Consider the following 57,671-nt stretch of genomic DNA (forward strand, 5'->3'; position numbering starts at 1 on the left):
GCTCCCGACTGCGGGGACCCCGTTTCTGACTCACCTGCTGTCGCGGATCCGGGAGGCGGGGATCACCGACGTGGTCCTCGGCACCTCCTACCAGGCGCACGTCTTCTCCGACCACTACGGCGACGGTTCCGATCTGGGCCTGAATCTGACCTACGTCACGGAGAGCGAACCGCTGGGCACCGGCGGCGGCATCCGCAACGTCTACGACGAGCTGACCGCCGACACGGTGCTCGTGTTCAACGGCGACGTCCTCGGCGGCACCGACATCCGCGACGTGCTGTCGACGCACGAGCGCTCGGGTGCCGAAGTGACCCTGCACCTGGTCCGGGTCGGTGATCCGCGCGCCTTCGGCTGCGTGCCGACCGACGCCGACGGGCGGGTCACGGCGTTCCTGGAGAAGACTCAGGATCCGCCGACCAATCAGATCAACGCGGGCACCTACGTCTTCGACCGCAAGGTGATCGGCGAGATCCCGGCCGGTCGGCCGGTGTCGGTGGAGCGCGAGGTGTTCCCGTCGCTGCTCGCGCAGGGACGGCACATTCAGGCGCACGTCGACGACGCCTACTGGCGCGACATGGGGACTCCCGAGGACTTCGTCCGCGGTTCGGCGGACCTGGTCCGCGGCATCGCGCCGTCGCCCGCGCTGGCGAAGCCCTGCGGGGAGTCGCTCTCGCTCGACGGCGCCGACGTGGCGTCCGACGCCGTGCTGATCGGCGGCACCGTCGTCGGCCGCGGCGCGCGGGTCGGGTCGGGGGCACGGCTGGACGGCGCGGTGATCTTCGACGGCGCGTCGGTGGAGGCAGGAGCGGTGGTCGAGCGCAGCATCGTCGGGTTCGGCGCCACCGTCGGCGCGCATGCGCTGGTGCGCGACACCGTCATCGGCGACGGTGCACAGGTCGGTGCCCGATGCGAGCTGCTGCGCGGCGCGCGCGTATGGCCGGGAGTGCAGATCCCCGAGAGCGGAATCCGGTTCTCGACCGACGTGTGATCCCGAGCGCGATCGGCCGGCCGCTCAGGCCTTGGCGGCAGCGAGCAGACCCGTTCCCACCGGAATCACAGCGGGCAGCAGCCGGTCGTCCTCGGCGATGATCGACGCCGCCTCGCGCGCGGCCAGGGTCCGCGGATCGTCGGCCTCACGGTCGGCGATCGTGCCGTCGGCCGAGGCGTTGTTCACGACGACCAGTCCGCCCGGCCGGAGAATGCGGATCGCCTCGGTGACGAACAGGGGATAGCTCAGCGGTGCTCCGTCGACGAAGACGAGATCGTATGTCTCGTCGGCGAGCCGGGTGAGCACGTCGGTCGGCGCGCCGTTGATGAGCCGGGTGCGGCCGGGACCGATGTGCGCGTCGGCGAAGGTCTCGCGGGCGGCCCGGTGATGCTCGGGCTCGGGATCGATCGTGGTCAGGACGCCATTCTCGGGCATGCCCGCCAGCAGCCAGAGCCCGCTGACGCCGACTCCGGTGCCGATCTCGACCACGTGCGTCGACCCGGCGACCCGGGCCAGCAGCGACAGCAGCGCTCCGGTGGCGGGGGAGATCGCCGTGGCGCCGAGCTCCTCGGCGCGCATGCGGGCTTCGATCAGGGCCTCGTCCTCGATGATCGCGGCTTCGGCGTACTCGCTCAGGCTTGCGGCCGCGGCCGCTGTGTCACTCATGACATCGAGGGTGCCATACGGTCGTTGACCTGCGGTTGCGGGCACGCCGTCTGCGGGCCCGGTCTTCCTTATCAAACCCTCAGGACAGTAATAGGGGCACCACATTCAGGTGCGACAGGGTAGAGCGCAATGGTCCGGAATATCGATCGCGCCGGGCGCGTTGATCGGGGAGAATAGCCCTGACAGGCCCGGAGCGAGGAAAGGAACTGGCACCTACACGATGACCGTCCCGATGATCGGCAAAGCAGACCCCGACACCACCACCGGAGCGTTCCGCGGAACCGCGGGCTTCGACGCGACCGGCGATCGAGATCTGATGCCCTCGTGGGACGAGTTGGTGTCAGAGCACGCGGACCGGGTGTACCGGCTGGCGTACCGCCTCTCCGGAAATCAGCACGACGCCGAGGACCTCACCCAGGAGACCTTCATCCGGGTGTTCCGGTCGCTGACCAACTACAAGCCCGGCACCTTCGAGGGCTGGCTGCACCGCATCACGACGAATCTGTTCCTCGACATGGTCCGACGCCGCGCCAAGATCCGCATGGAGGCGCTGGAGCAGGACTACGACCGGATCCCCACCGACACCCCGGACCCGCAGCAGGCCTTCGCCGACGCCAACCTCGATCCCGATCTGCAGGCGGCCCTCGACTCGCTGGCGCCGGAGTTCCGCGCCGCCGTGGTCCTCTGCGACATCGAGGGACTCTCGTACGAGGAGGTCGGCGCCACGCTCGGGGTCAAGATGGGCACCGTCCGCAGCCGGATCCACCGCGGACGCCAGGGCATCCGCCAGTACCTGGCGGCTCGCGGCCACACCGACAGCCGCTCGGTCGCGGCCGCAGAGTGACCTCCGCGACCCTCTCCGGTTCTGTCGGCTACGCTGGACCGTGGCTCTGAATCGAGTTCGAGTGCATCTGAGGAGAGGGGTGACGCCGGTGGGTCTGGGCCAGACAGGACGTTCACGCGGGAGTCGGTGGTCGCCGTTTCCGACGTCGATCGCACCGAACCCCGAATACCGGCGCCCGACCGGATTCGCGTCCACCGAGCATCTGAATCCCGAGGCGGTCGTCGCCTACGTCGACGACGAACTCACCCGTCAGGCGTCGGCGCGCGCCGACGCTCACCTGGCGCTCTGCCCCGACTGCTCGCGCGAGGTCGCCGCACAGGCGCGTGCGCGGTCGATGCTGCAGACCTGCCAGACCGACCTCAGCGTGCCCGACTCGCTCCGCGCGCAGCTCAGCCAGATCCCGACTCAGGAGATCGACTTCCGCAGGGATCGGCGCACCAACCGCTGGGGCCGCTGACTCGTGACCGACAGCTCTGCTTCGTCCGACGACCGGCCGACCGATCCGGTGCTGCCCGCGAACGAACCGGCGTCCGACCTCGCCGCCACCTTCGGCAGGCCGGAGGGTGTCGACGGCTCGTTCGCTCCCGAGGCATCACCGGCGGAGCGCCCGCAGCCCACGATCGCACCGCCCGATCCGGTCCTCGCGGAGGCCTTCGGCCGGCCGGAGGGCGAGACCCAGACGCTGCAGCGCGACCCGTACGCCCAGCCCGCCACGGACGACGTGCCGGAACCGGATCCGTGGCGTGATCCCGACAGCGCCGCGCACCTGTCCGCACCGGCTGTCGGCGTCGACCCGGAGTCGTCGCCGAGGGAGAAGGGGCCGCTACTGGGGATACGCGAGCTGCTGTTCGGCGGCCGGGTGCACTGGTGGGCTCTGGCGACTCTCGGACTGCTCGCACTCCTCGTCGGACTCTTCGGCGGGCTCGTCGGACGATGGACCGCAGAGGTCGTCACGCCGCTGCACGCCGACACCGTTCACCTCGAGGGCGACAGCCCCGACTCCGCGACCGGCGGCACCGATGTGGAGCGGGTCGCCAAGGCCGTTCAGCGATCGGTGGTCACCATCGAGGTCCGCACCGCGGTCGACGGCGGCTCGGGTTCGGGATTCATCGTCGACAAGGCCGGGTACATCGTCACGAACAACCACGTGATCTCCAAGGCCGCCAACGACTCCAAAGCCAAGCTCGAAGTCGTCTTCTCCGATCGTCAGCGCGTGCCCGCGCGGCTCGTCGGACGCGACGTGAAGACCGATCTGGCCGTCATCAAAGTGGACGACGTCGCCAATCTGACGGTCTCCAAGCTCGGCGACTCCGCCGACCTTCAGATCGGTCAGGAGGTGATCGCCTTCGGTTCGCCGCTCGGGCTGGACAAGACGGTCACCAGCGGCATCATCAGCGCACTCGATCGGCCGGTGCCGCTGAGGCCGGACGCCGACTCCGATACCGACGCTGTGATCAACGCCATCCAGACCGATGCGGCCATCAACCCGGGCAACTCGGGCGGGCCCCTGCTCAACGACGACGGCCAGGTGATCGGCGTCAACACGGCCGGCGCGATGACCGGCGGCGGGTCCATCGGTCTCGGCTTCGCGATTCCGATCAACGAGGTCATCCCGATCGCGAACACCCTGATCGCGGACGGAAAGGTGAAGCACCCGTCGGTCGGCATCACCGCCGCCACCGTTCGAAACGACCGCATCTTCGGTGCGCAGATCAAGGACGTCGCCGGGGGCAGTCCGGCGGCCCAGGCCGGTCTGCGCGAGGGCGACGTGATCACCAAGTTCAACGGGCGCCCGATCGAGAGCGCGGACGAGTTGACCGTCGCGGTGCGGACGTCGAAAATCGGTGAGCAGGTGAAGTTCACGTATTGGCGCGACGGTCGATACTTCGACGGCGAGCTCACCCCGGTCAGCGATTAGCGCCGGAAGCGTCGGACCAGTCCAGAGAGCGGCGAGGAATCATGTTCAGCAGTGTCGGTTGGGGTGAACTCCTCATTCTGTTGGCCGCAGCGCTCATCATCCTCGGCCCCGAACGTCTGCCGGGCGCGGTCAGCTGGGCGATGGGCGCGGTACGCAAGGTGCGCGACTATGCGACGGGGGCGAGTTCGCAGCTGCGTGACGAACTCGGGCCCGATTTCGATCAGCTCCGTGAGCCGCTCACTCAGCTCAACGAACTCCGCCAGATGAGCCCGAAGAGCATCGTCACCAAGCACATCTTCGACGGTGACTCGTCGACGATCGACGATCTGGGCAAGTCGGTGCGTGAGACCCTCGACGTGAGTCGGCCGCTGGCGAAGCCGGACGGGGAGCGGCAGGTGTCGCGCGAATCGCCGCAGCCGCCCGCACCTCCTGCCCGCAAGTACGACGTGACCGACTGGGACGCGACCTAGCCGGACCGGTCGGGTCCCGGCGGGTCAGTGCCGGGTGGTGTCGATTCCGAGGCTCATGCCGGCGAGCCCGCGCCGGCGGACGGCCAGCTTGTCGGCGATGGCGCGCAGCGCCGAGCCGGAGGCGGATTCGGGTGCCGAGAGCACCACAGGAGTGCCCACGTCGCCGCCTTCGCGGAGTTCCTGTTCCAGCGGGACCTGCCCGAGCAGTTCTACGGGAGATCCCACGGCACGGGTGAGCCGCTGCGCCACCAACTGGCCGCCGCCCGAGCCGAAGGGCTCTATCCGCGTGCCGTCCGGGAGCTGCATCCAGGACATGTTCTCGACCACGCCGAGGATCTTCTGCCGAGTCTGCAGGGCGATCGCGCCCGCGCGTTCGGCGACCTCTGCGGCGGCCTGCTGCGGGGTGGTCACCACCAGGATCTCCGCACCCGGAATGAGCTGGGCGATCGAGATCGCGACGTCGCCCGTGCCCGGCGGCAGATCCAGGAGCAGCACGTCCAGATCGCCCCAGTAGACGTCGGCGAGGAACTGCTGCAGCGCCCGGTGGAGCATGGGGCCGCGCCACGTGACCGGCGTGTTGCCGTCGGTGAACTGGCCGATCGAGATGAACTTCACGCCGTGACTCTGCGGCGGCATGATCATCGACTCCACCTGGGTGGGCTTCGCGTCGCTGCCGAGCATGCGCGGAACACTGTGACCGTAGATGTCGGCGTCCAGGACGCCGACGGACAGACCGCGGTCGGCGAGTGCGGTCGCCAGGTTCACGGTGACACTCGACTTGCCCACACCGCCCTTGCCGGAGGCGATCGCGTACACCCTGGTGAGATTGCCCGGCTTGGCGAACGGGATCTCCGGCTCGGCACGGTCGCCGCGCAGCTTCTTGCGGAGTTCGGTGCGCTGTTCGTCGTCCATCACGTCCAGTTCGACGCGCACGGCGCCCACACCGGGCACATCGGCGACGGCCGTCTCGACGTTGTCGGAGATCTTGGTGCGCATCGGGCAGCCCGCCGTGGTCAGGTACACCCCGACGTCGACACTGCCGTCGGCGGCGACCGCGACGGACTTGACCATGCCGAGGTCGGTGATCGGCTTGCCGATCTCCGGGTCCATCACTTTGCTCAGTGCGGAACGGACGGCGGACTCAGTGGGTGTGGCGGGGGTGGTCACACCTCAACCATATCGCTGCCGAGACGGACTCGGCTTCTCGCCTCAGCGGTCGGCGGTCTTCGCCGGGCCGGCGGGAGCCGGCGCCGGCTTCTTGGGCGAGGGCTTGGGGGCGGGCGCCGGGGCCGGACCGATGCCGGGCGGCAGGCAGATGATGCCGAGGCAGGCGTGCGGAGGCTTGCTCGGTGACGGCTTACTCGGCGGCGTGGACGATTTCGGGGTGGACGGCCGGGTGGACTCGCCGGGCTTCTTGTCGCGGTCCCCGTTCTTCTTGTCGCGGTCCTTGTCCTTCTTGTCTTTGTCCTTGTCGTCCGGAGTCGCCGACATCTCCGGGATGGGCGTGGTCGGCATCACGCCGGTCGAGTACGCGGCCGCCCATGCGAGCACGTTGTTCACGTAGGCCATCGAGTGGTTGTAGCGCAGGACCGCGTTCACCTTGTTCTGGCCGGCCATGATGTCGGTGAAACCGGCGCACAGGTAGCGTCCGGCCGAATAGGTGGCGTCGAAGATGTTGTCCGGGTCGGCCTTGCCGTCGCCGTTGGCGTCGGCGCCCCAGGCCGCCCACGTGCTCGGGATGAACTGCATCGGACCCATCGCGCGGTCGTGCCCGCCGTCGCCGTCGAGCCTGCCGCCGTCGGAGTCGTGGATGACGGCGTTTCCGGCGAGCGAGCCGTCGAGTACCGGGCCGCGGATCTTGGTCAGGGTGTTGCCGTACGCGTCGACGTTCCCGTTGCCCGCGTGGCCGGATTCGATGCGTCCGATGCCGGCGAGAAGGAACCAGGGCAGCTTGCACTGCGGCGACTCGGCGGCCACCCGGGTGGCGGCGAGCTTGTACGCCTTGAGGACCATCCCGGGAATGCCGAGGGGACCTGCGGGAAGGTCGGCGGCGAGCCGGAACTGCGGGTCGCCGCCGCCGGCGGCCGTGGGGTCGGCCGGGGGAGCGAATCCGACGAGTTGGCTGCTGCCGGAGGGCACGGTCTCCGCGACCGCGCGGGCGGCCACCGCGCTCTGGGCACCCGCGAGATCGATCGAGGGTCCCGATTGGACCGAGGACACCGGATCGGCCGCGACACTCGACACCGTTCCGCCGAGCACCAGCGCGCCGAGTGCGGCGGCGGTGGTCCCGACCGCCAGGCCGCGGCGCGGCACGTGAATCCGGTTCGGGCGGCTGCGCCAGAAAGTCATCCCATTGGTCCTCATCGACTCTCACTGCATTCGGCGTGTCGTTCACGTCGAATCAGGGGGAGTCTGCGATCATCCCCCCGACGACTGTGAGCCAGCATACATGCAGCGTTTCCTCCGGTCATGTCGGATCCGGTTCTTCACCCTTGCCCGCGCGTGCCGAAATCCGTTCCACCAGTTCGTCGACCAGATCGTCGAGTTCGCGGCGCAGATAGTCGCGGGTGACGGTATCGCCGACCGCGAGCCGCACGGCGGCGAGTTCACGGGCCAGGAACTCGGTGTCGTCCTTGGTCTGGGCGGCGCGGGCGCGGTCCTCCTCGAGCGAGACACGGTCCCGGTTCTCCTGGCGGTTCTGTGCCAGCAGGATCAGCGGCGCGGCGTACGCGGCCTGAGTGGAGAAGGCCAGATTGAGGAGGATGAACGGGTACGGATCCCATTCGAAGGCGAACAGGCCCACGTTGAGAAGCACCCAGATCACCACGATCACGGTCTGGATCAGCAGGTACCGGCCGGTGCCGAGGAAGCGGGCGATCCGCTCGGAGTACACGCCCACCACGTCGGAGTCGAGATTGACGTTGAACCGGCTGCGACGAGGGCTCGGAGTGTCGAGATGGCGTCCGGAAGGACTCATGGAGCGGTCCCTTCGGGGTCGGTCTCGCGCCAGTCGCGCGGGAGCAGGGCATCGAGGAGGTCGTCGACGACGACGGCGCCGAGGAGGTGATCGGCTTCGTCGATCACCGGTGCGCAGACCAGATTGTAGGTGGCGAAGAACCGGGTCATCTTCTCCAGCGAGTCGTCGGGGAGCAGTCGCGGCATCTCCTTGTCGAGGATGCCGCCCACCAGATTGGCCGGCGGCTCTCGGAGCAGTGCCTGCGTGTGCACCGCGCCGAGGAACTTCCCGGTGGGGGTGTTGGTCGGCGGGCGGACGACGAAGACCATGCTCGCGGCCGCCGAGTTCACGTCCGGGTCGCGCACCCGGGCCAGCGCCTCGGACACCGTCGCGTTCGCGGTGACGATCAGGGGTTCCGGCGTCATGACGCCGCCGGCGGTGTCGGGGGAGTGCAGCAGCAGCCGCCGGACGGATTCGGAGTCCTCCGGGTCCATCCGGGACAGGAACGCCTCGGCCTCGGCCTGGGGCAGTTCACCCATCAGGTCGGCGACGTCGTCGGGGTCCATCGCTTCGAGGACGTCGGCGGCGCGGTCGGGCTCCATGCTGCCGAGGATCGCGGTCTGATCGTCGGTGGGCATCTCCTGCAGCACGTCCGCGAGACGCTCGTTGTCGAGCGCCGCGGCGATCTCGTCGCGCCGTTTCACCGGCAGTTCGCGAAGCGCGTTGGCGACGTCGGGCGCGCGCATGTCCTCGAACTGCGCCAGGGCCATCTCCACGCCCTGTCCCGGGCGAGAGAGTTCGAGACGGTTCATGCCGCGGACGTGGCGCCACTGCACGACGATCGTCTCGCCGCGCCTGCGCAGGCCCTTGCGGGTGGTGCGCAGCGCCACGCGGCTGACCATCCAGTCGCGGCTGCGGTTCTGCTCGATCGCCAGATCCACCACCGTCAGGTCCACATCGTGCAGTTCGGGGTAGTCCGGATCGTCGGTGCGGACCCGGGTGTCGAGGATCTGACCCACCGCCAACGCCTCGTTCGGGCGCACCCGCAAGCGTCGCAGATTCACATGTCCGGTGGTCAGGGTGACGGCGTCGGGCTCGATGCTCGTCACACGCAGCATCGGCACGAAAATGCGTCTGCGCGTGGTGAGTTCGACGGCGAGCCCGAGCGCGCGCGGCTGTTTGCCCGGCATGTGCATGGAGATCACGACGTCCCGGACCCGACCGATTGATTCACCATCAGGGCCGAGAACGGCGAGGCCGACTAGTCTGGCGACGAAGACCTTGAGGGCGGGCGTCATACGTCAAGCCTAAAGTGAGCCGAGCTCAGGAGCCGAAGTGACGAACCCAATGCGACCGATGCCGGGATTGCCGACGCCGCCGAAGGGCTGGCCGGTAGGGTCCTACGACACCTACGCGCAGGCCCAGCGCGCGGTGGACTACTTGTCCGACAACGAATTCCAGGTCGACAATCTGACGATCGTCGGCGTCGACCTGATGCAGGTCGAGAAAGTCCTCGGACGACTCACCTGGGGCAAGGTGATCGCGGGAGGCATCGGGTCCGGCGCCTGGCTGGGCCTGTTCTTCGGCGCACTCGTCTCACTGGTGGTCGGGACGTCGTGGACGCCGATCCTCTTCGGCGTGCTCGCCGGCATGGTGTTCGGGCTGATCAGCGCCGCCATCCCGTACGCGGCCACCCGCGGCCAGCGTGACTTCACCTCCACCATGCAACTGGTCGCCGGACGGTACGACGTGCTGTGCGATCCGCGCACCGCGGAACAGGCGCGCGACATGCTCGCCAAACTGGCTCTCTGACCGCTCCTCCGCCGTCTCGGGCGCGCCGATGTGCCATCGTGTGCGCTATGTCACCTGTCGTGGGATAACCTAAGGCCCGCATCAGCTTTCACAGCTGATTCTTAGACGAGGCCGACAGGCAGGAGGCTGGCAGCGAGATGAGCAAGGGTAGATCCGCGCCGAGGGGACGATCTCTGGCCAGGCGGCTGTCGGCAGTGGCGGTGGCGGCGGCGGTCGCCGCGCCGATGCTGGCCGGTTGCTCCACGGGCTACGAGCAGGGTGTTCTGAACATCTATGCGCCGGCCGACGGCTTCGATTACATCAAGCAGTTCGCGCAGACCTGTACCGAGGAGTCGGGCGGGCGCTACAAGCTGCAGGCCAACGTCCTGCCCAAGAGCGCCGACGATCAGCGACTGCAGTTGGCCAGGCGGCTGGCCGGAAACGACCACACCCTGGATCTGATGGGCATGGACGTCGTGTGGACCGCGGAGTTCGCGAACGCCGGCTGGCTCGTGCCGGTCCCGGACGACACCGCGGCCGAGATCGAGAAGACCAATCTCGGCGGCCCGGTGGCCACAGCGATGTGGCAGCGGCCCGACGACGCGGCCAAACGCATGTACGCGATGCCGATCTGGACCAACACCCAGTTGCTCTGGTACCGGCCCGACCTGATGAAGGACACGCTCGGCAGCCGGCGGGCGCCGGCGACCTGGGATGAGATGCTCAGCGATACGCAGGCCATCAAGAAGGCCGGCGGACCGAGCTGGATCATGGTCCAGGCCAAGCAGTACGAGGGCCTGATGGTCTGGTTCAACTCGCTGCTCGCCAGCGCCGGTGGTTCGGTGCTCGATCCGAACGACGCGTCCAAGGTGACCCTCAGCGACACCCCGGAGCACCGGGCGGCGACGCTGAAGGCGCTCGAGGTGATGAAGGCGGTGGCCACGGCGCCGGGGCACGACCCGTCGATCACCCAGTCCGACGAGGGCACCGCCCGGCTCGGGATGGAGACGGGCAAGGCGGCGTTCGAGATCAACTGGCCGTTCGTGTGGGCTTCGGCGCGCACCAACGGTGCGACCGGCGACGTCGCCTTCCTCCAGGACGTTCTCTCGCCGTACAAGACTCTGCTCACCGACGAGGACAATCCGCCGACAGACGCGCAGCTCGCTCCGATCAACGCCAAGATGCGTAAGCACTTCGACTTCGCGCTCTACCCGGGTGTCTTCCCCGGCAAGACCGCGAAGTCGACGCCCGGCGGGCTGAACGTGGCCGTCGCATCCACTTCCCGGCAGCCGGAGCTCGCCTTCGAGGCGGCGAAGTGCATGACCAGCGAGAAGGCGCAGAAGGTGTACGCGATATCGGGTGGAACGCCGCCGACCATCGCGTCGATCTACGACGATAAGGACTTCAAGCTCGCGTATCCGATGGGCGACGTGATCCGCACCCAGCTCGAATCCGAGCACTCGGCGCCGCGGCCGGCGTCGCCGCAATACCAGGCGATCTCGACGCTCGTGACCGCCACCCTCGCGCCGGTGGGCGCCTGGGATCCCGCACAGATGGTCGACAAGCTCACCGAGCAGGTCCAGAAGGCCATCGACGGCGAGGGGATCATCCCGTGAGCGACGACAAGCACGACGACCAGCGGTCGCCGGAACCCCGTGACGGGGACGGCGTCTCGGGGGACGGGCACGGTCAGCACTCCCGCGACGGCGCCGAGCCGGTGCACTCCGACGTATGGGTGCCGCCGGAGGCCGCCGCACCCCGACCCGATGAACCCGCCCCGCCACCGCCGCCCCCACCGATGCCGCAGGCCGTGCCCGAGACCGCGATGGCCGCGGCTGCCGCCGGAGCGACTCCCGCCGGGCCTGGAATGAACGGAGGTTCGATGTCTGAGATCCTCGACACCGGTCCCACTCCGGCGCAGCCGGCGCCCCTGGCGCCGAAGGCGACTGGACGCAAGTCGTCGGAGCGACGTCTGGCGTACTGGCTCATCGCACCCGCGGCGATCGTCATGGCGCTGGTGACCGGTTACCCGATCGTCTACGCCTTCTGGCTCTCGCTCAACAAGGCGACGCTGACCGCGCCGGACGAGCAGAAGTTCATCGGCCTGTCGAACTACGGCACCGTCCTCTCGGACGGCTACTGGTGGTCGGCGCTGGGCGTGACCGTGTTCATCACCCTGGTGTCGGTGCTGATCGAACTGGTGCTGGGCATGGCGATCGCCCTCGTCATGCACCGGACCCTGTTCGGCCGGGGCGTGGTCCGCACCGTGGTCCTCATCCCGTACGGCATCGTGACGGTCGCCGCGGCGTTCTCCTGGTACTACGCGTGGACGCCGGGCACCGGCTACCTGGCCAACCTGCTCCCGGACGGCTCCGCGCCGCTCACCCAGCAGTGGCCGTCGCTGTTCATCATCATCCTGGCCGAGGTGTGGAAGACGACGCCGTTCATGGCGCTGTTGCTGCTCGCCGGGCTGGCGTTGGTGCCGGACGACCTCCTCAAGGCCGCCCAACTCGACGGCGCGGGCGCGTGGACCCGGCTCTTCCGCATCATCCTGCCGCTGATGAAGCCGGCGATCCTCGTCGCGCTGCTCTTCCGCACGCTGGACGCGTTCCGCATCTTCGACAACATCTACGTCCTGACGGCCGGCTCCAACGGCACAGGGTCGGTGTCGATGCTCGGCTACGACAACCTCTTCAAGGCCTTCAATCTCGGTGTCGGCTCGGCGATCAGCATCCTGATCTTCCTGTGCGTCGCCATCATCGCTTTCGTGTTCATCAAGGGGTTCGGCACCGCCGCCCCCGGCTCCGACGACGAGGGGAGGTGACCACCGATGGATGCGAGCATTCGCCGTAAAGTCGGCTGGAGCGTCGCCAATGTTCTGGTGGTCCTCTACGCGATCATCCCGCTGTGGTGGATCATCAGCCTGTCGTTCAAGCCGACCGGCAGTGTGACCGACGGCAGCTTCATCCCGAAGCAGTGGACCTTCGACAACTACAAGGGAATCTTCGACACCAGCCTGTTCACGTCGGCGCTGATCAACTCGATCGGCATCGGCCTGATCACCACGGTGATCGCCGTGCTGCTGGGAACCATGGCCGCCTACGCGGTCGCGCGGCTCGAGTTCCGCGGGAAGAAGCTGCTCATCGGAGCGGCCCTGCTGATCGCGATGTTCCCGCAGATCTCACTGGTGACGCCGCTGTTCAACATCGAACGCCGGCTCGGCCTGTTCGACACGTGGCTCGGTCTGATCCTGCCCTACGTGGCCTTCGCGCTGCCGCTGGCGATCTACACCCTCTCGGCGTTCTTCCGGGAGATCCCATGGGACCTGGAGAAGGCCGCGCAGATGGACGGAGCCACGCCGGCTCAGGCGTTCCGCCGCGTGATCGTCCCGCTGGCGGCGCCGGGCGTGGTGACCGCCGCGATCCTGGTCTTCATCTTCGCGTGGAACGACCTGCTTCTGGCGTTGTCGCTGACCTCCACCGAGAACGCGGAGACGGCGCCCGTCGCGATCTCTCAGTTCACGGGCAGCAGTCAGTTCGAGGAGCCCACCGGGGCCATCGCCGCAGCGGCCGTCGTCATCACCATTCCGATCATCATCTTCGTGCTCTTCTTCCAACGTCGTATCGTCGCCGGCCTCACCTCCGGCGCGGTGAAGGGATAACCCATGGCCGACATCGTTCTGGAGAACGTCTCCAAGCAGTACCCGGACGGCTCGATCGCCGTGCACGGGGTGAACCTGAACATCGCCGAAGGCGAGTTCGTCATCCTGGTGGGACCGTCGGGCTGCGGCAAGTCGACGACGCTGAACATGATCGCCGGTCTCGAGGACATCACGTCCGGTGAGCTGCGTATCGGCGGCAAGCGGATGAACGAGGTGGCCCCGAAGGACCGGGACATCGCGATGGTCTTCCAGAGCTACGCGCTGTACCCGCACATGTCGGTGCGGCAGAACATCGCCTTCCCGCTCAGCCTCGCGAAGATGGACAAGGCCGAGATCGCCCGCCGCGTCGACGAGGCCGCCGCGATGCTCGACCTCACCGAGTACCTCGACCGCAAGCCCGCCAACCTGTCGGGCGGTCAGCGTCAGCGCGTCGCGATGGGTCGGGCCATCGTCCGCACGCCCAATGCGTTCCTGATGGACGAGCCGCTGTCGAACCTCGACGCGAAGCTGCGTGTCCAGATGCGTACCGAGATCGCCTCGCTGCAGGCCCGGTTGGGGACGACGACCGTGTACGTGACCCACGACCAGACCGAGGCCATGACGCTCGGCGACCGCGTCGTGGTGATGCGCGCGGGCTACGTCCAGCAGGTCGGCGCGCCGCAGGAGCTCTACGACCGCCCGGCCAACCTGTTCGTGGCCGGATTCATCGGCTCGCCGGCCATGAACTTCCTCCCGGGCAGGCTGACCGCGACCGGCGCGGACACCGCCATCGGCCACATCGAGTTCCCCGACTACAACGAGATCGCCGGCCGTGCGCGCCAGGCCGACAGCAACGGCGAGGTGCTGCTGGGCATCCGGCCGGAGCACCTGGTGGACGCGGCGCTGACGCACGAGGCCGAGTTGGCCGGCTTCCTCAGCTTTCCGATCACGGTCGACCTCGTGGAGTCGATGGGGTCGGACAAGTACGTGTACTTCGGCTGGCAGGCGCCCGACTCGGCGACGCAGGTGCTCTCGAAGCTGGCAGAGGACCTCGGTTCCACCACCGCGGGCGGGCAGAAGGTGGCCCGGCTGTCGCCCTACACCCAGGCCCGCAGGGGCGAGACGCTCACCCTGGCGCTGAACCCGGCACGGATGCACGTCTTCGACACCGCGAGCGGCGTCAGCCTGCGCTGAGGCCGTGCGCCGGGCACGGCCCCGCACCGATCCGACTCACCCCACCGGTGTTTAACTGGTGGGGTGAGTTCTGTCAGCGATCGGGTGATCGCCCACGTGTCCGCCGCCGTCGGCAGCGAGCCGCAGCGGGCGTCGGTCACCTTTCTCGGCGTCGAACCGATCGACGTGCTGCGGTTCGCCGACGGCGACCGAGTGGTCTACGTGACGGTGGGGTGCGCACGCCACCCGATGCACGATCCGGCCGACTTCGCTCCCGACCCGGTCCGCGGACCGCGAGCCGAGGTGACGGTGACCCTGCGCGCGAGCATGCCGCTGCAAGGACTGCACAAGTCGCTGGCCATGCTCGCCGCGGCGCCCGCCGTCGAAGGGCTGATCCTGGCGGAGGACTCGCTGATCGACCTGCAGGAGCCGCTGTGGGCCGGGGCGATCTGCTCGGCCTTCCTCCTCACCGGCGACGACCGGTTCGCCGATCTGCCGCTCGACGACCCCGCCGATCCGGTGCGTTTCCTGCGTGCGGTGCCGATCACCGCGAACGAAGCGGCATGGGTGCGGCTCAAGGGCGCCGATGAGCTGCGCGCGGCGTGGGCTGAGGCCGGCACGGATGTGACCGACCCCGGCCGGGCCGCGGTGTCGCCGTAGCGTCGCTCACAGCCAGTGGGAGCGGTGAAAGATCCGCCACAGGGTGAAGCACACCGCGAACAGAGTGAGCAGCAGCAGCGGGTAGCTGTACCGGTAGTGGAGTTCGGGCATGAAGTCGAAGTTCATCCCGTAGATCCCCGCCGCCGCGGTGGGGACCGCGGCGATGGCGGCCCACGCCGAGATCTTCCGCATGTCGGTGTTCATCTGGGTGCTGACCTTGGTCGCGGCGGCGTTCAGCAGTGCCGTCAGGCGCTCGTCGTACTCGACGACCAGGTCGTTCGCCGTGGTCAGATGGTCTGCGACGTCGCGGAAGTGCCGTTGGATCTCGGTGTCGTGCGGGGTGAGCGCCGCCGATTCGAGTGTGCCGGAGCTGCCCGACAGCAGTGAGAGCGGCACCGCCAGCGGCTGGACCGCGCGGCGCAGCTCCAGCACCTCGCGTTTGAACAGGTAGACCACGTCGATGTCGAGATCCCGTGACGACGCCGCGAAGACGCGCTCTTCGAGCCCGTCGACGTCCGCCTCCATCTCGCGCACGACCCTCAGATAGGAGTCGACCACCCGGTCGGCGATCGCGTGGACGACAGTCGCGGGGCCGAGCCGCAGATGCTCGGGTGTCTGCTCGAGGCGCGCGCGTACGCCCGCGAGATGTGTGTGTTCCCCGTGGCGGACGGTGATGACGAAGTCCCGTCCGGCGAGCACCATGATCTCGCCGGTCTCGACGATGTCGTTGGCGACCTCGTCGTCGTCGTGGTCGATGTACTTGACGGTCCGCAGAACGAGGAACAGAGTGTCGTCGTAGGTCTCGAGCTTGGGACGCTGGTGGGCGTGGACGGCGTCCTCGACCATCAGCGGATGCAGCCCGAAGGTCTCGGCGACGTCGTTCATCTGCCGCTCGTCCGGTGCGTGCAGACCGAGCCACACGAAGCCGCTTCCGGTGGTCCGCACGAATGCGAGAGCCGAGCGGATGTCGGGCGGGGTGGGCTGCCGGATGCCGTCGACGTAGACGCCGCAGTCGACGATCGCGCGAGCCACGGGGACCGGGGGCGTTGCGACCTCGGGGTTCTTACCCGGCCCGCGGTTACCCGGCTGCAGCATTCTCGGCATGGACGGCACACGTCGACCTTAGCGAGCCGCCGGGCCGCCCGCTTACACTCAGTCCGTGCCATTCGACGTCTCCGTGTACACGACGACCGCGATCACCCTGCTCGTCATCATGGACCCGCCCGGGCAGGTTCCGGTGTTCCTGTCCCTGGTCGGCCGGCGCTCAGCCGAGTACCGGCGTAAGGCCGCCTGGCAGGCACCGCTGGTGTCGCTGCTCGTCATCAGCCTGTTCGCGGTCGGCGGCCGCGCCATCCTGGCCTATCTGCACATCGGCATACCGGCGCTGCAGGGCGCGGGTGGACTGCTGCTGTTGTTGGTCGCGCTGCAACTGCTCATGGGACTCGGCGGTTCGACCGCCGCACAGGTGTCCGACGACGTCAACGTGGCGCTGGTACCGCTCGGCACACCGATGCTCGCCGGCCCCGGAGCCATCGCCGCGGTGATCGTCGCCGTCAGCCAGGTACACGGAGAAGTGCCCGGGTACACGGCGATCGCCGCGGCCATTCTCACCGTCCATGCCGTGGTGGCGCTGGCGCTGTTCTTCTCGACCGGCATCATCAGGGTGCTGCGGGTCAGCGGCATCACGCTGCTCGCCAAGATCGCCGGTCTGCTTCTGGCGGCCATCGCGGTCCAGTTGATCGCGACGTCGGTGATCGGTTTCGCGGCCACGGCGTGAGCGTCGATTAGTCTGGTCGGCGATGTCTACTCGACGATTCTCCCGCCGCGCCGCCGCTCTCGCGGCCGCGATCGGCGCGGCTGCGACCCTGATCACGGCGTGCGGATCCGATGTACCGGCACCTCTGCGCGTCGGTACCGACGGCACCCCCGAGATGCAGGTGGCAGCGCAGATCTACGCGGGAGCGCTCGCGCGCACCGGCGTCCGAGTCGACGTCGGCGGCCGGGCGTCGGCCGACAGACGGCTCCTCGACGAGGCGGCGCAGGGCGATGTGGACCTGTTCCCGGCGTTCACCGGCGATCTGCTGACCGCGTTGATGCCCGGGCCCGACGCCGTGTCGAGTGAAGACGTGGAGGAGGCGGTGAACCGCGCTCTGCCGCAGGGCGTGACGATCGGCGATCCGGCAGCGGTGAACGACCGCAGGCAGTTGATCCTCGCCCAGACCGTCTCCGACGCCGATCACCTCACCGACCTGGCGCAATGCGGGGCGGTGCCGCCCGGACTGCCGTTGGTGAGCACCGGCGAGGTGACCGCGGAGGAGAAGCAGGCGTTCAGCGTCTGCCGGTTCGGTGCGATCACGGAGCGCCTGACGTCGCAGCAGGTGGTCGACCGCGTCCGCGGCGGGCAGGCGCTCGGAACGCTGACCGGGCTGGAGGCGGCGACGGCGCTGGCCGGCCGCGACGATGTGACGGCCCTGCGGTCGGCCGAATCCGGGCCGATGGCGCAGGATCTCGTGCCCGTATTCCGCGCATCCCTGATCGGCAAGCCGCAGATGAAGGCGCTCAGCCGTGTCGCCGGTGAGTTGACCACCGCGGATCTGGCCGAGCTCGCCGCGCGCGTGGAGCGGGGCGCCGACCCCGCGGCCGTCGCGAACGAATGGATCGGCACGCACGGCGTCTGATCCGCCGGGCTCGTACACCGAGACGGGGCCGCCGCGACGATCGTCTCGTCGCGGCGGCCCCGTCCGTGGTCCGGGAGGCTACTTGGTGCGCTTGAGCGCCCAACCGGTGACGCGGGCGCCGATGCCCTGGTAGCCGGAGGCCACCAGACGGACGCACAGATCGAGAACCTTCGCGTCCGCGCCGACGAGGACGCGTGCGCGGTCGCGCTCGACCGCCTTGATGATGATGTCGGCGGCCTTCTCCGAGCTGGTGTTCGCCAGGTACTTGTCGAACAGCTCGGCGGTCTTCGCCTGGTCGTGATCGCCCGACGTGGTCGCATTGCGGGCGATCGCCGTCTTGATTCCGCCCGGATGCACGCAGGTCACCTTGACCGGGTGCTTCGCGATGATCATCTCCTGATTCAGCGCCTCGGTGAAGCCGCGGACGGCGAACTTGGCGGAGTTGTACGCGGCCTGACCCGGTTCGGCCAGCAGGCCGAACAGCGACGAGGTGTTGACGACGTGGCCGTCGCCCGACGCGATCAGGTACGGCAGGAACGCCTTGGTGCCGTTGACGACGCCCCAGTAGTCGATGTCCATGACACGCTCGATGTCCTTGAACTCCATGGTCTCGACCTCACCGTGGTGCGCGATGCCGGCGTTGTTGAAGATCGCGTTGACGGTGCCGAAGTGGCCGGCCACGGTGTCGGCGTACGCGAGGACGGCCTCTCGCTCGGCGACGTTGAGCAACTGGCTGTGCACCTGCGCACCGGTCGCTGCGACCAGCCGCTCGGTCTCCGCGAGACCGTCCGGGTTCACATCGGAGATGGCGATCTTGGCACCGCGCTTGGCGAGCTTGACCGCCAGGTCGCGGCCCATCCCGGAGCCGGCGCCGGTGATGACGATGACCTTGTTGTTGAAATCCTTCATAGTTCTCTCCTGAAGTCGGGAAGTTGCGGTGTCGGGAAGTCGGGTGTCGGTCGGGTCAGGCGTCGGTGCCGACGGGTTCGGCCGGGGCCTCGTCCGCGGTCTGCACGGGCTCTGCGACGACGGCGGGACGGTCCGCGGTGCGCACGTCGTACGCGTCGAGGTCGAACGAACGCGTCTGATTGCGGAAGTTGAAGGTGAACCCCGGCCACAGGACGGTGATATCGCCGTTGTGATCCTTGTACCACGAGGCGCACCCGCCGTTCACCCAGACACTGGACCGCAGCGTGCGCTGGATCCCCGCGTTGAAACGGTCCTGCGCGTCCTTGCGCACGTCCACTCTGGTGATGCCGTGGGCGCGTGTCTTGCGCACGTAGTCCACCAGGTAGTTCAGCTGTGACTCGATCATGTACACCATCGACGTGTGGCCCAGGCCGGTCGACGGTCCGATCAGCAGCATCAGGTTCGGGAAACCGTGGACGAACGAGCCCTTGTAGGCCTGCATGCCCTCGCGCTCCCAGACCTGTGCCAGGCTCTCGCCGTTCGCTCCGACGATGGTGTCGAAGACAGGGGAGTCGGTGACGTGGAATCCGGTCGCGACGACGATCACGTCGACGTCGCGGGCGGTGCCGTCCGCGGTGACGATGCCGGTCTCGGTGATGCGGTCGATGCCGTCGGTCACCAGTTCCACGTTGTCCTGGTCGAGGGTCGGGTACCACTCATTGGACTTCAGGATGCGCTTGCAGCCCACCGCGAACCGCGGGGTCACCGCCTTGCGGAGCTCGGGATCGCGGATACCGCGGAAGATGTTGGCTCGGCTGAGCGCCTCGACGGGCTTGAGCGCCTTCGGGGCGTAGGTCATCCCGGCCGCGACCACCTCGTTGAACGAGTAGATGCCGCCGCGGATGGCCGCCTGCAGACCGGGGACGTTCTTGAACGCCCAGTTCTCCACGCTCAGGTACGGGCGCTCGTTGCGCGGGATGATCCACGGCGCGGTGCGCTGGTACACGTCCATGTGTCCGACCACCTTGCCCAGCTGCGGCACGATCTGGATCGCCGAGGCGCCGGTGCCGATGACGGCCACGCGCTTGCCGGTGAAGTCGTAGTCGGTGTCCCAGCGGGCCGAGTGCACGATCTTGCCCCGGTAGTCGCCGAAGCCCTCGATATCGGGGAGGTTCGGCTCGCACAGCGGTCCGACGCCGCCGATGAGGGTGCGCGCGGTGAGGGTGTGGCTCTCGCCGTCCCGCTCGTAGTCCAGCTTCCAGCGTCCGGCGGTCTCGTCCCACTCCGCACGGCGCACATCGGAGCCGAACAGAGCGTGCTCGCCGATGCGGTGCTCGTCGGCGACGGCGTTGATGTAGCGGTGGATCTCGGGCTGATGAGAGTACGACCGGGACCATTCCGGGTTGAGCGCGAACGAGTAGGAGTACAGGTGCGACGGGACGTCGCACGCGGCACCCGGGTACACGTTGTCGCGCCAGGTGCCGCCGAAGTCCTGGCCGCGGTCGAGCAGGACGTAATCGTCCACACCCTCCTGGCTGAGCTTGATGGCTGCACCGAGTCCGGAGAACCCGGCTCCGATGATCGCGATCTCTACATCATGCGTTGTCATGGTGCCTACGATAAGCGCGTGTTGACCGCGAGTCAATAGGCAATTGAATTCAGGTCAATAAGCGCTTACGGTTGGTGCATGACCACCGCCAGAACCCGTTTGAGCCCTGCTGCACGCCGTCGTCAGCTCATCGATCTGGGCGTGCAGATGGCACGCGACCGTCCCCTGGAGTCGGTCACGATGGAAGCGGTCGCCGAAGCGGCGGGAGTGTCGAAGGCACTGATCTTCCACTACTTCGAGTCCAAGGCCGATTTCCATCTGAGCGTCATCACCGAGCAGGCGGAGGAGATGCTCGCCCGCACGGAGCCGCAGGCCGAGCTCGGCGATCCGATCGCGATGCTCCAGGCCTCGATGACCGCCTACGTCGACTACGTCGCCGACAACGGGCGCGGGTTCGTGGGCGTCATCCGCGGCGCGGCGAGTGCGGACGACGCGATCAGAGCGGTCGCCGACCGGACGCGCGCGGCGATGACCGAGCGGATTCTGACGCACGCGCCCGCCATCGGGATCGAACGGAGCCCGGCGATCGAACTGTCGGTGGCGGGCTGGATCGCCTTCGTGGAGGAGACGCTCGTCCGCTGGCTCGACGACCCGGTGATCACCCGGGAACAGCTCGTGCAGATCTTCGTCGCCGCTCTGCCCACCCTCGCCGGGCTGGTCGGGAACGTGACTCAGACATGAGCCGGCGCCGGCGACGCCGGCCGCGGACACACGAGAGGGGCCGCCTCGCCGAAGCGGGGCGGCCCCTCTCGTGTGTCGTGTCAGAGTCGCATCAGATCAGCGGAAGGCCTGATCGATGATCTCCTGCTGCTCCACCGCGTGGACCTTGCTGGAGCCCGACGACGGCGCGGACATCGGCCGGCGCGAGATCCGGCGGAGGCCGCCGAGCAACTCGGGGAGCATCTCCGGCAGCCAGAGACCGAGGAACGGCCACGGACCCTGGTTCGCCGGCTCCTCCTGAACCCAGACGAAGTCCTTCGCGTTCGGGTACTGCTCCAGCGTGCGCGCGAGCCTGCGGTAGGGCACCGGGTACAGCTGCTCGACGCGGATGATCGCGACGTCGTCGCGACCGTCCTTCGCCTGCCGTGCGGCCAGCTCGTAGTAGAGCTTGCCGCTGACCAGCTGCACACGCTGCACCTTGTCGCGGTCGCCGCCCTGCTTGGCGAAACGCGGATCGTCGATCACGGAGAGGAACTTGCCCTCGGTGAAATCCTCCACCGGCGAGACGGCCGCCTTGTTGCGCAGCATCGACTTCGGGGTGAAGACCACCAGCGGCCGGCTGATGCCATCGTGCACGTGGCGCCGCAGCAGGTGGAAGTAACTCGCCGGAGTCGAGGGCAGCGCGACGGTCATCGAACCCTCGGCGCACAACTGCAGGAAGCGCTCGATGCGGCCCGAGGTGTGGTCGGGACCCTGGCCCTCGTGGCCGTGCGGCAGCAGCAGCACGACGTCGCTGCGCTGACCCCACTTGGCCTCGCCGGAGCTGATGAACTCGTCGATGATCGACTGCGCACCGTTGACGAAGTCGCCGAACTGCGCCTCCCACAGGACGAGTGCGTCGGGGTCGGCGAGGGCGTAGCCGTACTCGAAGCCGAGCACGCCGTACTCGCTCAGCGGCGAGTCGTACACCAGGAAGCGGCCGGTCGCGTCGGGCAGGTGGTTCAGCGGTGTGTACTCCGAGCCGTTCTCGCGGTCGATCAGCACCGAGTGGCGCTGAGTGAACGTTCCGCGGCGGGAGTCCTGACCGGACAGCCGCACCGTGCGGCCTTCCTGAACCAGGGTGCCGAAGGCGAGGATCTCGGCGAACGACCAGTCGATGTCGCCCTTGACCGGCATCTCGTGGCGCCGCTTGATGACCGGCTTGACGCGCGGATGGGCGTTGAATCCCTCGGGCAGATTGCCGAAGGCGTCGCCGATCTCCGCGAGCTTCTCCTGCGGCACCGCGGTCACCAGCTTGGTGAGCAGCGTCTGCTCGCCCTCCACCGACGGCGACGCCTCGGGTGTGAACCGTTCGAGTTCCTTGACTTCGACGAAGACGCGCTCGAGTTGTCCCTGGTAATCGCGCAGTGCGTCCTCGGCCTCCTTGGTGGAGATGTCACCACGGCCGATCAGCGCTTCGGTGTAGCTCTTGCGGACGCTGCGGATGTTGTTGATGACGTCGTACATCGCCGGCTGGGTCATCGACGGATCGTCGCCCTCGTTGTGGCCCAGGCGGCGGTAGCAGACGAGGTCGATCACGACGTCGCGGTGGAACGCCTCGCGGTAGTCGACGGCGAGCTTGGCGGCCCAGACGCAGGCCTCCGGATCGTCGCCGTTCACGTGGAAGACCGGTGCGCCGATCATCTTCGCGATGTCGGTGCAGTACTGCGTGGAGCGCGAGTGCTCGGGTGCGGTGGTGAAACCGACCTGGTTGTTCACCACGATGTGGACGGTGCCGCCGGTGCGGTAGCCGTTCAGCATCGACATGTTCAGCACCTCGGCGACGATGCCCTGACCGGCGAAGGCGGCGTCACCGTGCAGCATCAGCGGCAGCACGTCGAACTCGCGGTCCTCCGACATGCCGTCCTGCTTGGCGCGGACGATGCCCTCGAGGACCGGGTCGACGGCCTCCAGATGGCTGGGGTTGGCGGTGAGCGAGACGGTGATCTCGTTGTCGCCGAACATCTGGTAGTACTTGCCCTCGGCGCCGAGGTGGTACTTCACGTCGCCGGAGCCGTGCGCGTCAGCGGGGCCGAGATTGCCCTCGAACTCGGTGAAGATCTTCGAGTACGGCTTGCCGACGATGTTGGCCAGGACGTTCAGCCGGCCGCGGTGCGGCATGCCGATGACGACCTCTTCGAGCTGGTGTTCGGCGCTCTGATCGAGAACCGCGTCCATCATCGGGATGACGGCTTCGGCGCCCTCGAGCGAGAAGCGCTTCTGGCCGACGTACTTGGTCGCGAGGAAGGTCTCGAACGCCTCGGCGGCGTTCAGCTTGCTCAGGATGTACTTCTGCTCGGCGACCGACGGCTTGGCGTGCTTGATCTCCACCCGCTCCTGGAGCCAGCGCTGCTGCTCCGGGTCGAGGATGTGCGTGTACTCGACGCCGACGTGGCGGCAGTAGGCGTCGCGCAGGATCGACAGCACGTCGCGCAGCTTCATGTTCCGCTGTCCGTGGAAGCCGCCGACGTTGAAGGTGCGGTCCAGATCCCAGAGAGTCAGGCCGTAGGTCAGTACGTCGAGGTCCGGATGCGAGGCCTTGGCGGCCGCGTTCATCATCAGCGGGTCGGTGTCGGCCATCAGATGACCGCGGCTGCGGTACGCGGCGATGAGCTCGAGGACGCGCGTGTTCTTGTCGACGAGTCCGGCGGGGACGTCGCGACGCCAGCGGACGGGCTCGTACGGGATCTGCAGCGAGGTGAACAGCTCGTCCCAGAAGGAGTCGTCGAGCAGCAGCGTGTGGACCTTGCGGAGGAAGTCGCCCGATTCGGCGCCCTGAATGATCCGGTGGTCGTAGGTGGACGTCAGCGTCATCAGCTTGCCGACACCCATCTCGGCGATCTGCTCATCGCTCGCGCCCTGGAACTCGGCCGGGTACTCCATGGCTCCGGCGCCGATGATGGCGCCCTGGCCCTGCATCAGCCGCGGCACCGAGTGGACGGTGCCGATGGTGCCGGGGTTGGTCAGCGAGATGGTGACGCCGGCGAAGTCCTCGGCGCCGAGCTTGCCGTCGCGGGCCCGGCGGACGATGTCCTCGTACGCCGCGACGAACTCGGAGAAGTTCTTGGTCTCGCAGCCCTTGATCGCGGCGACGACCAGCGTGCGGTTCCCGTTCTTTCCCGGCAGGTCGATCGCGAGGCCGAGATTGGTATGGGCGGGCGTGACGACGTTCGGCTTACCGTCCACGACGGCGAAGTGGCGGTTCATGTTCGGGAACGCCTTGATCGCCTGGACGATCGCATAGCCAAGGATGTGCGTGAAGCTCACCTTGCCGCCGCGGGTGCGGGCGAGGTGGTTGTTGATCACGACGCGGTTGTCGATCATCAGCTTCGCGGGAACCGCGCGGACGCTGGTCGCGGTCGGGACCTCGAGCGAGGCCGACATGTTGCGCACGATGGTCGCGGCGGGGCCGCGGAGCACCTTATTCGTGTCTGTCCCGGCATCGGCGGCAGGCTTGGCGGCGGACGCCGCCAGGCTGGTACCGGATGCGGCCTTGGTCGCGGCCGACTCACGTGCCGGTGCGGGGGCGCGGGTGGGCGCCGGTGCGGCCTTGGTCGGTTCGGTGTCGAGCGTGACCGCCTGCTTCGGAGCCACCCGGGTCGCCTGGGCCGCACCGTTCGAGGACGGGGCGGTCGCCGTCGAACCCGGGCGATAGTTCTTGAGAAGCTCGTGCCAGCTCGGATCGACTGATTCGGGGTTGGTCTGGAATCGCTGGTACATCTCCTCGACCAGCCATTCGTTTTGTCCGAAGTCGGATTCGGAAATCGAACTGCTCACAGCGCTGTCTCGCCTCAATTCACCCAGGTGTTCTTCGATCGCGTGGCGGGTGAACCGCTGGTCTCGTGAACCGCGGCCGACCTGCCATCAATCGATGGTACGCGGACCGCTCGCGGCTCGGGCGCTGTGTGCCGCACAGAGGGTGACACGCCGCGGTAAGTGGTCAATCTCACGTGCTGACCACCGTGTGACAGCGGGGATCGTCTCGGTCAGCGGAACGCCGAGGAGCTCAGCCGACGCTGGAGCGGTCGGCCGGGCGCGGCCCGGCAGCCGGCGCCTCGCAGTCGTCGGGGGAGACGCCGGCGTCCCACAGACGCCGGTACTCGCCGTGTGCCGCCAGCAGTCGGTGGTGCGTGCCCCTCTCCACGATCCGGCCGCCCTCGACCACCGCGATCACATCCGCTCGTGCGGCGGTGGCGAGGCGGTGCGCGACGATCACGCTCGTGCGGCGCCGGGAGAGTGCCTCGCCGGCCGCGAGCACCTGCGCCTCGGTGGCCTGATCGAGAGTCGCGGTGGCCTCGTCGAGCAGGATCAGATCCGGCTCCACCAGTTCGGCGCGGGCCAGCGCGATCAACTGGCGTTGCCCGGAGGAGAGTCCCCGCCCGCGTTCGGACACGCCGAACTCCATGCCTCCGGGGAGACCGGCGATCATTTGCGCCGCGCCCACTCGTCGCGCGGCCTCGGCGATCCTCTCGCGCGAGGCACCGGGCCTGCCGTAGGCGATGTTGTCGGCAACGGTCCCCGCGAACAGGTGGGGTTCCTGTGGGACCACGCCCAGGCGGCTGCGATAGCGGTGCAGATCGATGGTCCGCAGATCGATACCGTCCATCCGCACGCTGCCGGCCGTCGGGTCGTAGAAGCGCGCAAGCAGTTTGACGATGGTCGACTTGCCCGCGCCCGTGGTGCCGACCAGCGCCAGCGAGGTGCCCGCCGGGATGTGCATCTCGATCCCGCTCAACGCGTCGCGGTCGGCCCCGGCGTAACGGAAGTCCACGCGGTCGAGCCGAACGTCGCCGTCGAACGCGGGAGCCGCCAGTTCGGCGGGCGAGGCCTCCGAATCGGCCTGCGGTGCGTCCACCAGGGAACTCGGGGTCAGCAGCAGATCGCGGATGCGACGCAGACCGACCGCCGCCTGCTGATACGAATCGAAGACCGTCGTGAGCTGCTGCACGGGCCCGAACAACATCGCGAGGTAGAGCACGAACGCGATCAGGGTGCCCGAGGACATCGCGCCGGAGGCCACCTGATGGGCGCCGAACCCGAGGACGACGGCGGTGGCCGCGTCGGAGCAGAACGTGATGAAGGGGAAGTACACCGAGATGGCGCGCTGGGAGTCCATCCGAGCGTCGACCCACTCGTCGCTGCGCCGGCCGAACTCGGCCCGTGCCACCGGGATGTGCCGGTACACGCGTGTGGTCGCCAGACCCGCGATGTTCTCCTGGAAGTCCGCGTTCACCGCAGACACCAGTTCGCGGGTGCGGGTGTAGGCGCGCGAGCTGATCCGGCGGAACACGACGGTCGCGATCAGCAGGACCGGGAACACCGGAGCGATCACCAGACCGAGCTCCCAGTCGGTCGCGATCAGGGCGCCGAAGACACCGACCAGGGTCAGCACCGCGACCACGGCCGACGACAGCCCGTTCTGGACGAATCCGGAGAGGGCATCGACGTCCGTGGTCATCCGCGTCATGATGCGGCCCGAGAGTTCGCGCTCGTAGTAGTCGAGGCCGAGTCGTTGCAGGTGGGCGTAGCTGCGGATGCGGAGGCCGTACAGGACGCGTTCTCCCGCGCGGGCCGCCGCCACCACGTTCACCGCCCCCGCGATCCAGGCGGCGGCGACGAGCGCGAAGCCGGTGAGCGCGGCGACCCCGATCACGTCGGCATCCGAACGCGAGGCGGCGTCCAGAACTGTGCGCGCCAGCGACGGGAAGGCCAGTCCGATCAGCGTGTCCGCAGCGATCGTCGCCAGCACCACGGCGAGCAGACCGGCCACCGGACGCAGAATCTGTTTGAGACTGAAGTCGGTGCGTTCGGCGCGGGCGGCCTCGACGTCCACCTTCGGATCGTCGTCGGCGGGCGGCAGTGCGGCCACCGCGGCACGGATCTCGTCGGTGGCGGGCATGGCGCCGAGCACTCCGGCCCGACCGCCGCCGCCGGGACCGATGCGCATCGGGGGCGCGGCCTCACGGCGGGCTTTCGGAGCCGGCGCGTCGACGCCGCCGGGCCACAGCTCCTCGATGCCGATGTCGTTCTGCGCGCGCACGCTCGCGGAGGCCGCCGCCCGCTGTTCCGCGGTGTCGGTCGGCGACATCAGCGCGCGGAAACGCGCACTGCGTTCGGTGAGTTCGGCGACCGTTCCGACGTCGCTGACCACGCCGTCGTCGAGGACCGCGACCCGATCGGCGATCGCCAGCGTGGAATCGCGGTGCGCCAACACCAGCATCGTGGTCCCGAGAGCGCGGAAATGAGCGAAGATCCGCGCCTCGGTCGCGGCATCGACCGCCGACGTCGCGTCGTCGAGGACCAGTACCCGGCTGCCCTGATACAGGGCTCGGGCGAGGGCGACTCGCTGTCTCTGTCCTCCGGACAGAGTGAGGCCTCGCTCGCCCACCTCGGTGGCGTATCCGTCCGGCAGTTCCGCGGCGAAGTCGGCGGCCGCCGCGCGTGCGGCGGCCCGGATGGAATCGTCGACCCCGTCCGGCGGCACCGGTTGCGGGCCGAGGCCGATGTTCGCGGCGATCGTCGTCGAATACAGGAACGGGTCGTCGAAGGCGAACGCCACTGCTCGGTACAGTTCGTCCGGCGCCAGCTCTGTGACGTCCAGACCGCTTCCCTCGGCGCCGATGAGCGCGACCGTCCCCGACTCGGCCCGATAGGCGCCGGTCACGAGTTCGGCGAGGGTCGACTTGCCGGATCCGGGCGCGCCGACCACGGCGACGCATTCCCCCGGCGCCACGCGCAGGTCGACGCCGCGGAGAACCCGGCGTCCGCCGAGCGTGAGTCCGACGCCGTCGAAGCTCAGGCCGAGCGGGCCGTCGGGAACGGTCGTCGTGTTCTCGAAGGCGCGATCGCGCGGGTGGTCGGCCACCTCGTACACGCGAGTCACCGCCGATGCGGCGAGCTGCGCGTTCACGACCAGGTTGGTGAGGATGCGCGCGAGGCCGGTCATGGTGGCGAGATAGGTGGAGAAGGCGAGGAACGTGCCCGCGGTGATGTCGCCGGCATAAACGAGGTATCCGCCGAGACCGATGACGGCGACCATCCCGAGTTGCGGAATCGATGCCATGGTCGGCGTGAAGCGCGCGCTCAGGTTTGCGGCGCGCAGTTTGAAGCGGTACAGCCGCTCGCCCAGGGCGGCGAGTTCGTCGGTGGCCCTGCGTTCCTGGCCGAAACCCTTCACCACACGCACGCCGGTCACCGTCTCCTCGACGTGGCCGGCCACCTCGGCTGAGGCCTGCTGCGCCGCCCAGGTGGCGGCGAACAGCCGTTTGCGGCTGCGGTACACGATCACCGCGATGAGCGGGACGATGGCGATCGCGACCAGCGTCAGCAGCGGCGACAGCCAGGCCATCACACCCAGCGACAGCACCACCTGGACCGCGCCGCCGAGCGAGAGCGGTGCCATGGCCAGCAGTGACTGGACCACCTGGAGGTCGGAGATGGAGCGGGACACCACTTGGCCGGTGCGAATCGTGTCGCGCGCCGGTCCGTCGACGTGATGGAGGGTGTCGAGCAGCCGGCGGCGCAGACCGTCTTGGACCGTGACCGACATGCGACCGGCGGTCATCCGTCGGCCGAACTGACACGCGTAGCGCAGTGCCGCGGCCACCAGCAGGGCACCGATGAGGACGGGAAGTCCCACACGGGCCGCCTGCTGACCGGTGGCCGAATCGATGGCGGCCTTGGTGATGAGTGGAGTGACCAGATCGACGGCAACGGCGCCGAGGGTGACGGTGACCAGCACCACGGCGAGGCGACGGTGTCGTCCGCACTCGCCGACCAGGCGGCGAATCCAGCCCTGCGCGGCCGGCGCCGCGCGGCCGGTCAACCGGCCTCGATCGTGCGCTGGTGCGCGAGAACCTCCCCGTCGACGTCCCAGAAGCGGGGCGGGGGACCGAAGGCTTCGCGCGCATTGCGGACCACGAGCGACCCCAGCGCCCGGTTGCCGACGCCGCCGACCACCGCGCCGATGCCGCCCGGAATGAGCTTGCCCATCACGACGGGTGCCTTGCCGATCGTGAACTTCTTGATGAACCGGTTGCCGAGCGTCTTATTGAGCGTCGAGAGGTTGACCCCGGGCATCCCGGGCACGCCGAGCTTGGCGATCGCGTCACCGCCTCGCGCTCCGAGCGCTTTCCCGACGACAGACGTGCCCTCTTCGCCGAGCGCGACGGCGAGCACCAGCGTCTTGCGGCGTTCGGTGTCCGCAGGCGAGATGCCGTGGACTTCGGCGACCGCCAGGGCCAGCAGGGCGGACGCCTCGATGAACACGGCGCTCTCCGCGGTGATCGCGCCGAGGGCGGTCAGGGTGCCCACGCCGGGAATCGCCGCGGCCGCGCCGACCGCGCCTCCCGATGCGGTGACCGAGCGCAGGTAGTGCTTCTCCAGCCGTCGGATCACCTGCTCGGGACCCTCGTCGGGATGCTTGCGGCGCACGCGGCGCACGTACTTCGCCACCGCCGGTTGTTGAAGTCGCTGGGCCTTGTCGACGAGCACGGTCAAGATCGCCAGCGACGACTTACCCGCGTTCTGGGCGGCCCGGCCGTCGACGTACGTCACCGGAGCGGGCGCGCCACTGCGGCGGTTGTCGTCGCTGTGCGCGACGGATTTCGACTTGCGCATGTGTCGATCCTCCCTGTCGGCCGGGCTGTCGGCGCGGACGTGTACTCCGATTCCGCGCGAGGATTCCGCGCGACCGGTGCGCGACGCGATGGCCGGGCGACGACTCCACAATATGCGCGACCACTGACATCGGTGGTGCGCCGAGCGTCCGCCAGAGCGCCCGGCGGCGTCCGGAACAGGTCGGTGAGCGGTGTTAACCTGATGCCCTCGCTCGGCCTCGCGCCGATGTCCGGATCCGAAAGGACGCGCACGTGACCACAACCCTGCAGACTCCGGTGTTCAAATCGGTCACCGATCGGCCGTGGGCGGCGTTGATGGCGCTGTGCGTCGGCTTCTTCATGATCCTCGTCGACATGACGATCGTCGCGGTCGCCCAGCCGCAGATCATGGAGGCGCTCGACGCCGATGTGAACGGGATCGTCTGGGTGACCAGCGCCTATCTGCTCACCTACGCGGTGCCGCTGTTGGTCGCCGGCCGTCTCGGCGACAAGATCGGGCCGAAGCGGGTGTACCAGGCCGGCCTGTTCCTGTTCACCGCTGCGAGCGTGTGGTGCGGACTGTCGGGAAGCATCGGCGAACTCATCGCGGCCCGCAGCGTGCAGGGACTCGGCGCGGCGCTGATCACACCGCAGACCATGGCGCTCATCACCCGCATCTTCCCGCCCGAGCGGCGCGGTGCGGCGATGGGCGTCTGGGGCACGGTCGCCGGTGTCGCCACACTGGTCGGTCCGCTTCTCGGCGGCGTCCTCACCGACTCGCTGGGGTGGGAGTGGATCTTCTTCGTCAATCTCCCGGTCGGGCTGGTCGGACTGGTGCTCGCCCAGATGCTGGTGCCCAGGGTGGAGACCCACGACCACAAGTTCGACTGGGTCGGCGTCGCGCTGTCCGCGGTGGGTCTGACGGCGCTGGTCTTCGGCATCCAGGAGGGAGAGTCGTACCACTGGGCGGCATGGATCTGGGTGCTCATCGGCGCCGGAGTCGCGGTGATGGGGGTGTTCGTCTTCTGGGAGAGCCGCACGCGGGGGGAGCCGCTGGTGCCCCTGTCGCTGTTCCGTGACCGCAACTTCAGTGTGTCGAACGTGGGTATCGCCACGATGGGATTCGCCGTCTCCGGTTCGATGATCCCGATCATGTTCTTCCTCCAGCTGGTCGGCGGGATGTCGCCGCTGCGGTCGGCGCTCGTCCTGGTGCCGATGGCCGTGCTGACCGGCATCTTCGCGCCGATCGTCGGGCGCGTGCTCGACCGGGTCCATCCGCGAAACGTGGTCGCGCTCGGACTGTTCGTCTATGCGGTGGCGTCCTTCTGGGCCGGAGCCGTGTTCCGGCCGGAGAGCCCGGTGTGGCTCCTGGTCGCGCCCACGCTCCTGATGGGTCTGGCGAGCGCCGGGATCTGGGCGCCGCTGGCGGCGACCGCGACGCGGAATCTGCCCTGGCATCAGGCGGGGGCGGGCGCCGGCGTGTACAACACCACGCGGGTCATCGGCTCGGTGATCGGTTCGGCGGGAATCGGTGCGCTGATGATGTCACGGCTCTCGGCGCACCTGCCGGGAGTCGACACCGCCGGCCACAGCGGCGAGGTTCATCAGCTGCCGGAGTTCTTGCGCGACGGATTCGCGAGAGCGATGGGCGAGTCGATCTATCTCGGCGCCGCCGTCCTGCTGGTGGGTGCCGTCGCCACGCTCTTCCTCGTGCGGACCTGAGTCGGTTCGGCGGACTGAGCCGCGGCCGCGTCTGACCCGGATTGTCGGAGGTGCCTCGTACCATCGTCACGACGGGCCGACTCCGGTCCGACAGACGATCTGGAGGGAGCGGGAGCATGTCACGGCCGTCCTACGACGATTCGGCGCTCGACGGCGCGTCGTGCGTGACGGAACCGCTGTTCGACCTCGAACCGCTGGCATTGTTCTCCGTCCCCGCCGACGCTGCGGAATCGACGCCCGAGCCCGCCGCGGCACGGAGCGTCACCTTCCTGCACACGGCCGACTGGCAACTCGGCATGACCCGGCACTTCCTGTCCGGGGACGCGCAGTCGACGTACAGTGCGGCCCGCGACGACGCAGTGGTGCGCATCGGCGATCTCGCACGCGCCACCGGAGCGGAGTTCGTCGTGGTGTGCGGAGATGTCTTCGACGACCCCCGGGTGTCGACCCGGATCATCCGCCGCACGCTCGCTGCGCTGGGCGAGTATCCGGTCCCGGTGTACCTGCTGCCCGGCAATCACGATCCGCTCGATGCCACCAGCGTGTACCGCTCGCGCGAGTTCGTCGCCGCCTGCCCGGACAACGTCATCGTCCTCGACGAGCCCGGGGTGGTGGCGGTGCGCGACGGTGTCGCATTGGTGGCGGCCCCATGGACCACGAAACGGCCGTTGACCGACCTGGTGAGCGATCAACTGTCCCAGCTGACCGAGTCCGACGACATTCGGATCGTGGTCGGACACGGCGGGGTCGATTCGCTCAGTCCCAACGACGACCCGTCGATCGTCGGCAGCGCCGCCCTGGATGTCGCGGTGGCCGCGGAACTCGTCGACTACGTCGCCCTGGGGGATCGTCATTCGCTCACTTCGGTCGGCGACTCGGGGCGCGTGTGGTACTCCGGTGCGCCAGAGGTGACCGCGTTCGATCATGTCGAGTCCGCGCCGGGGCACGTTCTCGAGGTGACCCTGAGCCGGGGCGGCGAGTCCTCGATCGAGGTGACCCCGCACCGCGTGGGGCAGTGGTCGTTTCGCACGGTCCGCGAGCACATGAACGGTGCTGACGACATCGCGCGGCTGCGCGGACTGTTCTCCGAGATCCCGGACAAGTCGCGCACAGTGGTGCAATTGGCGTTGACCGGGACCATCAGCGTGACCGACGAAGTCGCACTGGCCGACCTGCTCGACGAGTTCGGCGACCGGTTCGCGGCGTTGAAGATCTGGGAGCGGCACCACGACTTGACCGTCGTGTCCGATCCTTCCGATGTGGCCCAGCTCGATCTCCAAGGCTATGCGGCGCTCGCCGCGGCCGAGCTGGCCGAGCGGGCGGCGTCGGATTCCGACATCGCGGACACCGCCGACGCGCGCGCGGCCCTCGCCCTGCTGTACCGGCTGTCGGGGGCGGGCCGATGAGACTGCACCGACTCCGAGTGGCGAACTTTCGCGGAGTGGCCGCCCGCGAGGTGGAGTTCGCCGACACGGGCGTCACCGTCATCGAGGGCGACAACGAGGCGGGCAAGTCGTCGATGATGGAGGCCTTCGACCTGTTGCTGACCGCTCAGGCGAGCAGCAAGGCGAGGAACGTCCGTGCCGTCCAGCCCGCGGGGCGCGACGTCGGTACCGAGGTGTGGGCCGATATCTCTTGCGGCTCTTGGCGTTTCGAGTACTTCAAACGTTTCAATCGGCAGCCGGAGACCACCTTGACGATCACGCGGCCGGTGCGTGAGCAACTCACCGGGCGCGAGGCGCACGAGCGTGTGGACCAGATTCTCGCGGAGGCGCTCGACAAGACGTTGTTCGGGGCGCTCCGGTTGCTGCAGTCGGCCGACCCGCGGTTGGGCGACCTCGCGAACAGTTCGGCGCTCTCGCAGGCGCTCGACCGTGCGGCGGGACAGTCCGAGTCGGACGGCGGCGAGACGCCGCAGACCCAGGAACTGGTCGCGGCGGTGGCCGCGGAGTACAAGAAGTACTTCACCCTCGCCCAAGGACGGCCGACCGGTGAACTCGCCGCGGCCGCCGATGCGGCCGATCGGGCAGCCGCCGCGGTTGCCGAGCGCGAGGAGATCCTGGCGCGGGTTCAGGACGCCGCTGATCGGCTTCCCCGCGTGGCCGAGACCATCCGAGGGTTGGTGGCGCAAGAGCAGTCGGGCAACGTCGAGGTCTCCACCGCCGCCGCGGCGCTGGCGGAGGCCGAAGCGGTGAGCGAGCAGGTCAAGGCGGCTCGGGCCACATTCGAGAGCAGGAAGCTGTCGCACCGGGTCGCGGCCGACGCGTTGCGAAGCCGTCGGCGCGACCGGGAACGAGCCGCGGCGCTGCGCGAGTCCCTCGCGGAGAATCGCCGAGCCGTGAGTCAGGCGCGCGCGAAGGCCGAGGCCGCCGCCGGCGAGGCGGCCGAGCTTGCGTCGGCGCTCGCGGAATCGCAGAAGCGGCGAGACGACCTCGGCGCCGAACTCCGGGCGGCCGAGAGGGCGGCGGTGGTCGCATCGGATCGGGCCCGTCTGGCCCGCCTGGACAACTCACTCGACGAGGTCCGGCGGCTGCGATCGGAATTGGCGTCGGCGCGTGCCGAAGCCGCAGCCGTCCCGGTGAGCGAGGACGACGTCCGGCTCGCCGCCGCACTCGAGCGCGATCTCGCCGCCACCGCGGCTCGGCTCGACGCGGCCGCACCCACGGTCACGATCACTCGCCTGGGCGCGGACGAGGTCCTCCTCGACGGTGAGACGGCGGCGGACGGTGCGCAGGTCTCGGCGGCGCGGCCCACAGTCGTGGAGGTGCCGGGATCGGTGCGCGTCGAGGTCCGGCCGGGCGCCGATTCCGCCGAGCCGGCCGCAGAACTGGAGACGCTCCGCGAGCGGGCCGCAGAGCTTCGTCGCCGGTGCGGAGTAGCCGAATTGTCGCTCGTCGCATCGGCGGCCGCGCGACGAGCGGAGATCCTTCGGCGGATTCAGGACACCGAGCGTGCCCTGGCGCGCGAGCTCGGCGGAGCCGAGGCGGAGGACCTCGAACGGCAGCGCCTGGACCTGCTGTCTCGCCTCCCTGAGCAGGCGGGAGCAGACGCCGGCAACGGGCACGAGGGGGAGCGCGCTCACGCCGACCTCGCCGAGCTCCGGCGGATCGAACGTGAGGCGTCCGATCTCGCCGCGGAAGCCGACCGAGCACGGCAGGCGCGGCTGGCAGCGGTGCGTGAGTACGAGTCGCGGGCATCGGCGCTGGAGGAGACCGGCGTCCGCATCGCCGAAGAGTCGGCCGCACTGGAGTCCGAGCTCAGCGCCTCCGCCGCGGCGGCCTCCGACGAGACGCTCGCGGAGCGGGTCTGTGAGCACGCGGCCGAGGTCGACGACGCGGAGGCGGATCTGGCTCGGCTGACGCAGCGCCTCGAGCAGCTGGATCTGAACGGATTGCGCGAGAAGCTCGCGCAGGCCGAGGCCGCGCAGGACCGGCTGCGCAGGCAGGTGTCGGAGCAGAAGCGAATCCAGACCGAGCTGTCGACCAGACTCGAGGTGTGCCGAAGCGACGGACGTCTCGATGAACTGTCGGAGGCGGTCGCGGCGAACGACGCCGCGCAGGCGCACCTGCAACGCGTCCGAGAGCGCGCCGCAGGAGCGCGTGTGCTGCACGAGACGCTGCAGCGCAAGCGCAACGAGAGCCGCGCGCGGTACGTGGATCCATTCGCCGAGCGTCTGGAGGAGCTGGCGGCCCCGGTCTTCGGCTCCGGTGTGTCGTTCCACATCGACGACGACTTCGTCATCGCCACCCGCACCCTCGACGGCGTCACGGTCGACGTCGACTCGCTCTCGGGCGGTGCCAAGGAGCAGCTCGGTCTGCTCGCCCGGCTCGCCTGCGCCACTCTGGTCGACAAGGCCGACGGGGTGCCGTTGATCCTCGACGATGCGCTCGGCTACACCGATCCGACGCGCCTGGCCTCGATGGCCCATGTGCTCGGCACCGCGGGTGGCGATGCGCAGATCATCGTCCTGACCTGCACGCCCGACCGGTACCGGGAAGTGGCCGGAGCCAAGCTGATCGCCGTCTGACGCGCTGCGGTGACCCCGGTGTTGGGCGGTGAGGTCCCTGTGCGCTAATGTTGCTTTCGCCCGATGAGCCCCCCTAGCTCAGGGGATAGAGCGTCTGCCTCCGGAGCAGAAGGTCGTAGGTTCGAATCCTACGGGGGGCACCAGATCTGTCAGCGCTGATCATTCTCAGCGGTCTTCCCAGACCTCGCCCGGCCTGCTGAATCCCTGCCGAACGTCGCAGTGTGTCAGTAGCCTACCGACCATGCCGACACAGCTCGATCCGCGCCCGAACGGTGTCCTCTCGTCCGTGACGGAGACCGACTGGGATGCGATCGCGGCGTGGACCGACGACAAGTACATGTCGTTCGACGTCCGGCCGTCTGGCCGTTCGACGTCGCCCTGCTCGTCGATGTTCTCGATCGACGTCGGTGAGATCACCATGACTCACTTCCGGTACGGCACCGAGGTGGCACTGCGGGACTTCGACGCCGAAGCGGGCAACGTGCTGGTTCTGACCACGCTGCGCGGACGGACGCGGCACCGGGTGGGGCGCGCCGAGGGGACCGAACTCGGGGCCGGGCAGACGTTCGTCGCGGACTGCAGCCGCACCGACTTCCGGCTCGCCGCCGACGACGACCATCTGCAGCTCAATCTCACGGTGCCGCACCGATTGCTCGCCGACCTCTCGCTGCAGTGGTGGGGCCACGTCCCCGACGACGCCCTGTGGTCCCGCGGCGCCGTGATCGGAGGATCGGGGAGCCCGTGGTGGAATCTGCTCGGGTATGCGACGAGTACGGCGGCCATCTCGCCCGAGGCAGTCGCCTCGGGCAGAATCGGGCTCCATCTGCAGGAGCTCATCGCCGCGCAACTCCTGCACGATTGGGCGCTGCGAGCCGCCGTCGACCTCGAACGTCGGCCCGCCGTGGCGGCACCGGGCTATGTCCGCACCGCGGCGCACTTCATCGACGCCCACGCCCGCGACCTGCCGACGGTGGCCGAGATCGCGGCCGCGGCGGGCGTGAGCGTGCGGTCGCTGAGCGGTGGATTCGCTCGTTATCTGGGAACGTCGGTGCGCTCCTATCTCGTCGAGCAGCGCCTCCAAGGCGTCTACCGCGAACTGCGCTCCGGCGCCGAGTCGGTGACGGCGACCGCCCACTCCTGGGGTTATGTGAACCTCGGCGTCTTCGCGGCCTCCTATCGACGCAGGTTCGGCGAGAATCCCTCCGAGACGCTCGCTCGCGCGCGGTCGTGACCCGCCGCCGGTGGGGACGAGTCTCCGCTACGAGAAGGTCGCCGCTCGGAGACGGTGCCTGCCGTTCGCAGACGTACCCGGCCGTGAACACCGGCCAGGATCACTGGTGCCATCAACTGCTGCACAGGAGATCCCGATGCCCGACCTCACCCGCCTCGACGACATTCTGAACCGAGCCGCCTCCGCCGACGACGCCCAGCGCGTGCCCGGCGTCGTCGCGACCGTCACCCGAAGCGGCGGCGACGCCTACCTCGGCACCGCGGGCGTCCGGTCCGTGGACGACGGTCGGCCGATGACCGCCGACACGGTATTCGCGATCTTCTCGTGCACCAAGGCGCTCACGTCCACCGCCGTGCTGCAATGCGTGGAGGAGGCGCTGGTCGACCTCGACGCCCCGGCTGCGGACTATGTACCGGACATCAGCCGGCTGCAGGTGCTCGAGGGCTTCGCCCCGGACGGCTCACCGCGACTGCGGGCACCGTCGACGCAGATCACCACCCGGATGCTGCTGCTCCACACGGCGGGCCTGTCGTACTCCTTCTTCTCACCGGAGTACGCCCGCCTGCTCGAGTCGACGGGACAGCCGGACATTCTCACCGCATCCCGCGAATGCCTCACCTCGCCACTGCTCTTCGACCCCGGGACTCGGTGGGGATACGGAACCAACATCGACTGGGCCGGGCTGGTGGTGGAAGCCGTTCGGGGACAACGGCTGTCGCAGGTGATGCGGGAGCGGATCTTCGAGCCCCTAGGCATGGACGATTCGGCCTTCGTCATGAGCCGGTCGATGGCGGATCGTCGCGCGGAGGTCCACCAGCGCGTCGACGACGGGTCATTGGTCGCCACCGGCCTGGTGCTTCCGCAGGACCCGGAGGTCGACATGGGCGGACAGGGGGTGTACGCCACGATCCCGGACTACACCCGCTTCCTGCGGATGTGGTTGCGGGACGGCGAGGGCGAGCGCGGTCGGGTGCTCGCGCCCGAGACCGTGCGGGCGGCATCCCGGAACGGGCTGGGCGAGCTGAAGGTCGGAAAGCTCGTCGGGTCGGCGCCGGCCCTGACTCACGACGCGGAGTTCTTCCCCGGGCAGTCCAAGTCGTGGGCCTACTCGTTCATGGTCAACGACGAGCCCGCACCGACGGGCCGGTCGGCAGGCTCGCTCGCGTGGGCCGGACTGGCCAACCTCTACTACTGGATCGACAGGGAGGCAGACGTCGCCGGGATGTGGGGCTCGCAAGTGCTGCCGTTCGCCGATCCCGCGTCGGTCGCCGCCTTCCTGGACTTCGAGACCGCGGTGTACCGCTCGATCCGCTGAGGCGCGGTCACCGTCCCTCGCCGCGGCGGCGGACACGCAACCGGTCCCATTCGGCGATGCGCTCGCGGACGGAGGCTTCGAAACCGTTGGCTGTCGGCCGGTACAGCGGTTCGTGCTCCAGGCCTTCGGGGAAGTAGTCGGCCCCGGAGAATCCGTCCTCGGTGTCCGGGTCGTAGCGGTAGCCGGCACCGTAGCCGAGCTCGCGCATCAATCCGGTGGGCGCATTCAGAATGTGCTTCGGCGGCATGAGCGATCCGGTGCGCCGGGCGAGGGCCCGGGCCGCCCCGAAGTGCCTGCGCGAGCGCCCGGGGATCGGCCATGCCCACGTCCTCAGCGGCGAAGCGCACGATGCGCCGGGCGATGTAGAGCGGATCCTCTCCGCCGTCGAGCATCCGGGCCAGCCAGTACAAGGCGGCATCGGCGTCGGAGCCGCGCATCGACTTGTGCAGGGCCGAGATCAGGTTGTAGTGCCCTTCCTGCGACTTGTCGTACAGGGGAGCCCGCTGCTGCACCAGCGGGACCAACTCGTCGACGCCGACCGGCGTGCTGATGTGGCCGAGTTGCTCGACGAGGTTGAGCAGATAGCGTCCGTCGCCGTCGGCCATCGCGATCAGCGCCTGCCGGGCCTCGCCGTCGAGGGGCAGCTCCCGTCCCGTCAGAGTCTCGGCTCGTTCGACCAACTCGACGAGCGCGGCCTCCTCGAGTCGTTTGAGAACGAAGACTCGGCAGCGGGAGAGCAGGGCGGGGTTGAGCTCGAAGCTGGGGTTCTCGGTGGTCGCGCCTACCAGGACGACGGTGCCGTCTTCGACGTAGGGAAGGAAGGAGTCCTGCTGCGCGCGGTTGAACCGATGCACCTCGTCGACGAACAGCAGGGTGCCGCGGCCGAGCTCGCGGCGCTTCTCCGCCGCGCGGAACACCTTCCGCAGATCGGCGACTCCCGCGAATGTCGCCGACAGCGGTTCGAAGACGAGGTCGGTCTGTTCGGCGAGAAGCCGCGCGATCGTCGTCTTGCCGCAGCCCGGGGGACCCCACAGGATCATCGACGCCAGCCGCTTCTCGGCGACCATCTGGCCGATCGCTCCGTCCGGGCCGAGGAGGTGGTCCTGCCCGACCACCTGCGTGATCGACCGAGGCCGCATTCGGTCGGCGAGCGGACGGCCGGTGTCGTCGGGCTCGAAGAGTGACGGCTGTTGCACGCTGTGCTCCTCGTCGCGCGGATGCTGCCCCGATTGTAGGTGCGCCCTCCGACATCCGGCCGTCTGCGCCGGTGGCCGTCAGCTCGTCACACGGTCGGCCGTGGGTTGGGATTCGAGGTAGCGCTCCCGGGAGTCGTCGAGCTCGTCGATCCAGCGGGTGTGGTGAACGGCGGCCATCGTTCCCGTCATCACCGACGGGTACACCTGATCCCGGTAGGTGAGGATGTTCCGCTTCTTGTCGGCCTTCCATTCGAGGAAGATCCGCACCACCTCGTCGAGGTCGAACATCGGGTAGTCCGTCTGCTCGATCAGATCGCGGATGTAGTCGGCCTGGAAACGCACCGCGGCGGCGTCGTCCTCGACGCCGCGGTAACGATCGGCCCACTGACGCATGTGCGCGGCGCGCTCAGCGGCGGACGGGAGCTGGGCTCGACCGAGGATGAGGTCCCGGACATACCAGGCCTGCGCGTCGAACATGTTGAACGTGAACCACTGATTCTGCGCGCCGAGGTAGTGCAGGTGCGGGTTCGCCTGCCACGTCACGCCCCGGTAGAGACCGCCGGGGTAGAGGTTGTTGGGCGAACGCAGATGCAGATGCTCCGGGAGGAACGGGTAGTGGTGCAGGTACCCGGTGCAGAGGATGATCGCGTCGAACTCTCCGGATGAGCCGTCGATGAAGGTGGCGACACCGCCGTCGATCCGGTCGATCTGCGGTCTCTCGTCGACACCGTCGGGCCACGCGAATCCCTGCGGCCGCGACCGGCAGCTCATCGTCACGTGCCGGGCCCCCATCTTGTGAGATTGGATGCCGATGTCCTCGGCGGAGTACGACCCCCGACGAGCAGCAGGCGCTGACCGGCGAATCGCTCGGCGCCGCGGAACTCGTGCGCGTGGATCACCTCGCCGGGAAAGGTTTCGATTCCCGCGATGTCGGGGACATTGGGAAATGAGAAATGACCCGTCGAGACGATGACTTCGTCGAAGACCTCGGTGGAGGTCACATGCTCGCGCAGATCGTCGACGGTGACGGTGAACTGTTCGGTCTCATCGTCGAATTCCACCCGACGCACCACGTGAGCGAATCGGACGAGTTCTTTCACACCCGACTGGACGGCACGGCCGTTGATGTAATCCCAGAGGACTTCGCGAGGAGGATAAGAGGAGATCGGACGGTTGAAATGCTCGTCGAATGTGTACTCGGCGAACTCGAGCGCCTCTTTGGGGCCGTTGGACCACAGATTCCGGTACATGCTCGAATGCACGGGTTCGCCGTACCCGTCGGTTCCAGTGCGCCAGGTGAAGTTCCACTGTCAACCCCAGTCGTCCTGCTTCTCGTAGCAGACCACTTCGGGGATCTCGGAGCCGGACTTCTCCGCCGATTTGAAAGCGCGCAGGGCTGCCATTCCACTGGGCCCCGCGCCGATGATCGCAACTCTTTTCACACTATTCAACATTTTACCTTTCACGCCAGACTGGACTGAGGGATGTCGTTGGAATCCGCTGGTCCCGGGCCGTGTACCGACCCATCTGTGGTCAAACGATCGATGGTCGTCCCAAGGGTCACGATGGTGAATTGTCCGACCGATGTCAAACTCGTCGGGAGTGATTTCAGCGGCGTGATAGAATTGCGCGTTTCGCATTCTTCAGAGCGAATCGGTCGCCGGCTCGGTGGCTCGTGGCACCGGCTGCCCGCTACGGTCGGTCCATGACCGCCCCGCATTCCCGCGCTCTCAACCGAAACACCGTGCTGTGCGTCTCGCTGGCGGCGCGGCCGTCCGACATCGGGACCCGCTTCCACAACTATCTCTACAACCGGTTGGGCCTGAACTTCGTCTACAAGGCCTTCGCGCCGACCGACATCGCCTCGGCGGTGGCCGGGATCCGTGGCCTCCCGATCCGCGGTGCCGGGGTGTCGATGCCGTACAAGGAGGCGGTGATCGACCTGATCGACGTGATGGAGGAGTCGGCCGCGGCCATCGACTCGGTGAACACGATCGTCAACGACGACGGCGTGCTCCACGCGTACAACACCGACTATCAGGCGGTCGCCGACCTGCTGGCCGCCTCGCGCTTCGATCGCACCGCGCCGGTGGCCGTCGCCGGAAGCGGCGGAATGGCGAAGGCGGTGGTCGCGGCGCTGCGTGCGACCGGCTTCACCGATGTGACCGTGGTCGCGCGCAACCGGGCCGCCGGTGCCGTGCTCGCCGCGCGATACGGCTACCGGCATGCGGTCAACGCAGCGGGACTCGCCCCCGCAACTCTCGTCAACGCGACGCCGATCGGCATGGCCGGGGGACCGGACGCCGACGCGCTGCCGTTCGACGAGGCTCTCGTCGACGCGGCGACCGGTTGTCTCGACGTGGTGGCGATGCCGCCCGACACGCCGATGGTGCGGGCGATGCGGGCACGCGGACTCGAGACGATCAGCGGAGACGCGGTGATCGCCGGCCAGGCCGCGGCGCAGTTCGCGCTCTACACCGGAGTGACGCCGACGCCGGAACAGATCCGGGAGGCGTCCGAGTACTCACGTGCCGGCGATGCGACACTGACCGGGTGACTTCGACTACCGGCGCGCCCTCGGTGAAAGTGATCGCCTTCGACACCTTCGGGACGGTGGCCGACTGGCATACCGGGGTCAGTCGTGTTCTGGCTCAGATCTTTCCGGAGATCGACGCCTCGGCGCTGGCGCGTTCCTGGCGACGAACCTACGCGCCGGCACTGGCCGAGGTGGAACAGGGGAGCCGGGACTGGACGCTGCTCGACGATCTGCATCGCGAATCACTCGACCGGCTGCTGCGCGAAGAGCACGGAATCCGGGCCGGTGCCGATCAGCTGGACGCCGCGGTGCACGCGTGGCACGTCCTCCCGGCGTGGCCGGATTCGCCCGAGGGACTCCGTCGCCTCAAGGAGAGGTACACGATTTGCGCCCTGAGCAACGGCAACGTGGCACTCCTGACCGAGATGGCCAAGTCCGCGGGTCTGCCCTGGGACTTCATCGGCGGCTCGGACCTCTGGCGCCACTACAAACCATCCGGTGAGGTGTACCTCGGGCTCGCGCGGCTGATGCGGGTGGATCCCGGTGAGGTCCTGATGGTCGCGACGCACGTGACCGATCTCGCCGCGGCGCGTGGATTCGGCCTGCAGACGGCGTATGTGGAGCGGCCCGCGGAATGGGGTCCGGAGCCCAAGCCGGAGGCGCGCTGCCCCGACGATCGCTTCCACGTTCGCGGCATCGACGAACTCGCGACCCTGCTCGGCTGCTGAACCGCGCTACCGCCACTACGCCCGCGTCATGACGCAGATCCGTCCGTTCCTCATGTTCCAGGGGGCCGTCGCCGCCGACGCGATCGACCTGTACCTCTCCGCATTCCCCGGCGGACGCGTGGTCACGTCCACGCCGCACGCCGACCCGGCCCAGGGCATCATGCTCGCCGAACTCGATCTCGCCGGTCTGCGGGTGCTGGTCAGCGACAGCGCCGTCGGCCACGCCTTCGATTTCACCCCGTCGAGTTCGCTGTTCGTCGACGTCGACGATCGCGCCGAGCTCGAGCGTCTCGCCGCACTTCTCGGCGAAGGCGGCGGGGTCTTGATGCCGATCGGCGACTACGGCTTCTCGCAGGCCTTCGCCTGGGTCAACGACCGATTCGGAGTGTCCTGGCAGCTGAACCTGCCCTGAGCACTTCGCCCGGCGGGTGGGGCCTCGGACAGCGCCGATTCCCGGCACCGAGGTCCGATTGTCGTGAACCGCACCTGGGACAATAAGATAGGTTCCCGTGACTCCCACCGAACTCGCTGCTCTGCTTCGCGCTGCGACGCAGAAGGTCTTCCACGCTCATGACCTCGATACGTCGTTGATTCCGGAGACCGTGGTCGTGGAGCGTCCGCGCAGCCCGGAGCACGGCGATTACGCCACCAACATCGCCCTGCAACTGGGCAAGCGCGCGGGAGCCAATCCGCGCGAACTGGCGACGTGGCTGGCCGACGAGTTCGCGACCGACCCCGGCATCGACTCCGCGGAGGTCGCCGGACCCGGATTCGTCAATCTGCGCTTGGCTGCGGCCGCACAGAATCAGACGGTCGCCGCCGTCCTCGCACAGCGGGATGCGTACGGCCGCGGTGATGAGCTCTCGGCGCTGAACGTGAACCTGGAGTTCGTGTCCGCCAATCCCACCGGCCCCATCCACCTCGGCGGCACACGCTGGGCCGCGGTGGGCGACGCACTAGGGCGCGTGCTCACCGCACGCGGCGCGAAGGTGACGCGCGAGTACTACTTCAACGACCACGGCGAGCAGATCAACCGGTTCGCGAACTCGCTGCTGGCCGCGGCCAAGGGCGAGCCGACCCCCGACGACGGGTACGCCGGCGAGTACATCGACGAGATCGCCGCGACCGTCGTCGAGAAGTCGCCCGGAGTCCTCGAGCTGCCGGTCGCGGAGGCGCGGGAGGTCTTCCGTGCCGAGGGCGTGGAGCTCATGTTCGCGCACATCAAGCGGACGCTGCACGAGTTCGGCACCGATTTCGACGTCTACACGCACGAGAACTCGATGTTCGATCGAGGCCTCGTCGAGCAGGCGATCGACGAGCTCAAGGCCAACGGGAACCTGTACGAGGCCGAAGGCGCCTGGTGGCTGCGGTCGACGAATTACGGCGACGACAAGGACCGCGTCGTCATCAAGAGCGACGGGAACGCCGCCTACATCGCCGGCGACATCGCCTACCTCAAGGACAAGCACGACCGCGGCGCCAATCACCTCATCTACATGCTCGGCGCCGATCACCACGGCTACGTGGTTCGGCTGAAGGCCGCAGCCGCCGCGCTGGGATACGACCCCGAAGCCGTCGAGGTCCTCATCGGGCAGATGGTGAATCTGGTGAGGGACGGACAGCCGGTCCGGATGTCCAAGCGCGCGGGAACCGTCATCACGCTCGACGACCTCGTCGAGGCGGTCGGAGTCGACGCCGCCCGCTACGCGCTCATCCGCTCGTCGATCGACGTCAACATCGACATCGACCTCGATCTGCTGCGCAAGCAGTCCTCCGACAACCCGGTCTACTACGTGCAGTACGCGCATGCCCGGCTGTCGGCGCTGGCCCGTCACGCGGCCGAGCTCGGGTTGTCGGCGAGCACCGCGCGTCTGGAGCTTCTCGACGACGAGTCCGAGGGCGATCTGATCCGCACCATCGGCGACTTCTCCGAGGTGGTCGCCACCGCCGCCGCACTGCGCGAACCGCATCGGGTCTCCCGCTACCTGGAGTCGCTGGCCGGTGCCTATCACCGGTTCTACGCGCGCTGCCGCGTCCTCCCGCAGGGCGACGAGGAGGCGGGCGATGTGCACGCCGCCCGGCTCGCGCTCTGCGAAGCCACCCGCCAAGTCCTCGCCAACGGCCTCGAGCTGGTCGGCGTCAGCGCTCCGGAGAGAATGTGATGGCACACCCCGCCGGCCCCCGCCACGCCGAGATCCTCGCCGCTCCGCATCTCGCGGAGCGCCCCAACCGCCCCGAAGAGCTCTCCCGTATCCCGGAGAACGTCTACCCGCGCGGGACCGTCCGCGACGAGGACGGCGTCGTGACGATCGGCGGAGTCCGGGTCGACCGGCTCGCCGAGCAGTACGGCACCCCGCTGTTCGTGTACGACGAAGCGGACTTCCGGTCGCGCTGCGCCGACATGCAGCGGGCGTTCGGGCCGTACGGCCGCGTGCACTACGCGTCGAAGGCCTTTCTCTCCTCGCAGGTCGCGAAGTGGATCGAGTCCGAGGGCCTCTCGCTCGACGTCTGCTCCGGAGGCGAACTGGCGGTAGCGCTGCACGCGGGATTCCCCGCCGAGCGCATCGCGCTGCACGGCAACAACAAGGCCGAGGACGAACTGGCGGCGGCACTCGACGCCGGTGTCGGGGACATCGTCCTGGACTCGATGATCGAGATCGAGCGTCTGGACCGTCTCGCCGGTGAACGGGGAGTGGTCGCCGACGTGCTGGTCCGGGTGACTCCGGGCGTCGAGGCGCACACTCACGAGTTCATCTCGACGGCGCACGAGGACCAGAAGTTCGGTTTCGCACTCGCCGGCGGTGTGGCGCTCGACGCGGTTCGCGCGGTCTTCGCCGCCGACAACCTGCGTCTGGTGGGGCTGCACAGCCACATCGGCTCGCAGATCTTCGAGATCGACGGATTCGAGCTCGCCGCACGCCGGGTGATCGGCCTGCTCGCCGACATCGTCGCCGAGTTCGGGGTCGAGAAGACCTCGCAGCTCAAGGTGCTCGACCTCGGCGGCGGTCTCGGCATCTCATACCTGGAGAGCGACGACCCGCCGCCGGTCAGTGTGCTGGCCGAGGCGCTGGCGGAGATCGTCCGCCGCGAGTCGGCCGCGCTGAACCTGCCGATGCCGACCATCGCGGTCGAACCCGGTCGCGGGATCGCGGGGCCGGCGGGCGTGACGCTGTACCGGGTGGGAACCGTCAAGGACGTCGCACTCGACGGGAACACCGTGCGCCGGTACGTCTCGGTCGACGGCGGCATGAGCGACAACATCCGCACGGTGCTCTACGACGCCGAGTACGACGTCCGGCTCGCCTCGCGGGTCTCGGACGCGAAGGCCGTCGTCTGCCGGGTGGTGGGCAAGCACTGTGAGAGCGGCGATATCGTTATCCGCGACTGCTGGCTGCCGGACGACCTGGCCCCGGGCGATCTGCTCGTGGTGGGCGCCACCGGCGCCTACTGCTATTCCATGTCGAGCCGCTACAACATGGTGCCGCGTGCGGCGGTCGCGACAGTCAATGACGGCCGGTCCCGGCTCATGCTGAGGCGGGAGACGGTGGAGGACTTCTTGAGCCTGGAGGTGGACCCGGAATGAGCGAATCATCCCGTCCGATCGGCGTGGCCGTGTTGGGCATGGGCAATGTCGGCACCGAGGTCGTTCGGATTCTGACCGAGAACGCCGCCGACCTGCGGGCTCGGATCGGCGCGCCGCTCGTGCTCCGGGGCGTCGCGGTGCGCGATGCCTCCCGAGCACGCGAGGGCATCGATCCGGCGTTGCTGACCGACGATCCGCACAGACTCGTCGCCCGCGACGACGTCGACATGGTGGTCGAGCTGATCGGCGGCATCGAGCCGGCTCGCGCGCTCATCAAGACCGCCCTGGAGTCGGGCAAGTCCGTCGTCACCGCCAACAAGGCGCTGATCGCCGCGCATTCGGGCGAACTGGCCAAGGCGGCCGAGGACAACCGGGTCGACCTGTACTTCGAAGCGGCGGTCGCGGGCGCGATCCCGGTGATCCGCCCGCTGACCCAGTCGCTCGCGGGCGACTCGGTGAATCGGGTGGCCGGAATCGTCAACGGCACCACCAACTACATCCTCTCGGAGATGGACGAGACCGGCGCGGGCTACGGCAAGGTGCTCGCCGAGGCCGGCCGGCTGGGCTACGCCGAGGCCGATCCCACCGCGGACGTCGAAGGGTACGACGCGGCTTCGAAGGCCGCGATTCTCGCCTCGATCGCCTTCCATTCCCGGGTCACCGCGTCGGACGTCTACCGCGAGGGGATCACCAAGATCACCTCGAAGGATCTCGAGGCGGCGAAGAAGTTCGACTGCACGGTGAAGCTTCTGGCCATCTGCGAGCGCATCCAGACCGCCGACGGGGAGAAGATCTCCGCCCGCGTCTACCCGGCGCTGGTTCCGTTGGAGCACCCGCTCGCCACCGTCAACGGCGCGTTCAACGCCGTCGCCGTGGAGGCGGAGAATGCCGGCCGCCTGATGTTCTACGGTCAGGGCGCCGGCGGCGCACCCACCGCATCGGCGGTGCTCGGTGATCTGGTGATGGCCGCCCGGAACCGGGTGTACCACGGGCGCGGTCCGCTGGAATCCACGTACGCTTCGCTGCCGATCGCGTCGATCGACGAGGTCCCGACGCGCTACTACGTCTCGATGAAGGTCGCCGACAAGCCCGGAGTCCTTCAGCAGGTGGCGGGCGAGTTCGCGGCGCGCGACGTCAGCATCGCCGCGGTACGCCAGGAGGGCGCGGGCACCGACGCCCGGCTGATCGTCGTCACACATCGCGCCTCCGACCGCGCACAGTCGGAAACCGTTGCCGCACTTGAACAGATGGACTCCGTAATCAAGGTGTCCAGCGTGCTCCGTCTGGAGGGAACCAATGACTAACGCCGAGTACCAGCCCGTCCACCGCGGATGGCCGGGCCTGATCGAGGCCTACCGCGATCGCATGCCGGTGCGCGACGACTGGAAGATCGTCACCCTCCTGGAGGGCGCGACGCCGCTGGTGGCGGCTCCGGTGCTCTCGGAGATCACCGGCTGCGAGGTCTACCTCAAGGTGGAGGGGCTAAACCCCACCGGGTCGTTCAAGGACCGCGGTATGACGATGGCCGTCACCAATGCCGTCAACAACGGCAAGAAGGCGGTCCTCTGCGCCTCGACCGGCAACACGTCGGCTTCGGCGGCGGCGTATGCCACGCGCGCGGGAATCACCTGTGCGGTGCTGATCCCCGAGGGCAAGATCGCGATGGGCAAGCTCGCTCAGGCCGTCATGCACGGCGCGAAGGTGATCCAGGTGCAGGGCAACTTCGACGACTGTCTGGAGCTCGCGCGCAAGGTGACCGCCGACTACCCGGAGATCGAGCTGGTCAACTCGGTGAACCCGGCCCGCATCGAGGGCCAGAAGACGGCGTCGTTCGAGATCGTCGACGTCCTCGGCAAGGCCCCCGACGTGCACGCACTCCCGGTCGGTAACGCGGGAAACATCACCGCGTACTGGAAGGGTTACCGCGAGTACCACTCCGACGGGATCATCGACTCCCTGCCGCGCATGCTCGGCGTCCAGGCCGCCGGTGCCGCGCCGCTGGTCAACGGAGCCCCGGTGAGCGACCCGGAGACCATCGCGACCGCGATCCGCATCGGCTCGCCGGCCAGCTGGAACCAGGCCGTCGCCGCCAAGGACGAGTCGGGCGGCATGTTCCGGGCGGCCACCGACGAGAAGATCCTCGAGGCGTACAAGCTGGTCGCCGGACGCGAAGGCGTCTTCGTGGAGCCGGCCTCGGCCGCCAGCGTCGCCGGCCTGCTCGCGAGCCGCGAGGAGGGCTGGGTGAAGCCGGGGGAGACCGTGGTGTGCACCGTGACCGGCAACGGTTTGAAGGACCCGGACACGGCGCTGCTCGGCATGCCGAAGGTGGATGCGATCCAGGTCGATCCCGTCGCCGTGGCGACTGCGCTGGGTGTGAACTGACGACGTGGAAACGGCGATGACCAACGACGCGCTGATCGGGCATCCCGACGCGGAATGCATTCTGCCCGAGGGGCTTTCGGTCCGAGTGAAGGTCCCGGCGTCGAGTGCGAATCTGGGTCCGGGGTTCGATTGCCTCGGCATGGCCCTCGCGATCTACGACGAGGTCGCGGTCACCGTCACCGGAACCGGCATCACCGTCGCGGTGACCGGCGAAGCCGCCGACCAGGTTCCGCTCGACGAGCGCCACTTGGTGGCGCGCGCGGTGGTCCGGGGGTTCGAGAGCGCCGGCGTCGCAGTCGGCGGTTTCCACCTCGAATGCCGCAACGCGATCCCGCACTCGCGCGGGCTGGGGTCGTCGGCCGCGGCAGCGGTGGGCGGACTCGCGGCGGCGTCGGCGCTGGTGGCCCTCGACGGTCGGCGCCCGGCCCTCGACGACGCTGCGCTGGTGCAGCTCTCCAGTGAGTTCGAAGGCCATCCCGACAATGCGGCGGCGTCCGTGCTGGGCTCGGCGGTGGTGACGTGGTCGCACGGTCAGGAGTCGTTCTACGCCCGCCGGTTGGAGTTGCATCCGGCGGTGGTGGCCACGGTATTCGTGCCGCAGACCGAGTCGTCCACCGAGACCACGCGCGGCCTGCTTCCCGACGCGGTGCCGCGAGCGGACGCGGTCTTCAACGTCAGCCGCGCGGCACTGGGAGTCGTGGCACTGACCACCGATCCCGCCTGGCTGATCGACGCCACCGAGGACCGTCTGCACCAGGGCTATCGCGAACAGGCGCTTCCAGAGACGACTCGCCTGGTGCATTCATTGCGCGAACGCGGACACGCCGCTACCGTATCGGGTGCTGGGCCTTCGGTTCTGGTGCTGGGAACGAGTCCCCTCGGAACGCACGAGGCAGACCTCGCCGCCGATCTGGGTTTCGCGATGATCCCCGTCGCGGTGGCGGACGGCGTCGAGGTGGTCTCCTGACGCAGCGGCTACCCGGTGGTACGCTGACAGTGCTTCACCGGGACCCAGGGCGTGTCTGATCTCCACCCGATTGTCCGGCGAACCAACAATTTTTGCTCCTCCACCCGTGCTCTGGGTGGGGCCCCCGGCATCTGAAGCCGGGGAACGAAAGGAATTCCGTGACCGAAACGGATGTGCAGGCACCCAAGCGGGCCCGTACCGGACTTTCCGCCATGCTGCTGCCCGAACTCCGCAGTCTGGCTGCTGAGCTGGGCATCAAGGGCACGTCGGGAATGCGCAAGGGCGATCTGATCGACGTGATCAGGGCTCATCAGCACGGCGGAGCAGGCTCCGCCAAGGGCGCAGAGAAGGCCGCAGCGGACAAGCGTGCGGAGAAGCCCGCAGAGAAGTCCGACGCAGAGAAGTCCGACGCAGCGAAGTCTGCGCCGGAGAAGCCGCAGGCCGGCGAGCGTGCCGCGAACGATCAGCAGCCCAGTGGACGGCGCAATGCCCGGCGCGGCGCCGATGCTGCGGGCGACGGTGGATCGTCGCAGACCGCGAAGGCTCCGCAGACCGACAGCGCTGACCAGAAGAGCGCTGACCAGAAGAGCTCCGACCAGAAGAACTCCGACCAGCGCAACACCGAGCAGGGCCGCGACGAGAAGCCCGCCCAGCAGCGCGGCGAGCAGGACGGCGACGGCAACCGGCGCAACCGCAACCGGAACCGCGGGGGAGAGCGGAACCAGGGCGACAAGAGCCAGGACGGCGGCGATAAGTCGGGTCAGGGCAATCAGAACCAGGGCGGGAACCAGAACCAGGGTCAGAAGAACCAGGGCGGCAACCAGGGCCAGGGCGGCAACCAGGGCGGCGGTCAGAACCAGAACCGCAACAACAACGATGACGACGACGGCGAGGGCGGTGGTCGTCGCCGCGGACGCCGGTTCCGCGAGCGTCGTCGCGGACGCGACCGCGACGGCGGCAACGCGGGGGAGCCCCAGGTCAACGAGGGCGACGTCCTCGCGCCGGTGGCGGGCATCCTCGACGTGCTCGACAACTACGCGTTCGTGCGGACGTCCGGCTACCTGGCCGGACCCAACGACGTCTACGTATCGATGAACATGGTCCGCCGCAACGGACTGCGCCGCGGTGACGCGATCACCGGTGCCGTGAAGGTGCCGCGCGAGGGCGAGAACCCCAACAACCAGCGGCAGAAGTTCAATCCGCTGGTGCGGCTGGACACCGTCAACGGCACCGACGTCGACTCGGCGCGCAAGCGTCCCGACTTCACCAAGCTGACTCCGCTCTACCCGAATCAGCGACTGCGGCTCGAGACCACGCCCGAACGGATCTCCACCCGCGTCATCGACCTGATCATGCCGATCGGCAAGGGGCAGCGTGCGCTGATCGTCTCCCCGCCGAAGGCCGGTAAGACGACGATCCTGCAGGACATCGCGAACGCGATCACCACCAACAATCCGGAATGCCACCTGATGGTGGTGCTGGTGGACGAGCGTCCCGAAGAAGTCACCGATATGCAGCGGAGTGTGAAGGGCGAGGTCATCGCGTCGACCTTCGACCGCCCGCCGTCGGATCACACCAGCGTCGCGGAGCTCGCGATCGAGCGTGCCAAGCGGCTGGTGGAGAACGGTATGGACGTCGTCGTGCTGCTCGACTCGATCACCCGTCTCGGCCGCGCGTACAACAACGCATCGCCCGCCTCGGGCCGCATCCTCTCCGGTGGTGTCGACTCCCAGGCGCTGTATCCGCCGAAGCGATTCCTCGGTGCCGCGCGCAACATCGAGAACGGCGGATCGCTGACGATCATCGCTTCGGCGCTGGTCGAGACCGGGTCGACGGGCGACACGGTGATCTTCGAGGAGTTCAAGGGCACGGGCAACGCCGAACTGAAGCTCGACCGTAAGATCGCCGAGCGGCGCGTCTTCCCCGCGGTCGACGTCAACCTGTCGAGCACGCGCAAGGACGAGCTCCTGCTGTCGCCGGATGAGTTCGCCATCGTCCACAAACTGCGCCGTCTGCTCTCCGGACTGGACTCGCAGGCCGCGATCGACCTGCTCGTCGCGCAGCTCAAGAAGACGCGGAGCAATGTCGAGTTCCTGATGCAGGTGAGCAAGAACGCGCCCAGCGTCGTCGACAACGACTGAGGCCTCCACCGCGGAGTGGTGCACTGTGCCGTATTCCGTGACCCGAATCGGGTCACGGGGTACGGCACAGGGGCGTTTCGGGAGAGTGCGGCGTCAGTAGACGTCGCGGCGGTACTGACCCGACTCGCGCAGCCGCTGGAGTTCGGCGCGTGCTCCCTCATCGTCGAAGCCGCCGTACTCGCGAATGATCGCCACCAGGGTCTCCTCCACGTCGCGTGCCATCTTGGTGGCGTCGCCGCAGACGTAGAGGACCGCGCCGTCGCGGATCCAGCTGTACAGTTCTTCGCCCCGTCCTCCCATGAGGTGCGAGACGTAGACCTTCTCGTCCTGCTCGCGGGAGAAGGCGACGTCGAGCCGGAGGGTCCCGTCGGCTTCCATCGCCCACATCTCGTCGCGGTACAGGAAGTCCTGGTCGCGATGTCGAGCACCGTGGAACAGCCAGTTGCGTCCTCGGCCGTTGTCCTGGCGGCGCTCGTGCAGAAAGGCACGGAACGGGGCGATGCCCGTGCCCGGGCCCACCATGATGATGTCGGTGTCCGGCTCGGGCAGCCGGAACGACTTGTTGGCCGTCACGTAGATCCCCACGGTGTCGCCGGGTTCCACGCGGTCGGCGAGATAGGTGGACGCGGCGCCGCCGCGGTCGCGGCCATCGCCCCAGAACTCGGTCGCGAAATGTCGCACGGTGGCGGGCGTCAGGTGCAGGGTTCCCTCGTGGACGGCAGGCGACGACGAGATCGAGTACGTGCGGGCGGCGAGGGGGCGCAGTTCGCCGAGGAAGGCCTCGGGCGTCGGAAACCAGGTGGGGTCCAGGTTGAGCAGGTCCAGGACGTCCCTGCCGCGCGACCATTCTTCGAGTGCGGCACGGTCGCCGGCCAGCAGGTCGGCCACCTCTCCGACGCCGCGGGCGTTCGCGAGGTGATCGAGCAGGTACGGCGAGACCGAGGTGATCTCGAAACCGTGTGTGAGTGCATTGGTGAGCGTCCGCTCACCCTTGCGGTCGGTGATCACCGTGTCGCCCGGAACGCCGAGCCGGTCGACGATCGCGGCGACCAGCGCCGGCTCGTTGGCGGGGGTGACGTTGACGGCATCGCCTGGCAGGTACTCCAGCCCGGAGCCGGAGATGTCGAGTACGAGGTGGCGCACCTCCTTGTCGCTGTCGGGTGCCGTCAGGAGGCTGTTGCGCACCACGGTCGCAGGGTACGGATTCCGGCGGGACCAGCGAGGCCGTTTCGAGGCGCGGGCGGTTGCGGCATCACTCGTCGGATTCGCGGTCGTCATGTGTACTCGGTGCTCCCGGAGGCTCGCAGGGACGTGGTGCGGGGTGGACGGCGTCCTCGACCGGGCCGGTCCGAGTACGAGGGTAGACCGTCCGGCGGTCGGCTCCGGTTGGGCCCGACAGGAAGAGAGACCGGTCTCACTGCGATCTGACTGCTGTCGCGCTGGAGGACCGCCAGGCCTCGCACCTGCGCGATTGGCCGGGGTGACCGGGGTTGTGGAATAATTCTTCGGTCAGTCCGGTTCCGGTTCACACCACTGAAAAATCAGAGGTGACCCGGCGACCATGATGAAGGGACATCAATGAAGCAGGGAATCCATCCCGACTACGAGGTGACCACCGTCAACTGCGGTTGCGGCAATGAGTTCACCACGCGCAGCACCGCCAAGGGCGGCCACATCACCGTGGAAGTCTGCTCCAACTGCCACCCGTTCTACACCGGCAAGCAGAAGATCCTCGATACCGGCGGTCGTGTGGCTCGCTTCGAGAAGCGTTACGGCAAGCGCGTCAAGTAGCTTGCATCCGGCGCCCGGCGAGAGATCCCAGCGGATCTCGAGTCGGGCGTCTGTCGTTTAACGCCCACCGTCGTTTAACGCCACCGTCGGTTAACGCCCGCTGTCGTTCGACGCCGCCGTCTGGCGCAGCGCGGCACGCCGGAGTGTCTGGGTGGAGCCTCCTAGGACGAAAGAGAATCATCAGGTGAGTACGCAGGAACCGTCCGCGATCGACGACATCCTCGCCGAGCACGCCGGACTCCAGGCTCAGTTGTCCGACCCGTCGTTGCACGACGATCCGGCCAACGCGCGCCGCGTGGGCAAACGGTTCGCCGAACTCGCACCCGTGATGACCACCTACACCAAGCTCACGGCCGCGCGCGACGACCTCGAGGCGGCCAGGGAACTCGCCGAGGCAGATCCGGGATTCGCCGAGGAGATCCCGGCGCTCGAGTCGACCGTCGCCGAGTTGGACGCCGCGCTGACCGACCTGCTGGCGCCCCGCGATCCACACGATTCCGACGACGTCGTGCTCGAGGTCAAGTCGGGAGCGGGTGGCGAGGAGTCGGCGCTGTTCGCCTCCGACCTCGTCCGCATGTACCTGAAGTACTGCGAGAAGCGCGGCTGGAAGGCGACGGTCCTGGGCGTCACCGAGTCCGATCTCGGCGGCTACAAGGAGGCCACCGTGTCGATCAAGGCGCGGGAGACGCTCCGCGACGGTGTGTGGTCGCGGCTGAAGTTCGAGGGCGGTGTCCACCGGGTTCAGCGGGTTCCGGTCACCGAGTCCCAGGGCCGGATCCACACATCGGCCGCCGGGGTGCTGATCTACCCGGAGCCCGACGAGGTGGAGGAGATCCACATCGACGAGTCCGACCTCCGGATCGACGTCTACCGCAGTTCCGGGAAGGGCGGTCAGGGCGTCAACACCACCGACTCGGCGGTCCGCATCACGCACCTGCCGACGAACATCGTCGTGACCTGTCAGAACGAGCGCTCGCAGTTGCAGAACAAGGCCCGTGCCATGCAGGTGCTCGCGGCGCGGCTCAAGGCCCTGGCGGAGGAGGAGGCCGAGGCCGAGGCCGCCGCCGGCCGGCAGGCGCAGATCCGGACCGTGGACCGTTCGGAGCGGATCCGCACGTACAACTTCCCGGAGAACCGCATCACCGACCACCGGATCGGCTACAAGGCCAACAACCTCGACTCGGTGCTCGACGGTGAGATGGACGCGCTGCTCGACGCGCTCGTCGACGCCGACAAGCAGGCACGCCTGCAGCAGTGACGGCACCCGAAGGCGGTTCGGCCGACGCTCTGCGCCGGTGGGCGGCGGTGCGGCTGGCCGAGGCCGGGATCGACTCGGCCGGTGCCGAGGCCGCCGAACTGGTGGCGCAGATGCTCGGGGTGGATCCCGGACGGCTGCTTCTCGTCGATGAGGTGCCTGCCGAGCTGCGCGGTCGCGTCGTTGCCGCCGTGGAGCAACGCTGCTCGCGGGTTCCTTTGCAGCACATCACTTCTCGCGCATTCTTCGCGGGCCTGGAGTTGACGGTGGGACCGGGAGTCTTCATTCCGCGGCCGGAGACCGAGTTGCTAGCGGAGTGGGCGCTGGCCCGCATCGCCGAACTCCGCGAGAGTGCGGGCGACCCGATCCGCGTGGTCGACCTGTGCTCCGGGAGCGGCGCGCTGGCCCTGGCGATCTCCGCCGGCGCACCCGACGCGACGGTGACGGCCGTCGAGCGCTCGGAGCGGGCGCTGTCGTATCTGCGACGCAACCTCGAGGCGACCGGACTCACGGAACGGGTCGCCGTGGTGCGGGCCGACGTCACCGATGTCGCGGCGGTCGCGCCCCTGCTGGCTTCGGCGCACGTCGTCGTGAGCAACCCGCCGTACGTTCCGTCCGGCGCCGAGGTCTCACCGGAGGTGGCGCACGATCCGCCCGAGGCGGTCTTCTCCGGCGACTGCGGAATGGACCTGATCGATCAACTGGCGCCGATCCTCGCCTCGGCTCTGCGAGTGGGCGCGTCTGTGGCCGTCGAGCACGACGACACGACCGCCGATCTGGTGCGCGACGCGCTGACGGCGACCGGCGGATTCGCCGCCGTCCGCACCCATGACGACCTCGCCGGGCGACCCCGGTTCGTGACCGCTGTACGAGCAGCCGTCGGTGACCCTGCGCGATCGGGGGCCGACGGCGTGGAAGGATGGAATACGTGAGCGCGGTGTTCGATTGCAGTGATCCAGACGAGCGGGAAGCCGGAATCCGGGCGGCGGTGGGAGCCGTGCGCGCCGGGCGGCTCATCGTGATGCCGACCGACACGGTCTACGGACTCGGGTGCGACGCATTCGACAGCGAAGCGGTCGCGTCGCTGCTGGCGGCGAAGGGCCGCGGGCGGGACATGCCGGTACCGGTCCTGGTGGGCTCGTGGCACACCGTGGACGGTCTCGTCAGGTCGGTGTCGCCGCAGGCCCGAGAGCTGGTGCAGGCCTTCTGGCCGGGCGGTTTGAGCCTGGTGGTGGAGCAGGCCCCGTCTCTCGCCTGGGATCTCGGCGACACCTCGGGCAGCGTGATGATCCGCATGCCCCTGCATCCGGTCGCGATCGAATTGCTGCGGGAGATCGGGCCGATGGCCGTCTCCAGCGCCAATATCTCCGGCCATCCGCCGGCGGTGCAGGTGCACCAGGCCCGCGAGCAGCTGCAGGAGAAGGTGTCGGTCTATCTCGACGGCGGTCCGGCCGACCATGCCGTCGCCTCGACGATCGTCGACCTCACCGGCCCGGGCCCTCGCATTCTGCGTGAGGGCGCGATCACCGCCGAGGACATCGCCGAAGTGCTCGACGTGGACGCGGATGAGCTCCGGGGACGGCCGTGACCGATCCGCTGGCGAGTGATCCGGAGATCGCCGAACTGCTTCGGCGCGAGGAGACGCGCCGGCGCGGCAGCCTGCAGATGGTGGCCGCGGAGTCGACGGCCACCCCCGCGGTGCGGGCCGCGGTCGGATCGATTCTGGCGGACAAGTACGCCGAGGGCTATCCCGGCCACCGGTACCACGGCGGAGCGGAGGTGGTCGACGAGGTCGAGCAGCTCGCGATCAGCCGCGCGCACACGCTGTTCGGCGCCGATTACGTCAACGTCCAGCCGCTGTCGTGGGCGCTCGCGAACTTCGCGGTGTACGCCGCGTTCTCGCAGCCGGGCGATCAGGTGCTCTCCCTGAATCTCAAGCACGGCGGCCACCAGTCACACGGCTCGCGCGCGAACCTGTCGGGACGCTGGTTCAGTGTCCTGAACTACGAGGTCCGCCGCGACACCGAGCGGATCGACTACGACCAGATCCGGGATCTGGCCCTGATCCACCGGCCGCGGATTCTCGTCGCGGGCGGTACGTCCTACTCCCGGTCGTGGGACTTCGCGGCGATGCGCACCATCGCCGACGAGGCCGACTGCATCCTCTGGGTCGACGCGGCGCATCTGGCCGGTCTCGCCGTCGGCGGGGTGCTCGACTCGCCCGTGCCGTACGCCGACGTGGTGACGGTCGCCACCAACAAGGTGATGCGCGGACCGCGCGGCGGACTGCTGCTCGCCAGGTCCGAACACGAGGACTCGCTCTCGCGGGCGGTGTACCCGTTCATGCAGGGCGCTCCGGCGATGCACTCGATCGCGGCCAAGGCGGTGGCGTTCGGCGAGTGCCTGCGCCCGGAGTACGCGGCCTATGCCCGCGACGTGGCGGACGACGCCGCCACCCTGGCCGCCGAACTGGGCGCGCGCGGGCTGCGCACCGTCTCGGGCGGCACCGACACGCATCTGGCGGTGATCGAGGTCTCGTCGCTCGGCATCACCGGACGGGAAGCGGCCAAGCGGCTGGCGGCCTGCCGGATCATCGTCGACAAGGCGGTCACCCCGTTTGACGAGGCGCCGGTCTCCGAGGGCTCGGCCATCCGCTTCGGCACGGCCGTACTCGCCGCCGACGGACTGCGGCCCGCGGACATGCCGCAGATCGCCGACCTCATGCTCGACGCCATGCGGACCGATCCGTCCGACGAGGCCCGCCGCGCGGCGATCACCGCCGCCGTGGCGGCCGTGGGGGAGGGGTGACGGTGCTCGGATACGCGCTGGAGTCGTCCGGCGGCGGTGCCGGCGTGCCCTTGCGCGAACTCGCGCTCGTCGGCCTCACCGCCGCGGGGATCACGTACTTCCTGACCTCGCTGGTGCGGGTCTGTGCGGTCCGCTTCGGCGCCGTCGCCGTGCCCCGGCAGCGTGACGTCCATGTGATCCCGACGCCGCGGCTCGGCGGTGTCGGAATGTACATCGGCATCGTCTGCGCGATCGGCCTGGCCGCACAGTTGCCCGCTTTGAACCGCGGATTCTCGTACACCCACGACATGCTGGCCGTCATCACCGCGGGACTGGTGATCGTGCTCGTCGGCGTGATCGACGACCGCTGGGGCCTGGATGCGCTGACCAAATTCGTCGGACAGCTCACCGC

46 protein-coding genes, 1 tRNA gene and 2 pseudogenes (2 of these 49 running past the window's edge) are annotated in these 57,671 nt (G+C 68.6%); 35 read left to right on the forward strand and 14 right to left on the reverse strand.

Annotated features, from left to right (window positions below):
• Window positions 1–988 carry the 3' portion of a mannose-1-phosphate guanylyltransferase gene (locus Y710_RS11945; protein WP_006896455.1) on the forward strand. The gene continues 86 nt to the left of window position 1, outside the view, so the window shows 988 of its 1,074 coding nt (coding positions 87–1,074); its start codon lies off the left edge, out of view; the stop codon is at window positions 986–988.
• A 24-nt stretch (window positions 989–1,012) separates the two neighbouring features.
• Here Y710_RS11945 and Y710_RS11950 read toward each other — a convergent pair whose 3' ends face one another.
• Window positions 1,013–1,654, reverse strand: coding sequence for an O-methyltransferase (locus tag Y710_RS11950; RefSeq protein ID WP_006896454.1), 642 nt, complete (start codon window positions 1,652–1,654; stop codon window positions 1,013–1,015).
• A gap of 220 nt (window positions 1,655–1,874) precedes the next feature.
• On the opposite strand from Y710_RS11950, the gene sigE reads away from it, so the two are divergent.
• The 4 genes from sigE (at window position 1,875) to tatB (ending at window position 4,886) form a co-directional block, all read left to right on the forward strand.
• On the forward strand, window positions 1,875–2,498 hold the full coding sequence (gene sigE / locus Y710_RS11955) for an RNA polymerase sigma factor SigE (protein WP_006896453.1): 624 nt from the start codon (window positions 1,875–1,877) through the stop codon (window positions 2,496–2,498).
• A gap of 79 nt (window positions 2,499–2,577) precedes the next feature.
• The gene (locus Y710_RS11960) at window positions 2,578–2,955 is read left to right on the forward strand and encodes a zf-HC2 domain-containing protein (RefSeq protein WP_006896452.1); all 378 of its coding nucleotides are present in this window, start codon (window positions 2,578–2,580) and stop codon (window positions 2,953–2,955) included.
• 48 nt (window positions 2,956–3,003) lie between these two features.
• Entirely contained in the window at window positions 3,004–4,416 is a 1,413-nt protein-coding gene (locus Y710_RS11965; RefSeq protein ID WP_062367572.1) for a S1C family serine protease, read from the forward strand.
• Between the two features lie 41 nt (window positions 4,417–4,457).
• Entirely contained in the window at window positions 4,458–4,886 is a 429-nt protein-coding gene (tatB, locus tag Y710_RS11970) for a Sec-independent protein translocase protein TatB (protein ID WP_062367549.1), read from the forward strand.
• A 24-nt stretch (window positions 4,887–4,910) separates the two neighbouring features.
• Here the strand turns inward: tatB and Y710_RS11975 are convergent, their stop codons facing one another.
• The 4 genes from Y710_RS11975 to Y710_RS11990 all read right to left on the reverse strand — a co-directional run bounded on the left by Y710_RS11975 (window position 4,911) and on the right by Y710_RS11990 (window position 9,140).
• The gene (locus Y710_RS11975) at window positions 4,911–6,053 is read right to left on the reverse strand and encodes an Mrp/NBP35 family ATP-binding protein (protein WP_006896449.1); all 1,143 of its coding nucleotides are present in this window, start codon (window positions 6,051–6,053) and stop codon (window positions 4,911–4,913) included.
• 42 nt (window positions 6,054–6,095) lie between these two features.
• Complete coding sequence (locus Y710_RS11980; RefSeq protein WP_062367550.1) at window positions 6,096–7,235, reverse strand: lytic transglycosylase domain-containing protein; 1,140 nt, start codon at window positions 7,233–7,235, stop codon at window positions 6,096–6,098.
• Between the two features lie 118 nt (window positions 7,236–7,353).
• The gene (locus Y710_RS11985) at window positions 7,354–7,863 is read right to left on the reverse strand and encodes a DUF1003 domain-containing protein (RefSeq protein WP_006896447.1); all 510 of its coding nucleotides are present in this window, start codon (window positions 7,861–7,863) and stop codon (window positions 7,354–7,356) included.
• The gene (locus tag Y710_RS11990; protein ID WP_006896446.1) at window positions 7,860–9,140 is read right to left on the reverse strand and encodes a magnesium transporter MgtE N-terminal domain-containing protein; all 1,281 of its coding nucleotides are present in this window, start codon (window positions 9,138–9,140) and stop codon (window positions 7,860–7,862) included. The genes Y710_RS11985 and Y710_RS11990 overlap by 4 nt, the downstream gene beginning before the upstream one ends.
• A gap of 37 nt (window positions 9,141–9,177) precedes the next feature.
• On the opposite strand from Y710_RS11990, the gene Y710_RS11995 reads away from it, so the two are divergent.
• From Y710_RS11995 to Y710_RS12020, 6 genes are all read left to right on the forward strand, one after another.
• A complete protein-coding gene (locus Y710_RS11995; protein WP_039867440.1) occupies window positions 9,178–9,654 on the forward strand; it encodes a YflT domain-containing protein in 477 nt (158 codons plus the stop codon).
• Window positions 9,655–9,791: 137 nt separating this feature from the next.
• Window positions 9,792–11,249, forward strand: a complete 1,458-nt coding sequence (locus Y710_RS12000) for an extracellular solute-binding protein (RefSeq protein ID WP_051999639.1) — start codon at window positions 9,792–9,794, stop codon at window positions 11,247–11,249.
• Window positions 11,246–12,457, forward strand: coding sequence for a carbohydrate ABC transporter permease (locus Y710_RS12005; protein WP_082781302.1), 1,212 nt, complete (start codon window positions 11,246–11,248; stop codon window positions 12,455–12,457). The genes Y710_RS12000 and Y710_RS12005 overlap by 4 nt, the downstream gene beginning before the upstream one ends.
• Before the next feature lie 6 nt (window positions 12,458–12,463).
• Complete coding sequence (locus Y710_RS12010; RefSeq protein ID WP_062367551.1) at window positions 12,464–13,294, forward strand: carbohydrate ABC transporter permease; 831 nt, start codon at window positions 12,464–12,466, stop codon at window positions 13,292–13,294.
• A gap of 3 nt (window positions 13,295–13,297) precedes the next feature.
• The gene (ugpC, locus tag Y710_RS12015; RefSeq protein ID WP_006896441.1) at window positions 13,298–14,467 is read left to right on the forward strand and encodes an ABC transporter ATP-binding protein; all 1,170 of its coding nucleotides are present in this window, start codon (window positions 13,298–13,300) and stop codon (window positions 14,465–14,467) included.
• Window positions 14,468–14,530: 63 nt separating this feature from the next.
• Window positions 14,531–15,106: a suppressor of fused domain protein gene (locus Y710_RS12020; protein ID WP_039867438.1), complete on the forward strand. Its 576-nt coding sequence runs from the start codon at window positions 14,531–14,533 to the stop codon at window positions 15,104–15,106.
• A gap of 6 nt (window positions 15,107–15,112) precedes the next feature.
• Here the strand turns inward: Y710_RS12020 and Y710_RS12025 are convergent, their stop codons facing one another.
• Complete coding sequence (locus Y710_RS12025) at window positions 15,113–16,201, reverse strand: magnesium and cobalt transport protein CorA (protein WP_231875731.1); 1,089 nt, start codon at window positions 16,199–16,201, stop codon at window positions 15,113–15,115.
• Window positions 16,202–16,265: 64 nt separating this feature from the next.
• Between Y710_RS12025 and Y710_RS12030 the strand changes: the two genes are divergently transcribed.
• Together Y710_RS12030 and Y710_RS12035 are read left to right on the forward strand one after the other, a co-directional pair.
• Complete coding sequence (locus tag Y710_RS12030) at window positions 16,266–16,883, forward strand: MarC family protein (protein ID WP_062367552.1); 618 nt, start codon at window positions 16,266–16,268, stop codon at window positions 16,881–16,883.
• Window positions 16,884–16,905: 22 nt separating this feature from the next.
• Window positions 16,906–17,784 carry a glycine betaine ABC transporter substrate-binding protein gene (locus Y710_RS12035; protein WP_062367553.1) on the forward strand — a complete coding sequence of 293 codons (879 nt, stop codon included), beginning with the start codon at window positions 16,906–16,908 and terminating at the stop codon, window positions 17,782–17,784.
• A gap of 78 nt (window positions 17,785–17,862) precedes the next feature.
• On the opposite strand, the gene Y710_RS12040 is transcribed toward Y710_RS12035, so the two are convergent.
• Window positions 17,863–18,693 (reverse strand): SDR family NAD(P)-dependent oxidoreductase, encoded by an 831-nt coding sequence (locus Y710_RS12040; protein WP_045538384.1) that lies wholly within the window; start codon window positions 18,691–18,693, stop codon window positions 17,863–17,865.
• Between the two features lie 55 nt (window positions 18,694–18,748).
• Window positions 18,749–20,302, reverse strand: coding sequence for a flavin-containing monooxygenase (locus Y710_RS12045; RefSeq protein WP_062367554.1), 1,554 nt, complete (start codon window positions 20,300–20,302; stop codon window positions 18,749–18,751).
• 78 nt (window positions 20,303–20,380) lie between these two features.
• Here Y710_RS12045 and Y710_RS12050 point away from each other — a divergent pair, with 78 nt between their 5' ends.
• The gene (locus tag Y710_RS12050; protein ID WP_006896434.1) at window positions 20,381–20,983 is read left to right on the forward strand and encodes a TetR/AcrR family transcriptional regulator; all 603 of its coding nucleotides are present in this window, start codon (window positions 20,381–20,383) and stop codon (window positions 20,981–20,983) included.
• 96 nt (window positions 20,984–21,079) lie between these two features.
• Here the strand turns inward: Y710_RS12050 and Y710_RS12055 are convergent, their stop codons facing one another.
• From Y710_RS12055 to Y710_RS12065, 3 genes are all read right to left on the reverse strand, one after another.
• A complete protein-coding gene (locus tag Y710_RS12055) occupies window positions 21,080–24,778 on the reverse strand; it encodes a multifunctional oxoglutarate decarboxylase/oxoglutarate dehydrogenase thiamine pyrophosphate-binding subunit/dihydrolipoyllysine-residue succinyltransferase subunit (RefSeq protein ID WP_006896433.1) in 3,699 nt (1,232 codons plus the stop codon).
• Between the two features lie 229 nt (window positions 24,779–25,007).
• Window positions 25,008–28,826, reverse strand: a complete 3,819-nt coding sequence (locus Y710_RS12060; RefSeq protein WP_006896432.1) for an ABC transporter ATP-binding protein — start codon at window positions 28,824–28,826, stop codon at window positions 25,008–25,010.
• Window positions 28,823–29,620: a hypothetical protein gene (locus tag Y710_RS12065; RefSeq protein WP_006896431.1), complete on the reverse strand. Its 798-nt coding sequence runs from the start codon at window positions 29,618–29,620 to the stop codon at window positions 28,823–28,825. Before Y710_RS12065 ends, Y710_RS12060 begins: the two co-directional genes overlap by 4 nt.
• A gap of 314 nt (window positions 29,621–29,934) precedes the next feature.
• Here Y710_RS12065 and Y710_RS12070 point away from each other — a divergent pair, with 314 nt between their 5' ends.
• From Y710_RS12070 to Y710_RS12095, 6 genes are all read left to right on the forward strand, one after another.
• Window positions 29,935–31,320 carry a DHA2 family efflux MFS transporter permease subunit gene (locus tag Y710_RS12070; protein WP_051999642.1) on the forward strand — a complete coding sequence of 462 codons (1,386 nt, stop codon included), beginning with the start codon at window positions 29,935–29,937 and terminating at the stop codon, window positions 31,318–31,320.
• Window positions 31,321–31,436: 116 nt separating this feature from the next.
• A complete protein-coding gene (locus Y710_RS12075; protein WP_062367555.1) occupies window positions 31,437–32,726 on the forward strand; it encodes a metallophosphoesterase family protein in 1,290 nt (429 codons plus the stop codon).
• Window positions 32,723–35,347 carry an AAA family ATPase gene (locus Y710_RS12080; protein ID WP_062367556.1) on the forward strand — a complete coding sequence of 875 codons (2,625 nt, stop codon included), beginning with the start codon at window positions 32,723–32,725 and terminating at the stop codon, window positions 35,345–35,347. The genes Y710_RS12075 and Y710_RS12080 overlap by 4 nt, the downstream gene beginning before the upstream one ends.
• A 67-nt stretch (window positions 35,348–35,414) precedes the next feature.
• Window positions 35,415–35,490: transfer RNA gene (locus tag Y710_RS12085), tRNA-Arg, on the forward strand.
• Between the two features lie 98 nt (window positions 35,491–35,588).
• Window positions 35,589–36,578, forward strand: coding sequence for an AraC family transcriptional regulator (locus tag Y710_RS12090; protein ID WP_062367557.1), 990 nt, complete (start codon window positions 35,589–35,591; stop codon window positions 36,576–36,578).
• Between the two features lie 136 nt (window positions 36,579–36,714).
• Complete coding sequence (locus tag Y710_RS12095) at window positions 36,715–37,893, forward strand: methyl acetate hydrolase AcmB (protein ID WP_062367558.1); 1,179 nt, start codon at window positions 36,715–36,717, stop codon at window positions 37,891–37,893.
• A 106-nt stretch (window positions 37,894–37,999) separates the two neighbouring features.
• Here the strand turns inward: Y710_RS12095 and Y710_RS12100 are convergent.
• Window positions 38,000–39,032 (reverse strand): annotated as a pseudogene (locus tag Y710_RS12100) (replication-associated recombination protein A); the annotation flags it as partial.
• Between the two features lie 135 nt (window positions 39,033–39,167).
• A pseudogene (locus Y710_RS12105) lies at window positions 39,168–40,543 on the reverse strand (NAD(P)/FAD-dependent oxidoreductase).
• A gap of 251 nt (window positions 40,544–40,794) precedes the next feature.
• On the opposite strand from Y710_RS12105, the gene Y710_RS12110 reads away from it, so the two are divergent.
• The 9 genes from Y710_RS12110 (at window position 40,795) to rho (ending at window position 51,426) form a co-directional block, all read left to right on the forward strand.
• Entirely contained in the window at window positions 40,795–41,646 is an 852-nt protein-coding gene (locus Y710_RS12110) for a shikimate 5-dehydrogenase (RefSeq protein WP_006896421.1), read from the forward strand.
• On the forward strand, window positions 41,643–42,353 hold the full coding sequence (locus tag Y710_RS12115) for a haloacid dehalogenase type II (protein WP_231875733.1): 711 nt from the start codon (window positions 41,643–41,645) through the stop codon (window positions 42,351–42,353). The genes Y710_RS12110 and Y710_RS12115 overlap by 4 nt, the downstream gene beginning before the upstream one ends.
• A gap of 28 nt (window positions 42,354–42,381) precedes the next feature.
• A complete protein-coding gene (locus Y710_RS12120; RefSeq protein ID WP_006896419.1) occupies window positions 42,382–42,765 on the forward strand; it encodes a VOC family protein in 384 nt (127 codons plus the stop codon).
• Between the two features lie 97 nt (window positions 42,766–42,862).
• Window positions 42,863–44,515: an arginine--tRNA ligase gene (argS, locus tag Y710_RS12125; RefSeq protein ID WP_006896418.1), complete on the forward strand. Its 1,653-nt coding sequence runs from the start codon at window positions 42,863–42,865 to the stop codon at window positions 44,513–44,515.
• The gene (lysA, locus tag Y710_RS12130) at window positions 44,512–45,936 is read left to right on the forward strand and encodes a diaminopimelate decarboxylase (protein WP_197078091.1); all 1,425 of its coding nucleotides are present in this window, start codon (window positions 44,512–44,514) and stop codon (window positions 45,934–45,936) included. The genes argS and lysA overlap by 4 nt, the downstream gene beginning before the upstream one ends.
• A complete protein-coding gene (locus Y710_RS12135; protein WP_062367560.1) occupies window positions 45,933–47,240 on the forward strand; it encodes a homoserine dehydrogenase in 1,308 nt (435 codons plus the stop codon). Before lysA ends, Y710_RS12135 begins: the two co-directional genes overlap by 4 nt.
• A complete protein-coding gene (gene thrC / locus Y710_RS12140) occupies window positions 47,233–48,318 on the forward strand; it encodes a threonine synthase (protein WP_006896415.1) in 1,086 nt (361 codons plus the stop codon). The genes Y710_RS12135 and thrC overlap by 8 nt, the downstream gene beginning before the upstream one ends.
• A 16-nt stretch (window positions 48,319–48,334) precedes the next feature.
• A complete protein-coding gene (thrB, locus tag Y710_RS12145) occupies window positions 48,335–49,285 on the forward strand; it encodes a homoserine kinase (RefSeq protein WP_039867429.1) in 951 nt (316 codons plus the stop codon).
• A gap of 212 nt (window positions 49,286–49,497) precedes the next feature.
• A complete protein-coding gene (gene rho, locus Y710_RS12150) occupies window positions 49,498–51,426 on the forward strand; it encodes a transcription termination factor Rho (RefSeq protein WP_231875737.1) in 1,929 nt (642 codons plus the stop codon).
• A 93-nt stretch (window positions 51,427–51,519) separates the two neighbouring features.
• On the opposite strand, the gene Y710_RS12155 is transcribed toward rho, so the two are convergent.
• Entirely contained in the window at window positions 51,520–52,704 is a 1,185-nt protein-coding gene (locus tag Y710_RS12155) for a diflavin oxidoreductase (RefSeq protein ID WP_062367562.1), read from the reverse strand.
• A 300-nt stretch (window positions 52,705–53,004) separates the two neighbouring features.
• Between Y710_RS12155 and rpmE the strand changes: the two genes are divergently transcribed.
• From rpmE to Y710_RS12185, 6 genes are all read left to right on the forward strand, one after another.
• The gene (rpmE, locus tag Y710_RS12160) at window positions 53,005–53,217 is read left to right on the forward strand and encodes a 50S ribosomal protein L31 (protein ID WP_006896411.1); all 213 of its coding nucleotides are present in this window, start codon (window positions 53,005–53,007) and stop codon (window positions 53,215–53,217) included.
• A gap of 184 nt (window positions 53,218–53,401) precedes the next feature.
• Window positions 53,402–54,475 carry a peptide chain release factor 1 gene (gene prfA / locus Y710_RS12165; RefSeq protein ID WP_062367563.1) on the forward strand — a complete coding sequence of 358 codons (1,074 nt, stop codon included), beginning with the start codon at window positions 53,402–53,404 and terminating at the stop codon, window positions 54,473–54,475.
• Window positions 54,472–55,404, forward strand: a complete 933-nt coding sequence (gene prmC, locus Y710_RS12170; RefSeq protein WP_062367564.1) for a peptide chain release factor N(5)-glutamine methyltransferase — start codon at window positions 54,472–54,474, stop codon at window positions 55,402–55,404. Before prfA ends, prmC begins: the two co-directional genes overlap by 4 nt.
• The gene (locus tag Y710_RS12175; protein WP_062367573.1) at window positions 55,401–56,060 is read left to right on the forward strand and encodes an L-threonylcarbamoyladenylate synthase; all 660 of its coding nucleotides are present in this window, start codon (window positions 55,401–55,403) and stop codon (window positions 56,058–56,060) included. Before prmC ends, Y710_RS12175 begins: the two co-directional genes overlap by 4 nt.
• On the forward strand, window positions 56,057–57,280 hold the full coding sequence (locus tag Y710_RS12180) for a serine hydroxymethyltransferase (protein ID WP_062367565.1): 1,224 nt from the start codon (window positions 56,057–56,059) through the stop codon (window positions 57,278–57,280). The genes Y710_RS12175 and Y710_RS12180 overlap by 4 nt, the downstream gene beginning before the upstream one ends.
• Window positions 57,281–57,282: 2 nt before the next feature.
• A protein-coding gene (locus Y710_RS12185) for a glycosyltransferase family 4 protein (protein ID WP_062367574.1) crosses the window boundary here: on the forward strand, window positions 57,283–57,671 show its beginning. The gene runs 769 nt beyond the window's last position; the window shows 389 of its 1,158 coding nt (coding positions 1–389); the start codon lies at window positions 57,283–57,285; its stop codon lies off the right edge, out of view.

Source organism: Gordonia sp. QH-12 (assembly GCF_001578675.1).
In the GTDB taxonomy this organism is placed as follows: Bacteria; Actinomycetota; Actinomycetes; order Mycobacteriales; family Mycobacteriaceae; genus Gordonia; species Gordonia sihwensis.

What these genes read in the sequence shown, in the direction of transcription:
- Y710_RS11980 (WP_062367550.1), bottom strand. Translation starts at nt 7,235, where the DNA reads ATGACTTTCTGGCGCAGCCGCCCGAACCGGATTCACGTGCCGCGCCGC.
- ugpC (WP_006896441.1), top strand. Translation starts at nt 13,298, where the DNA reads ATGGCCGACATCGTTCTGGAGAACGTCTCCAAGCAGTACCCGGACGGC.
- Y710_RS12155 (WP_062367562.1), bottom strand. Translation starts at nt 52,704, where the DNA reads ATGACGACCGCGAATCCGACGAGTGATGCCGCAACCGCCCGCGCCTCG.
- Y710_RS12025 (WP_231875731.1), bottom strand. Translation starts at nt 16,201, where the DNA reads ATGCTGCAGCCGGGTAACCGCGGGCCGGGTAAGAACCCCGAGGTCGCA.
- Y710_RS12120 (WP_006896419.1), top strand. Translation starts at nt 42,382, where the DNA reads ATGACGCAGATCCGTCCGTTCCTCATGTTCCAGGGGGCCGTCGCCGCC.
- Y710_RS12065 (WP_006896431.1), bottom strand. Translation starts at nt 29,620, where the DNA reads ATGCGCAAGTCGAAATCCGTCGCGCACAGCGACGACAACCGCCGCAGT.
- Y710_RS12040 (WP_045538384.1), bottom strand. Translation starts at nt 18,693, where the DNA reads ATGAAGGATTTCAACAACAAGGTCATCGTCATCACCGGCGCCGGCTCC.
- Y710_RS12000 (WP_051999639.1), top strand. Translation starts at nt 9,792, where the DNA reads ATGAGCAAGGGTAGATCCGCGCCGAGGGGACGATCTCTGGCCAGGCGG.
- rho (WP_231875737.1), top strand. Translation starts at nt 49,498, where the DNA reads ATGCTGCTGCCCGAACTCCGCAGTCTGGCTGCTGAGCTGGGCATCAAG.
- thrC (WP_006896415.1), top strand. Translation starts at nt 47,233, where the DNA reads ATGACTAACGCCGAGTACCAGCCCGTCCACCGCGGATGGCCGGGCCTG.
- Y710_RS12075 (WP_062367555.1), top strand. Translation starts at nt 31,437, where the DNA reads ATGTCACGGCCGTCCTACGACGATTCGGCGCTCGACGGCGCGTCGTGC.
- Y710_RS12110 (WP_006896421.1), top strand. Translation starts at nt 40,795, where the DNA reads ATGACCGCCCCGCATTCCCGCGCTCTCAACCGAAACACCGTGCTGTGC.
- Y710_RS12050 (WP_006896434.1), top strand. Translation starts at nt 20,381, where the DNA reads ATGACCACCGCCAGAACCCGTTTGAGCCCTGCTGCACGCCGTCGTCAG.
- tatB (WP_062367549.1), top strand. Translation starts at nt 4,458, where the DNA reads ATGTTCAGCAGTGTCGGTTGGGGTGAACTCCTCATTCTGTTGGCCGCA.
- Y710_RS12135 (WP_062367560.1), top strand. Translation starts at nt 45,933, where the DNA reads ATGAGCGAATCATCCCGTCCGATCGGCGTGGCCGTGTTGGGCATGGGC.
- Y710_RS12010 (WP_062367551.1), top strand. Translation starts at nt 12,464, where the DNA reads ATGGATGCGAGCATTCGCCGTAAAGTCGGCTGGAGCGTCGCCAATGTT.
- Y710_RS12080 (WP_062367556.1), top strand. Translation starts at nt 32,723, where the DNA reads ATGAGACTGCACCGACTCCGAGTGGCGAACTTTCGCGGAGTGGCCGCC.
- Y710_RS12090 (WP_062367557.1), top strand. Translation starts at nt 35,589, where the DNA reads ATGCCGACACAGCTCGATCCGCGCCCGAACGGTGTCCTCTCGTCCGTG.
- Y710_RS11990 (WP_006896446.1), bottom strand. Translation starts at nt 9,140, where the DNA reads ATGACGCCCGCCCTCAAGGTCTTCGTCGCCAGACTAGTCGGCCTCGCC.
- Y710_RS11985 (WP_006896447.1), bottom strand. Translation starts at nt 7,863, where the DNA reads ATGAGTCCTTCCGGACGCCATCTCGACACTCCGAGCCCTCGTCGCAGC.
- Y710_RS12070 (WP_051999642.1), top strand. Translation starts at nt 29,935, where the DNA reads ATGGCGCTGTGCGTCGGCTTCTTCATGATCCTCGTCGACATGACGATC.
- Y710_RS12095 (WP_062367558.1), top strand. Translation starts at nt 36,715, where the DNA reads ATGCCCGACCTCACCCGCCTCGACGACATTCTGAACCGAGCCGCCTCC.
- Y710_RS11950 (WP_006896454.1), bottom strand. Translation starts at nt 1,654, where the DNA reads ATGAGTGACACAGCGGCCGCGGCCGCAAGCCTGAGCGAGTACGCCGAA.
- Y710_RS12045 (WP_062367554.1), bottom strand. Translation starts at nt 20,302, where the DNA reads ATGACAACGCATGATGTAGAGATCGCGATCATCGGAGCCGGGTTCTCC.
- Y710_RS12035 (WP_062367553.1), top strand. Translation starts at nt 16,906, where the DNA reads ATGTCTACTCGACGATTCTCCCGCCGCGCCGCCGCTCTCGCGGCCGCG.
- thrB (WP_039867429.1), top strand. Translation starts at nt 48,335, where the DNA reads ATGACCAACGACGCGCTGATCGGGCATCCCGACGCGGAATGCATTCTG.
- sigE (WP_006896453.1), top strand. Translation starts at nt 1,875, where the DNA reads ATGACCGTCCCGATGATCGGCAAAGCAGACCCCGACACCACCACCGGA.
- rpmE (WP_006896411.1), top strand. Translation starts at nt 53,005, where the DNA reads ATGAAGCAGGGAATCCATCCCGACTACGAGGTGACCACCGTCAACTGC.